The sequence below is a fragment of the Paraburkholderia sp. BL6665CI2N2 genome, assembly GCF_004366535.1.
Classification (GTDB): Bacteria; Pseudomonadota; Gammaproteobacteria; order Burkholderiales; family Burkholderiaceae; genus Paraburkholderia.
Genome location: NZ_SORC01000003.1, coordinates 1 through 57,671, shown reverse-complemented (window position 1 = coordinate 57,671; position 57,671 = coordinate 1). Strand labels below are relative to the sequence as shown.

The window sequence follows — 57,671 nt, the reverse complement described above, 5'->3', positions numbered from 1 at the left end:
ATCAATCGCGCTGCTCCCGGCGCGAGCTTCAGCGAGGCGCCGCTTTTGTTGTTGCTGAAACTGCGGACGTTTATCGCGCTCTTTGCCGTCGTGATCTTTTTCTCGTTTGCCGCGCACAACTTTCTCAGCATCGAGAACATGCTCATCATGTCGCGGCACGTTGCGCTCAATGCGTTTCTCGCGATCGGCATGACCTTCGTGATCGTGGCGGGCGGGATCGATCTGTCGGTGGGGTCGATTGTCGGGCTGTCGGGCATGGTCGCCGGCGGGCTGATCCTGAACGGCATCCCGGTCGGCAGCAACTACACGCTTTATCTGAGCGTGCCCGAAGTGATCGGCGTGGCGCTATTGTCGGGCGTGGCGGTCGGCGCGTTGAACGGCCTGCTGATTACGCGCCTGAACGTCGCGCCGTTCATCGCGACGCTCGGCACGCTGTATATCGCACGCGGTGCCGCGTTGTTGTCGTCGGGCGGCGAGACCTTCCCGAACCTCACCGGCAATCCGGATTTCGGCACGACAGGCTTTCCGATCCTCGGCAGCGCATCGATTCTCGGTATTCCGCTGACGGTGTGGCTGCTTGCCCTCGTCGGCGTGGTGGCCGCCTATATCGCCGCGCGCACGCCACTCGGCCGGCAAATTTATGCGATCGGCAGCAACGAGCGCGCGGCGCAACTGTCCGGCGTGCGAGTCAATCGCGTGAAGATGTTCGTCTACATGTTTTCGGGTTTCTGCGCGGCGATCGTCGGGCTGATTATTTCATCGGAACTAGTTGCGTCGCACCCGTTGAGCGGCGAGACCTTCGAACTCAACGCGATCGCTGCGGCGGTGTTGGGCGGAACATCGATGTCGGGCGGCCGCGGCAAGATCGGTGGCACGATCATCGGTGCATTCGTGATCGGCATTCTGTCGGACGGACTCGTAATGATGGGTGTCAGTTCGTTCTGGCAGACGGTGATCAAAGGCGTCGTGATCGTCGCGGCGGTGGTGGTCGACCAGATCCAACGCCGCGTTCAGCAGCGCTTTGCATTGCAGAAGCAAGCGGCCACGGGAGCGTGAATGATGACGACATCTATCGCTCAGGAAAAGGTCTTTAGAGGCGGTCTGATCGGCTGCGGGTTTTTCTCGCGCAATCATCTGCATGCGTGGCACGAGATCGACGGCGTTCAGATCGTCGCGCTGTGCGATGCGAACCGCGAGCGGCTCGACGCGACCGGGCGCGAGTTCGGCATCGACCTCCTGTACACCGATGCCGCCGCGATGCTGCGCGACGAACAACTGGATTTCGTCGATATCGCGACCACGGTGGCGAGCCATCGTCCTCTGGTCGAACTGGCTGCGGGCGCGGGCGTCGCGGTCATCTGCCAGAAGCCTTTCGCACCGACGCTGGCAGACGCTCAAGCGATGGTCGCCGCGTGCCGCGACGCTGGCGTGCTGTTGATGGTGCATGAGAATTTTCGCTGGCAGACGGCGATCCAGGCCGTTGGTCGTGCATTGCGAGAGGGTGCGATCGGCACGCCGTTCTGGGGGCGCGTGTCGTTTCGCTCAGCTTTCGACGTGTTCAGCGGCCAACCGTATCTCGCGCAGGGCGAGCGGTTTATCGTCGAAGACCTGGGCATTCATATTCTCGACATCGCGCGGTTTCTGTTCGGCAATGTGGCCCATTTGAGCGCAACGATTTCGCGCGTGAATCCGTCGATTGCCGGAGAGGATGTCGCGACCATCCTGCTGGGCCATGAATCGGGCGCGACGAGCGTGGTGGATTGCAGCTACGCGTCGCGACTTCCAAACGAGCTGTTTCCGCAGACGTCGATCGAAGTAGACGGCGCGAACGGCACGTTGCGTCTCGGCGCAGATTACCGGCTGACCATTCATACGCGCGACGGCACGCTTAACGAAACTGTGGCGCCGGAGTCGTTAAAGTGGGCGTCTGCGCCATGGGAAGCGATACAAGGCAGCGTGCTGAACATCCAGCGGCATTGGATCGCGCGTCTGCGTAACGGCATTGAACCGGCGACGAGCGGACGCGACAACCTGCACACGCTCGCGCTGGTCGAAGCGACCTATCTGTCCGCGCTTGAGAAGCGCACGGTGGCGCTCGATATCGACGCGCTAGCCGGGCGGACTTCGGCGCAAGCAATGAGCACTGCGGCTGCGGTGAACGAATGAACGCCGACCTCGCGCAGATCTACTACGGCACACGTCAGGAAGAATCGCGCGGGCGAACGCTGAGCGCGGGCGCGTGGTCGGCCGTGCTGATCGATGGCGCATTGCGCGATGTGCGCTTTGAGGGCGTCGAAGTGATCCGGGCGATTGCCTATGTGGTGCGTGATCGCGACTGGGGCACGTGTCGTCCTGCGATGTCCGGTATTGAAATCGACGAACACGCCGGCGGGTTCCGTGTTGCGTACGCCGCTGAAATCGCGAATCCGGATGGGCATCGCTTGACTTACTCAGTCGAAATCGAAGCGACGAATAACGATGGACTCACCTTCCGTTCACGCGCCAGCGCACAGACTGCATTTCTGACGGCGCGTTGCGGGTTTTGCGTGCTGCATCCAATCGACGGCGTGGCCGGCGCTCCTGCGCGCGTCGAGCATGGAGACGGCACCGTTGAAGAATCGGCGTTTCCGGTGCTGATCGATCCGTGGCAACCGTTCAAGGACATCCGGTCGATCGAACACACGCGTGCGTCGGGGCTCAGGGTCCGCTGCCGTCTGACAGGGGATGTGTTCGAGATGGAAGACCAGCGCAACTGGTCCGACGCGTCGTTCAAAACTTATTCGCGGCCGCTCGAATTGCCGTGGCCGTATCTGCTCGAAGCTGGTCGGACGACGGAGCAAGCTGTCAGCCTGAGCGTCGACGGCGCATCGCCGCGCTTAGCAACGCGCGGCAACGACAACGCGACAATCGACATCGACAGCGCAGGCAACGGCGAGCCGATGTTCGCGCTCGGTATCGCGGTCGCGCCTGATGAAACCGATGCCGTGCTATCCGCGTTGCCCTTATTGGCTGAACTCGGACCGCAACAACTCACGCTGCACTTCGACCCGCTGGCGGGACACAGCGTGGCTGATCTGGCTCGCTTCGCGCAACTTCAACGGGACAGCAGCATCCCAGCCGTGCTCGAATTCGCGCTCCCGGGCATCGATGCACCTCACCTCGAACTTCAGGCCGTCGCCGCGCAGATCGACGAAGCGCGGCTCGTGCTCGCGGGAGTGATGGTGAGCCCGTCGGTGCATCGGCAATCGAACCCGCCCGGCAGCGTCAGTCCTCCTTGCCCGCCGCTCGACGAAGTGTATCGGGAGGCGCGTCGAGCGTTTCCGGGCGTGCGGCTCGGCGGCGGCATGCTGAGCTATTTCACGGAACTGAACCGCAAGCGTCCGCCGCTCGATCTGGTGGACTGGGTTACGCATGCCACCTGTCCGATCGTTCACGCCGCCGATGACGTCAGCGTGATGGAAACGCTGGAGACTCTCCCTCACATCACGCGCTCGTGCCGCGCGCTGATCGGCACGCAGCCTTATGCGATTGGCCCGATATCGATCGGCATGCGACAGAACCCGTACGGCTCGCGCGTGATGCCCAATCCGCGCGGCGAACGGATCGCCATGACCGTCGACGATCCTCGTCAGCGCGGCCTATTCGGCGCCGCGTGGCTGGCCGGCTATGCGGCCGCGCTCGGCGGCGCGGCGCTCGAACATCTGACCTTGGGCGCGTTCGTTGGTCCGCGCGGCCTGATCGATTCTTCTTCGACCGCGCTTGCGCGCTATCCGGTCTTTCATGTCGCAGCCGCATTGGCGCGGATGGCAGGCGAGCCTCTCTTGCGCTGCGAGTCGACGCGTGCGCGCGACGTCGCGTGTTTCGGCACATCGAGCCGTGATGGGACCGTGCGTCTCGTGATGGCGAATTTGACAGCGGAGCGTCGCACGGTACGCGTGCGGTTCGCCAAGGGGCTGTCCGCGTCGGAGCAGGTGAACGTCACGACGCTCGACGAACAGACAATCGCTTCCAGGCGACCCGCTCGCACCATGAACCCGGCGGACGAATTCGTACTCCGTCCGTTTGGCTGTGTGGAGATCTTGTCCGGCAGCGCTTCATCCTGCTTTGCTTCCCCGTCGTAACCCCGCCAGCCAACAACGTCGAACAATTCCGGTATTCATCAGACGACGCGCCGTCAGTACGCGCGCAGTCGGCAGTTCACTAGAAAAATTCACGCTCCGTGAATACCCCAGTGTCTAAATTGTAATGGTCATGGTCTACTCATCACACCAGAACATCACTTGAGTGAACTGCGACCGCAAAAGGCCTTGAACCGACGATGGAGGGACACGAGATGCAAACCGTACAAGCGGATCCGGTCGAACGATCGGTGATACGCAAGGTGTCGACGAGGCTCGTGCCGTTCGTCGCGCTGATGTTTTTCATCAACTTTCTCGACCGCACGGCGATTTCGTTCGCCGGCCCGAACGGTATGACGAAAGATCTCGGCCTCAGCGCCGCGCAATTCGGTCTTGCGGCGGGCGTGTTCTTCATCGGCTACATCGTCCTTGAAATCCCGAGCAACCTTGCGCTGCATAAGTTCGGCGCACGCCGATGGCTCGCGCGAATCATGGTGACATGGGGCGTCGTCGCGTTGCTGTTCACGTGGGTCAGCAGCATTCCCGGCCTGTACGCGCTGCGCTTCCTGCTCGGCGTGGCCGAAGCGGGCTTTTTCCCCGGCGCGATTCTGTTCCTCAGCATGTGGGTGCCGGCGCGCTACCGCAGCCATATCCTCGCGCTGTTCTACCTGGCGCAGCCGTTGACCATCGTGATCGGCGCGCCGGTGGCAGCGTTGCTGATCAACGCACACGGACTGTTCGGACTCGCCGGGTGGCGCGTCATGTTCTTCGGTGTCGCGTTGCCGGCCATCGCGATCGGCGTGGTCGCGTGGTTCTATCTGGCGGATCGGCCGTCACAGGCACGCTGGCTCACGCCCGCCGAGAAAAGCTGGCTGACGACCGAACTCGAAGCGGAAGCCGCCGCCCGTGCCAGCACGACGCAACCACATTCGATGCATGCGCGGGCCGCGCTGACCAGCGGTCGCGTGTGGATGTTCGCGCTGATGTACTTCGGCCTGATCTACGGGCTGTATGCACTGGCGTTTTTCCTGCCGACCATCATCGGCGGCTTCGAAGGGCAGTTCGGCACTCACTTCAACGTGTTCCAGAAAGGCCTGATCACGGCGATTCCGTATTTGCCCGCTGCCGTCGCGCTTTATCTGTGGAGCCGCAACGCGACGAAGCTCGGCGTGCGCGCATGGCACATCGGCGTGCCGGCGCTGATCGGCGCGGTCAGCATTCCGCTCGCGCTGTATATGAAGTCGCCGGCGGCGAGCATTGGCGTGATCACCATCACGGCCTGCGCGATCTTCTCCGCGTTACCGAATTTCTGGGCGCTGCCGGCGCGCTTTCTGTCGGGCGCGGCGGCCGCTGCGGGCATCGCGCTCATCAATACGGTCGGCAATCTCGCGGGCTTTGTCGCGCCGTTCGTGACGGGCGCAGTCAAGGACGCCACCGGTTCGTATCAGGCGTCGATGTTCGTCGTCGGCGCATTCATGCTGATGAGCGCGGCGTTGGCATTCGCGTACTGCAGCAACGCACGATTCTCGAAACCGGACGAAAGCATCGCGCCCCGTCCGCTCAAGCCGCAATCGCATTGACACCGGCCGCGGCCTGCGTTGCGCGGGTCGGCATGTTTCGCATTCAATGAATCCACGCAAGGAGTTTCATCATGAAAGAAAAGATCGCATTGTTCGGCGCTGGCGGAAAAATGGGCTTTCGCCTGACCAGCAATCTGCTGAAGTCCGATTACCGCGTCGCGCATGTCGAAGTGAGCGAAGCGGGGCGCAAGCGGCTCAAGGATGAACTGAACGTCGATTGCGTATCCGACGATGCGGCTCTCGACGGCGCGCAGGTCGTGATTCTCGCCGTGCCCGATACGCTGATCGGCCGGCTGAGCCACGCGATCGCGCCGAAGCTGCCGGCCGGCACGATGGTGATGACGCTCGACGCCGCCGCGCCGTTCGCGGGCCATCTGCCGCAGCGGCCGGACCTGACGTATTTCGTCGCGCATCCGTGCCATCCGCTGATCTTCAACGACGAGTCCGATCCGAAAGCACGGCGCGATTTCTTCGGCGGCGCGTATGCGAAGCAGTCGATCACGAGCGCCTTGATGCAAGGCCCGGAATCCGCGTTCGATCTCGGTGAAGACGTCGCCAAAACGATCTACGCGCCCATCCTGCGATCGTACCGTCTGAATGTTGAACAGATGGCGCTGCTCGAACCCGGCCTGTCGGAAACGATCTGCGCGACGCTGCTGTACGTGATGCGCGAGGCGATGGATGAAACCGTGAAGCGCGGCGTGCCGAAGGAAGCGGCGCGTGACTTTCTGCTCGGCCACATGAACATCCTCGGCGCGGTGATTTTCAACGAAATTCCGGGCGCGTTCTCCGATGCGTGCAATAAGGCGATCGAGTTCGGCAAGCCGCGTCTGATGCGCGACGACTGGAAGAACGTTTTCGATCGTGAAGAGATCGCGGAAAGCATTCGCCGGATCACCTGAGCGCGTGAATATCGAGGCGCGAGCGAGCGTCTTTCTTCCGAACTCTGAACAGGAACTTCCATCGTGAGCGAACGCATTCACGCTACCTACTGGCTCGAAACGGGCGACGATCCGCGCCGTGCCGCCGACGTGATCGCCGGCGAACAGTCGAGCGGCACTTTCGTCGCGCTGCCTAATGAAACGCCGGAACTCAAGGCCCGTTCGGGCGCGTGCGTCGAGCGGCTCGAGGTGCTGGAAACAGTCGACAAGCCGAGTCTCGCGGGCGGCATCGTGTCGGATACGTACACCCGCTGCACGCTCGAACTGTCATGGCCGATCGAGAACTTCGGGCCGTCGCTGCCGAATCTGATGTCCACGATTGCCGGCAATCTGTTCGAGCTTCGCCAGGTGTCGGGCCTGCGTCTGACGTCGCTGAAGCTGCCGCCTTCGTTCGCGGCGGCTTATCCGGGTCCGGCGTTTGGCATCGAAGGCACGCGGCGTCTTGCCGGGGTTGCGCATGGTCCGCTGATCGGCACGATCATCAAGCCGAGCGTCGGTTTGTCGGCCGAAGAAACTGTGCAGCAGGTCCGCGAGTTGGTGGCAGGCGGCGTCGATTTCATCAAGGACGACGAGTTGCAGGCGGACGGCTCGCATTGTCCGTTCGACGAGCGCGTGCGCGCGGTGATGCGGGTCGTCAACGAGCATGCGGACCGCACCGGCAAGCGGACGATGGTCGCGTTCAATGTGACGGGCGATCTGGATCAGATGCGCCGCCGTCACGATCTCGTGCTGGCGGAAGGCGGCACCTGTGTCATGGCGGTGCTCAATTCGGTGGGACTCGTCGGCATGCACGAGTTGCGGCGGCATTCGCAACTGCCGATTCATGCGCATCGCGCCGGTTGGGGTTATCTGTCGCGCAGTCCCGAACTCGGCTGGGACTACGCGCCGTGGCAGATGATCTGGCGTCTGGCGGGCGCCGATCATCTGCACGTGAACGGTCTGCGCAACAAATTCAGCGAACCCGACGACAGCGTCATTGCCGCCGCGCGCGCCGTGCTCGCGCCCGTGATGCCCGAAGCGCCGATGCGGGCGATGCCTGTCTTCAGTTCGGGGCAGACGGGCTTGCAGGCGGCGGACACGTATGCGGCGATCGGTTGCGCCGATCTGATTCATACGGCGGGCGGCGGGATTTTCGGTCATCCGGGCGGCGTCGCGGCGGGCGTCGAAGCGTTGCGCGACGCATGGGTGGCGGCTGTCGAAGGTGTGCCGCTCGACGACTATGCGGCCCGCCGTCCCGCGCTGAAAGCGGCGCTGGGGTTCTGGCAATGAGCACCGCCCACGCGCAGCCTGTCGACGCGTCGACCACCTGGCCCGACGGCCTGCTGCTCGCCTATTACGGCGACGACTTCACTGGCTCGACCGATGCGATGGAGGCCATGACGGCGGCGGGTGTGTCGACCGTGCTGTTTTTGCAACAACCGACGCGCGAATGGCTGGCGCGCTTTCCGGAGGTCCGCTGCGTGGGCATGGCGGGATCGTCGCGCGGCCGCAGCGTCGCGTGGATTGACGACGAACTGCCGCCAGCGTTCGCGAGTCTCGCCGCGCTCGGTGCGCCGATTCTGCAATACAAGGTCTGCTCGACCTTCGATTCGTCGCCCGGTGTCGGGTCGATCGGCAGGGCGATCGATCTCGGCGTCGCGCAAATGCCGGGGCGCTGGTCGCCGATGATCGTCGGTGCGCCTCGGCTCAAGCGTTTTCAGATGTTCGGCAATCTGTTCGCGGCGGTGGACGGGGTCGGCTACCGGCTCGACCGTCATCCGACGATGGCGCGGCATCCGGTGACGCCGATGAACGAAGCCGACCTGCGCGTGCACCTCGCCGCGCAGACGCAGCGCCGGATCGAGCTGATCGACATGCTGCAGGTGCGTGCATCGGACGCGGCGGCGCGTGTCGATGCGCTCGGAGCACTCGGCGCACCCGGCGCGAGTGATGCGCCCGTCGTGCTGATTGACGTGCTTGATGACGAAACGCTCGTCGCCGCTGGGCGGCTCGTGTGGGAGCAGCGCGGGGAGGGCGTGTTCACTGCGTCGTCGTCGGGATTGCAGTACGCGCTGGCCGCTTACTGGCGGGCCTGCGGCTTGTTGCCCGCCACGCCTTCGCTGCCGGTAGCCGGGCCCGTTCCGGCGATTGCGGCCGTGAGCGGCAGCTGCTCGCCCGTCACGGCCGCGCAGATCGGCTGGGCGCGGGCAAACGGCTTTTGCGTCGAGCGACTCGATCTGCGCCGCGCACTCGATGCGCGCGACGGCGACGTGGAGATCGAGCGCGTGGTCGCTGTCGCGGCCGAGGCTGTGGGTCGCGGCACGAGCGCAATTGTCTTCAGCGCCGAAGGACCGCAGGATCGCGCCGTGATCGAATTCGACGAGATTGCCCGTTCTGCGGGACTCAATCGGCAGGACGCGGCTCGCAGGACCGGAAGGGCGTTGGCCGACGTGATGCTGCGCCTGCTCGATCGGGTCGAATTGTCGCGGATCGTGGTCGCGGGCGGCGATAGCTCGGGCGAAGTGGCCAGCACGCTCGGGATCGATGCACTGAGCGTGGCGGCTGGGCTTGCGCCAGGCGCACCGCTCTGCCGGGCGTGGTCGCCCGATCCTCGGCGCGACGGCTTGCAGATCGTGCTCAAAGGCGGCCAGATTGGCGACGCGGCATTCTTCGGCGCAGTCAGGGCAGGTCGCGTCGGAGGCAGATGATGAAGCGTCGATACTTGCGCGTCGTCAAGAGCAAGCGCCGACCGATCCATACTTCCAACGGCGTGTCGGTCCGTGGTAAGGTCATTACACCACCACGTTCTACCGGATAGACAATGGCTGAACTCATTCAGCGCCGAAAACTGTACCAGGAAGTCGTCGACCGTCTGATGGAGCGCATCCGCTCCGGCGAAATCGCGCCAGGGGCGCAGTTGCCGTCAGAGCGCGAGTTGATGGAGATTTACGGGGTGGGCCGCCCCGCCGTTCGGGAGGCGCTGCAGACGCTCGAACGTTCAGGAATTGTCGAAATCGTGCATGGCGAGCGCGCGCGCGTTGTGGTGCCGACGGCCGACCGTCTGATCGCGCAGATCGCGGGCGGCGCGATGCATCTGCTGCGAAGCCATCCCGACATGCTCGGGCATCTGAAGCAGGCGCGCCTGTTTCTGGAGACGGGCACCGCGCGCATGGCCGCCGAGCGTGCCACCGAAGAAGACGTCGCGCGCCTGCGTTTGAGCGTTGCGCTGCATCGCGCGTCGATGGTGAATCTCGAAGAATTCATCGAGCGCGATATGGCGTTCCATCGCGAGATTGCGCAGATCAGCGGCAATCCGATTTTTCCGTCGATTGTCGAATCACTGTTTCGCTGGGCGGGCGAGTATTACCGTCCTATGGTGCGAGCGCCGGGTGCCGAAGAACTCACATTGACCGAACATCAACGGATTGTCGATGCGATCGCGGCGCATGACGGCGATCAGGCCGCCGGGGCCATGCGAAGCCATCTGGAACGCGCGAATGCCCTGTATCGGACGCTCAGCGCTACGTGAGCAAAAAAAGAGGACTCACGCTTGGCGCTCATCCTTAGCCGACTCACAAGTCCGCCATGGACAGTCCTCACAACCCGATATAGTTAAAGTTGTCATATGACAACTTGTAGTGGCTTTATAGAAATGTCCTGTCTTGGCCTGGACATGACTCACGCATAGCTTTCGGAAGGAATGCCTGTCGACCCTTACCGGTGCTCGCGCGTGCCAGCTGCGGCTTCCCCTCGCTTCTGGCAACCGCATGCTAGCCACCAACCGCTCATGAACTGGTGCGCTCGAAGCGGAGAGAGCCACCTGTCTTTTCCTTGGCTTGCGGAGGAAGGGTGCCAACTCAGATCGAGCGCGTCGGACCATATCACCTGGCGGGCGCCGGCGCTGCGGGTTGTAACCGGCATGGATATCAGCACTGTCGCATGCAGGTTAGAACGGCCTTGGGAAGCGTAGGGATCTGAGTGACGGTACGCCGGGATATCAAGCTGAAAACGGCTCCTCGGGAGCAATTGCCGCTTCGGGGGCGACCGTTGATAATCGATGCAGTTCGCCAGCAGTTGCGGCGCCATGTTTCACAGGACAGTATGACCGAAGTGTCTTTTACCGCCGCTGACTATAACGCCTGGCTCAGCGAACTTAAATCCCGCGTCGAGCGCGCGCGGCAGCGCGCCGCGTTGTCGGTCAACCGGGAGCTGGTATCGCTTTATTGGCAGATAGGCCGCGAGATCCTCGAGCGGCAGCGGCGACAAGGGTGGGGCGCGAAGGTCGTCGATCAGCTGGCGCGCGATCTGCGCGCGGCGTTTCCCGACATGCGCGGGTTTTCGCCGCGGAACCTGAAGTACATGCGTACGCTGGCCGAAGCCTGGCCGGGCGAGGAATTTGTGCAATACCCTGTTGCACAATTGCCCTGGTCTCATGTGGTCACGTTGCTGGATAAGCTTAAGGCATCAGAAGCGCGCGAGTGGTACGCCGCCAAATCGATCGAACACGGCTGGTCCCGGAACGTGCTGGTGATGCAGATCGAAAGTCGCCTGCAGGAACGCCAGGGCAGTGCCGTCACCAATTTTCCCGATCGTCTGCCTCCGCCTCAGTCAGACCTTGCCCGCGACACACTCAAGGATCCGTATATCTTCGATTTTCTGGGCCTGACCGAAAGCGCCCAGGAACGGGACATCGAGCATGCGCTGACGCGACACATCACGCGTTTCCTTCTCGAACTGGGCGCCGGCTTCGCATTCGTCGCACGGCAATACCGGCTTGAAGTGGCCGGCGACGAGTTCTTCATCGACCTGCTGTTTTACCATCTGAAGCTTAGATGCTACGTGGTTGTTGAACTGAAGGCGACGCCATTCAAGCCCGAATATGCCGGTCAGTTGAACTTCTACCTGTCAGCCATCGACGCACAGGTCAAGGGACCGCACGACCAGCCCACGATTGGCTTGTTGCTCTGTAAGGAAAACAATCGGCTGGTCGCCGAATATGCGTTGCGTGGCATCGCCAACCCGATGGGCGTCGCCGAATATCAGTTGCTGCGCGACATCCCGGCGCCGCTCATGCCGGACCTGCCGTCAATCGAGCAGATCGAGGCGGAGCTTGGACCGGATGAAGGACCTGAACGATCTGGGCACTCATAAGATGGACTATCGAAGCACCTATGAGCACGGTCTCATGGCTGCGCCGAACGATTTCATCGTTCACGTCCCATCGCAGATGATCTGCGATGAAACAGCCACGGTGCCTCGGGCACTGTTGCCAGAGTTCGTTGTCAAGCTGATCCGTGAGCGCTCGCCGTCGATCGGCCGCATTCGTAACCTGAGGATTCTTTCCTAGGCCGTTCGGTTTTCCGCGGACCGATGATCGTTGCAGAAGTCTCCCGTTTTGATCATCTATGGGACCAGTTTCGAAAGGGCAGGTATAAACCACTGTCCGCGATCTGGCCGGAGAAGCAGTGCGCGAGGCTGCATCAGTCAATTTGACATAAGATAAATTATCAACAATTTTAACGGGGTGCGATGGTATCATCGCGGCGACTCCACGCTGGCTCCGCTTGTCGACTGCCGGTTCCCCCACGATAATTTCCTTCCGGGCGCGACAACCGGTGCCCCGACTACCAAAGCGCATGAACAAAGATCTGGGTACGCCCGCATGGGCTGAGGATTATCACCACTGGTTTGCCGAACTCAAGCAGCGCGTCGAGCGCGCGCGGCAGCGCGCCGTGGCCAGCGCGAATCGCGAACTGGTCACACTGTACTGGCAGATTGGCCGCGACATTCTCGACAGGCAGCAGCGACAAGGCTGGGGGGCCGGCGTTGTCGACCGGCTCGCGCGCGACCTCAAGGCAGCGTTTCCCGACATGCGCGGATTCTCGCCTCGCAACCTCAAGTACATGCGCGCGCTGGCACAAGCCTTCCCGCAGCCGGAATTTGTGCAACAGCCCGTTGCACAATTACCGTGGTCGCACGTCGTGACACTGCTGGACAAGCTCAACGACGACGCCCAACGGTTGTGGTATGCGGAAAAGTCGCTCGAGCACGGCTGGTCGCGCAGCGTGCTGACCATGCAGATCGAGACGGCCGCCCATGGGCGTGCCGGCAACGCAGTCACGAATTTCGCCGACCGGTTGCCGCCACCGCAGTCCGATCTCGCGCGCGACGCGCTTAAGGATCCGTATATCCTTGACTTCCTCGGTCTGGCCGAGAACGCCCAGGAGCGCGACATCGAGCGCGCGCTCACCCAACACATCACCCGCTTCCTGCTCGAACTGGGCGCCGGCTTCGCATTCGTGGGACGCCAGTACCGGCTGGAGGTAGGCGGCGACGAGTTTTTTGTCGATCTGCTTTTCTACCATCTCAAGCTGCGTTGCTACGTCGTCGTCGAACTGAAAACAACACCGTTCAAGCCCGAATATGCAGGCCAGTTGAACTTCTACCTGTCCGCGATCGACGCGCAGGTCAAGGCGGGCGAGGACCAGCCGACAATTGGCCTGCTGCTGTGCAAGGAAAAGAACCGGCTCGTGGCGGAATATGCGCTGCGCGGCGTGGCCAACCCAATGGGCGTTGCCGAATATCAGCTTTTGCGCCATGTGCCTGAATCGCTGGAAAGCGGTCTGCCATCAATCGATCAGATCGAGGCGGAACTCCGGCCCGATTTGCCCGATGCACAGCGGCAGTGATCAGCCCGGATGACTGGACGATTGCCCGATCGTGGGGACGGCGATGACGCCCTGGTCTGCCAGGGCGTGCATGCGTGGTCCTGATCCGCGCCTATCTACCTGCGCTGCCCGTCCCGCCAGACTGCCGCTTTGCTTCAGCAACCAGCTCCTTGAGTGCCTCGATTCCAGCATCCGTGAAGGCGGTTACGGAGACCAACTGCTCGGCGGGGACGTCCAGATCGTCGATGATCCCGAGACACCCGTCCTCTGGCTCCAGGTTCAGAGTCGCCAGTTCGTCCAGCCAATCCACCGGCTCTCGGAGCATCTTCGCGACACAGGAGATCGTATAGACAAAACTCGGTGCTGCCATCGTATTAGATCTCCTTGAATTCATGGGCATCCAGCCCTGTAATGCCGTTCTACCCCGGTTCCGGACGTCCATGTGAGCCCCAGTTTCTGTCGCGTGCCGCGGGCGGCAGGTGGGCGTGGTCTGCGTGAACATCGCCGCGGTGCCGGAACTGGGTCGACGCTGGATTTCATCTGTTATGCCGGCCAGGCCTGGTGCAGGAGACTAAAAAGCCGGTGCGCTCGTCGCGCAATGCGGAGATATCGAGTGCATGCTGCGCGCGAGTCACGGCCACGTAAAGCAGCCGAAGCTCATCCTCGTCCGGCATCGGGCGGCCGTCGGCACCGCGCAGGCGAAAATCGTTCGCCACCTTGACCCGCTTCCATTCGAGCCCCTTGGCACGGTGTACGGTTGAGATCCCATAGTCTGCGGCGCCTGCCGTCGCCGGGCGCGGCGCCAAGGCTTGCAGATAGCCAGTACCGAGTTCGTCGACGATGCGCACAACCGGCAGCAGGTCCTGACCAAATGCGCTGCGCGCAAACGCCTGCGCATCGCTCCGCCGCCGGGCGGAATGCCCGCTGGCCGGCCAGCAAGCGGTCCGCGCCGTCAGCGTATGCGAGAATCTCGGCCGGACTCATCCGGATCGCAGGTCGATGTCCCGCCTCGAGTGCCGCGGCGAACTGCCCAGATCGCCGTGACATTCTTCCGGCACAGGATTGCGTCGACCGGCGGCGCTAGCGCGGCATCTTCCATCAGGATCGAGCCGATGGTTTCCTGTTCCCGGATGGGCGTGCGCTCACCGAGCAGTGCGAGCACGCGTCCGCGTTTGATCACCGGAAGCAGCACACCTGGCGTTGCGAGAGCCAGCAGCATCCGTCACATCTCAAGAAGCTTAAGCCCGTTTTCGGCACACCATTGCCTCAGCGCGCTTTCGACAGCATCGGTTTCAAACGAATACCAGCGCTCGAGAACGCCCTCACGGTCCAGCAAATCCTTGAAACGCGCATAAGCTCCTTGCCGCCGGAATAGTCCTTCGACCTGGTCATAACGCGCAGGCAACTCCTGTGCGACAAAGCGCAAGGCGAGACGTCTTCCGAGATCGAGCTCGTTCCTGTGCGGTATCGCAAGGTAGCGATCGGAAGTTTCAAGGTCGTCAGGAATCTCCTCGTCGAGCGCGTCGCTGGAATCAGAAGTCCAATAGATCTTGCCTGTATCGAGCGAGACATACGCGTTATGCTCCGTCGGCGCCGCGTAGCTGACGAAGTCAAAGGCCAAAGAAAGATCATCGTGCTTGACTGCGACCATGGCTGCACCCAGCAGGTTGTACATGGCAGGTCGGCAAACCGGTCCGGGGATAGGGTTTGTCGCCCGTTTCGCCGCGTCTGCAACGCGACTCAAAGCTCTTCGCTCGGGTCAGCGATATCGAGCCGGAACTGCCATCCTTCCATGCTCATGAGCATTTGCCCAAGATCCTCCCATGAGACCTCCTTGCCGTCGATCACCACGAGTGGCAAGCGCCCCGCCTGCGTCTCATCCCATTCGATATGCCCGCGCACCGTACTGTCAATGATCCGGCGCTCATGCAAATCGATGTGCCTGACCGACAGCGCGCGACGCACCTTCTCAACGAGGCGCCCGAGCAACACGAACACATCTTCGTCAGCTTCGCCGATCAACTGGAACCGGTAGCCCGCGCGAAGCTCTCCCCGAAGCTCAAACGCATCCAGTGCCATCCGGTTGCCCAAAAGCCGAAGCCGGAAATGGAACTGGTGCGGCTCCCCGTGGCAGTCGATCATCCGGATGGGGTCAAGGCGGACGTTCTCGAAATCGGTGAATCCAGTGGACTCGGCAATCCTGGCATTGAAGCACAGAGTGCAGAGCAACTCATAGCGGCTATCGCCAGATCCGCAGTGTATGGTGTCCCAGGGTGGCGTCTGGTTGCCGCATTGTTCGCAACGCTCGTGTGCCATGTCGTGCCTGCCGTAACGGTTCTTCCCGCGATCGCCGGGAGGATAGATTCCGGTTGCCGTCTTCGGCAATGTACGTCGCTGTTGGCGGCAACATGCAGCCCGACGAACCCGCAATGGTGTGCACGGGAACTGGTGGAACCAATGCTGCTATTTTGACAGAGACTGGGAGCGCCTGCCGGGCTTCGGGGACGAGCAGCGCACGACTGGCGTCAAGCGTCTTCCGCCGCGTGACCGGGAAAGCGACAGGACATCCATGATCGACGCGATCGATGAGGTCACTCCCGCTTGACTTCCGTACACGAAAAAGATCCTTCGTTGCCCGCTCCATCGCGTCAGTCGCTTCCATGCAGACGCGCTACCTGTCAGGAGCTCCGAGGCTGGCACCACTTCAATCTACAATATGTAGGAATACGCACTATAATGTGATCATTTCTTTTATGTCAAATTGCAAGCTTTGCGAAAAATGCTTGATCGCCGCCGTTGGTTCAAGTGATTTTGAAAATCATCTGGCGGGCCTCCGGCCGCCCGCCCTGCTGGCGTTTTTGCTTTCTTCAACGCGTCATCTTACGCGCCGGCGGTGCCATGTTGCCGAGCTGGTCGCGTAACATGTGGCGATGAAAAAGACGAAATCGCTCTATCACGGCCATCGCTTTCCTGCAGTCGTCATCAGTTGTGCGGTTCGCTGGTACTTTCGGTTTCAGTTGAGTCTGCGCGACATCGAAGAGCTGCTGTTTGAACGTGGCGTGGTCGTGAGCTGCGAGACGGTCCGCCGGTGGTGCGAGAAGTTTGACGCAGGCTTCGCACATCGCGTCAGGGCGGCTCGCCGGAAGCTAGGCACCATCTGGCATCTTGATGAAATGTTTGTATCGTTGCGGGGTGAGCCTTACCTGTTATGGCGTGCGGTTAATGAGAATGGCGCCGAACGGTTCTTCAGGCGCGTGCTTCGTTCATGCCCCGGTAAAGTGGACCCCAGTGTCAAGACAGAGATGATCGCAATTCTCGCACCGCCGCCGCAGCCACTCAGATAGACTGCAGCGGGGGTCTGGTATCCGAGCGACTGATGAGGCCTCTCGCCGTTATAGTAGGCAAAGTACTGCGCCAGCCCCACCGTCAGTTCGCCCATCGTCGCATAGCCCTTCAGATAGACGTCCTCGTGCTTGACGTTGCGCCACAGGCGTTCAACGAATATATTGTCCAGCGCCCGGCCCCGGCCGTCCATGCTGATCGCCACACCGGCGCCTTTAAGCACCCCGGTGAACGCGTCGCTGGTGAACTGCGAGCCCTGGTCGCTGTTGAAGATCTCCGGCTTGCCGTACTGGCTCAACGCATCTTCCAGGCAGTCGACGCAGAACCCGGCGTCCATGCTGTTGCTGATGCGCCAGGACAGCACCTTGCGGCTATACCAGTCGATGACGGCCACCAGATACGCAAAGCCGCGCGCCAGCCGGATATACGTGATATCCGTACTCCAGACCTGGTTGGGCCGCTTCACCTCGACGCCACGCAACAGATACGGATAAATCTTGTGCTGCGTATGCCTGACGCTCGTGTTCGGCCCTGGCGCCATGCCTCACAGTCCCAGCTGCCGCTCAGGCGTTGCACGCGCTTGCGGTTCACCACCGCACCCTGCGACCTCAGGTACACCACCATGCGCCGACTGCCGTAGAACGGCCGCCGCGTGTACTCTTCGTCAATCAGCCGGCACAGCAGCAGATCGGCCTCGCTTGCTGCGCGCTGCGAGCGCTGAGCATAGACCTTCGCACGCGCGACCTGAGCGAGCACGCATTGCCGGGCCACTGGCACTTCGTCCGACGGATCGATCCATCCCAGACGCGTCTCCCGGCTCACAGCGACAACTTTTTTTGAGCCAGTCCACTTCCATCTTCAGCCGTCCGATCTCGCCGTACAGCCGCTCCGGCGCGCTTTGATCGTCCACCGGCTTCGGCCCCCGCTTCACTTCAAACAGCGCCGCGGCTCGCTCCTGGATCTCCTTCTTCCACTGCCCAACCAGAACCGGGTGAACCCCGTATTTCTGCCCAATCTCGTTGATCGTCTGTGTACCTCGTACCGCTTCCAGACCCACCTTTGCCTTGAACTCTGACGTGTACACGTTTCTTGTTTTTCTCGTTTTTCCGGCAGTCATTACCCGTTTCCTGTCATCTACGACGACAGCTTAAATGCTTGTCTCAATTTCGGGGTCCACTTTACATGTGTTCGTCAAGGCAGCAGCCCGCGTGAACAATCGGGTCGAGAATAGCCATCAACCTACGCGTGAACGTGAGAAGCGCATGCGCGGCTTCCGTGCGCTCAAACGGACTCAGGCGCTCCTGGCGAGTTTCGGGCCGATCCGTCCAGCACTTCGCGCTCAAGCGGCATCTGTTGCGCGCTTCGCTCTACCGCAAACAGCTCGCTGAGCGCTTTGCCGCATGGCATCGTTTCACCGAGCTTGCCCAAAATTCGTCACCTGCTTGAGCAAGCACATGCCTTCTGCAGGTATTGTGTCGTCGACGAGTCAACGTGACAACGCCGTTAATCAATCGCCTGGAGGGAACAGTGACGCGTCAGCAAGAATAATGTCGGCGGTCTTTTGGTAATGATTTTTCATCAGTTCGATCGCCCGATCGCAATCCCCTGACACCACCGCCTTCAGCATTTCTTCATGCTCTTCTCGCTCATGTCGCTTGGGATACACTCGGCGCACCGACAATTGGCGGTAACGGTACAACTGATCCGCGAGCTGCTCACAGAAATTGAGAAGCCAACTGGATTGACATCCGCCGATCAGCGTGCGATGAAACGCACGATGCAACCGCTCCCAAGCAGGATTCTCCACGTACTCTGTGTCACTGAGAGAGCGCGGAACCTTGGATAGGCGGTGATAGGTGAGTACGACCTGCTCTTCCCATTCCATCGATCGAATCGTAAACGCTTCCCGCAATGCCACTTCTTCGAGCCAGCACCGCGTACGAGTAATTTCACGCAAATCAGTCTCACTGATTCCAGCGACCGCGAACCCGCGTCCATCACGCCGCTCCACCAATCCGTCCGACGTCAACCGGTTGAGTGCTTCGCGGACAGGTGTTTGGCCCGCCTGATATTGCTCGCAGAGGAATTCAATTTGCAGTTTTCGGCCCGGTTCGAGTTTCCCATCAAGCAGATCCGTTCGGATCCGATCATAAAGGTTTGTCGCCAAGGTTGCCGTCGGCGGCACTCCGCTGTGTGCCAAAACAGGAACCTTTTGCGCAAGCGGGCTGGCGAAACTGGACAAGTGACACCTCAGCAACAGTGGATAGTAACTAAGACAGTATATCCATAAATGCCGTTCATGACCAATTCATCTATCGGGATCGGTGTTTTCCCTATTAAAATACACAAAACTAACAAAACGAGATTTATGTATATATAATTTCCGACATCCGAATTTTTTGTATCTTCTGACTCGATGAAACCTCTTGCACCGGCGCAAGCAAACCGGATCACCACGGAAGCCGTGCGGGCAGCTTGCGAAAAGCAGTCCCGGCCGATTGCCTCTGTCGTTGTCGATCACCTGGCACTGAAAATGGGCACCCAGCGCGAAGACGGCGCGGCCACGTTGCCCATAAAGATCGGAGCGGGTAAAGGCTCTGTTGTGGTCCGCACGGATGTTCGAGTCAGTCATGTAAAGGCCAACTTCGCCTTTTTTAGGGTGATCCCCGTAGCGAGGAGCAGGTCGACCGCTCAGACCGGCTCGGTAGTTATCAAAACTGCGGACGGTTATGTCGACGGCGCAATGGCAGACGTTGGTGGCACGAGCGATAAGGATGGGATCGTCCGCATCGAAGGCGTGCCAGCCGCGGCCCTGCCGCACTCGTGAGGACTCCGATGCCTGTCCCCATTCACCGCCTTTGCGGGCATCGCCACGGCATTGATGTTCATTCGCACATCGTGCCGGCAACGTTCCCTGCCTATATCGGATCGAAAATACCGTCGGACTGGCCTTCCATGGTGCCGGCACATGAATGTCATCGCCACGTGATGATCGACGGGAAGGTGTATCGCACCGTTTCCGATCGCTGCTGGGACGTCAGCAGGCGGATCGCCGATATGGATGAGCAGCGTATTGGCGTCCAGGCCGTCTCACCGATGCCTGAATTATTGTCTTACTGGATGCCTGTCCAAGAGGCATTGTTGTTGGTACAACACCTGAATGGCACGATCGCCGGTATGGTGGACGAGAGCAGCGGGAGAATGGTTGGCCTCGGAGCAGTACCGCTGCAGGACATCGATGTGGCCATCGGCGAACTTACGCGCATTATGTGCACGCCCGGATTTGCTGGTGTAGAAATCGGCAGCAACGTCAACGGCCTACCAATCGGGGCACCGCAATTTGATCCGTTTTTTGAAGCGGCCGAGGCCCTGGGTGCCGCTGTATTCGTACACGCGTTACGTCCGGCTGGGAAAGAGCGTCTCGTCGGACCGGCTCAACTGCTGCAGACGCTAGCCTATCCCACTGATGTCGGCCTTGCCGCTGCATCGGTCCTCTGCAGCAATTTGATGTTGAGACGGCCGCAGTTGCGCATTGCATTCAGTCACGGGGGAGGCACGCTCGCTTCATTGCTTCCTCGTCTTGAGCAGGCATGCAAGGTTTTTGCTCCGTTGCGGGACGTCGTACAGGCGTCGCCGTCCGAACAGGCACGCAAGCTCTTCTACGATTCGCTGGTTTTCGATCAGGCTACGCTTCGCCACCTGCTTTCGTCGTTTGGCGAATCGCAGATCATGCTCGGCACGGACTACCCGTTTGCGTTCCGGGAGCACGACCCCGTCGGACAGACAGAGTCAATAAACCTCGACGAGGCGACTGTCGAACGTCTCATATATCGAAACGCCCAGGAATTTCTGGGAATCAGTTGATGGAGCACCACATGAATCAGTGCCTTATTACGGGCTTAAGAGGAATCGAAATCGGCGTACCCGATCTCAATGCGGCCGAGCGCTTTTACATCGATACCTGGCATCTCGCGGCGGTGGCCCGCACGAACGATGCCGTTTATCTGCGCGGCACGGGCGCAGCGCACCATATCCTTGTACTCGTCAAAAGCGATCGGGCCGATGTGCGCGCCGTGGTTTTTAACGTCGCGTCGGAAACGGATCTGCATTCGATCGCCCACTCCGTCACTGAACATGGCGGCCGTGTGCTAAGCGGTCCGGAGCCGGTTAGCGGGCCGGGCGGCGGTGTGCAGCTGGAAGCGCAGGATCCCCAAGGCCGCGTGCTGCGCTTTGTGACAGGAGATGAGCGCCACACCGATACGCATGACGTCAAGGACCGCCCGGTGAAGATCACACACGTCGTCCTGAACAGCGAGGATGTGTCGGTTGCGCAGCCATTCTTTGAGAAGGCGCTTGGCTTCCGCCTGTCGGACCGCACGCGCATCATGGCCTTCATGCGATGCTCCAGCGATCACCACAGCATTGCACTAGCGGACTCACAGGAAAACTCGCTCAATCACATCGCGTTCCTCATGCCGGACCTCGACTCAGTGATGCGCGGCGGTGGCCGCATGAACGACGCGGGTTATCCGATCGAATGGGGCGTTGGGCGACATGGTCCCGGTAACAACGCGTTCGCGTACTTCCTTGGTCCGTTCGATTTTGTCATCGAATACACCGCCGAAGTGCAGCAGGTCGACGACGCGTATCGGACCGGTGGTCCGGACGACTGGAAGTGGCCGCCTGGCCGGATCGACCAGTGGGGCATCGGCAAGCCGCCGTCCGACCGGATGAAAGCGGCACAGAAGACGGTCTTCTTTTTCGACTCTGCTTCCACACAGAAATAGTCGGCGGTGTCGTCGCACCGCGTTAGCTCATCCAATCCTCGGAATAGACAATGAAACTGGTTACCTTCAAATCTGGCGATACGACTCGCCTTGGTGTCATCGATGACGAAGACGTGATCGACCTGAATAAGGCCGACTCCGCAGTGCCCGCGGACCTGCGCGCGGCACTCATGGCCGGCGTGGATATTGCCGCGGCAGCGAAGCGGGCGATCGCCGCCGGTTCCGATCATCGCGTGCCGTTTCAGTCGCTGGCGCTTGCGCCGTTGGTACCGGAGCCTGGCAAGATCGTCTGCCTCGGCCACAACTACTACGACCACGCGAAGGAAGGCGGCAACCTCAAGCCGGTCTACCCGCTGATTTTCTTTCGCGGCGCGTCTTCGCTGATCGCGCATGAGGATCCGGTGATCCGCCCGCAGATCTCCGAGAAGCTCGACTATGAAGCGGAACTGGTCATCGTGATCGGCAAGCGCGCGCGTCACGTGAAGCGCGAGCAGGCACTCGACTACGTATTCGGCTACTCGTGCTTCAACGATGTCTCCGTGCGTGACTATCAGAAGCGCACTTCGCAATGGACGATCGGCAAGAACTTCGACGGCACTGGCGCATTCGGTCCGTGGCTAGTGACGGCAGACGAGCTGCCGCCGGGTGCCGAAGGCCTGTCCCTGCGCCTCATCCTTAATGGGGAGGTTATGCAGCAGACAAATACGTCAGACATGATCTGGGGCGTCGCTGAGACAATTGAACTGTTGAGCGAATGTCTGACGCTGGAACCTGGCGATGTTGTCGTAATGGGCACGCCGGCTGGGGTAGGCTGGGCGCGCAATCCGCCGGTGTGGATGAAGCACGGCGATCGGGTCGAGGTCGACATTGAACGCGTCGGCCTGCTACAGAACACGGTGCAGGACGAAGTGGCCACATGGTGAACGGTATGCAGAACGATTTCGATATTGTGGTCGTGGGCTTTGGTCCGTCTGGCGCGGTTGCCACCGGGTTGCTCGGAAAGCTGGGAATCAGTACTCTTTGCATCGACCGGACTCGAACCGTGTACGACAAGCCGCGTGCGATAGCGGTCGATCACGAGATCATGCGCGTGTTTCAGGGTCTCGGCGTCGCAGAACACATCGCCCCGCATGTGGCGGTCTTCCCGCCTTCCGAGTACTACGGGGTCGACGGCCAGTTAATAAAAAGGATCGACACTGTTCCAAAGCCCTACCCGCTCGGCTACACGCCAACGATGGTGTTCACCCAACCTCCCGTCGAGGCCGCACTGAGAGACCGTGCAGCGTCGTATGACTGTGTCGAAATTGCGCTGGGCACAGAGCTGGTGGACTTCAGTCAGGACGCACAGGGCGTCACTCTGCGCTTACACGACGACACCGGAGGCGAGCGAACCGTGACCAGCCGCTACCTGATCGGCTGCGACGGCGCATCAAGCACAGTGCGTACCCAACTGGGAATCGAGTACGACGATCTGAATTTCGATGAACCTTGGCTCGTTGTCGACGTGCGGGTCAACGAAAAGGGAATAAAAAAACTGCCGAAGGTCGCAATCCAGTATTGCGAGCCGGACCGACCCTGCACATACATCATCGGTCCTGACAGTCACCGCCGGTGGGAAATCATGTTGCTGCCAGATGAAGATCCACGCGCGATGCAGGATGACGGTCAGGTCTGGAAACTATTGTCGCGCTGGCTGACTCCTGAAGACGGCGAACTGTGGCGCGCGGCGAGCTATCGCTTTCATGCTCTCGTTGCCCGCGAATGGCGCAAGGGTCGCGTATTCATTGCGGGCGACGCCGCGCATCAGCAGCCTCCATTCATCGGGCAAGGCATGTGTCAAGGCGTGCGCGATGTCGTCAACCTGATCTGGAAGCTCGATCTCGTGCTGCGCTCACATGCGCCCGATTCCCTGCTCGATACTTACCACATCGAACGCAGTGCGCACGTGAAGCAGTTGACCACGCGTATCAAGGATATCGGTCGACTGATTTGTGAACGCGACGTTCAGGCCGCGCGTGAACGTGACGCACGCCTGTTGCGTGAAGCGGGGGGAGTGGTCAAGACGATTGCCCGCCAGGATATTGTTCCGGCGCTCGAGGCAGGGCTGCTCTCGAACGTTGGCCATGCCGCCAACGGCACTCTTTTTCCGCAGCCGCGAATTGCGCGCGGAGACACGGAGGTGTTATTTGACGTTGCAGTGGGCGAAGGCTGGCGCATCGTGACTGCTCGCCTCGCGGTGCTTTCGAATGAAGCGCTAGCGGCGGCAAAGCCTCTGGGGGCGTGCCTCATTCAGTTGGAAATGGATGGCAATGACCGTCACGCCGTTATTGATTTCGAGGTAGATGCCGTTGTAGAACTCGACGGAGTGCTAGCCGGGTGGTTCGACAAACATCAGTGCGAGGCGGCGATTGTTCGGCCGGATCACTACGTGTTTGGGGTCGCGAGAAACGCCGTCGAGCTTGTGCAGCAGCTTGAGCAGGTCGCCCGTGCAATTCAGTGACGCAGAGTGGCGCCGCGTGCAACTCGCCCAGCCTCCGTTGCCCAGTAGCTTCCCCGCAAACCGTGCGCAGACACGGATCCGGATTACCGATACACCAGGAGACAACATGGAAAACTTGATCAACGCGCGCGAGGAACTGGCGCACGCACCTATCGGAAGATTCCACATAAGGTTCGCGATACTCGTAGCATTTATCATGTTTTTTGACGGCTACGATCTATTCAACGCCGCCTACGTGATTCCTTTGATACGCAAGATGTGGAATCCGTCACCGTCAATGATTGGCATCATGCTATCAAGTGGCATCGTTGGCCTATCGGTGGGGTCTGTCCTCCAGGGGCTACTGTCCGACCGAATTGGACGTCGCAAGGTTATGCTACTCGCGCTCTGGCTGCTCACAGTCGCGAGCGCCGCGCTGGCGACTGTGGTCGACAGCCCACTGAGTTTTTCAGTGCTTAGGCTATTGTTGGGCATAGCGCTGGGCATGGTCACGCCCTTGGCCCTAACCTGTATCAACGAATGGGCTCCGCGCAGGCACGCGAATACCTACGCGACCTGGGTGTTCATGTTTGGATTTTCTGCTGGCGGCATTTTCGCTGGCGTCGCGGGAATTACGTTGACCGCTCAACACGGATGGCAATCGCTGTACGTAGTGGGGATTCTCTCTGCGTTCGTCGCGCTCGCGGCAACATTCTGGTTGCCCGAATCGATCCAATACCTCGCGCTGAACCGTCGCTACGATCAGGTGCGCAAGCTTCTTGCGACGTTGCGACCCGAACGTGCGCATCTCTACCGAGACGCGAAGTTTGAGCCGATGCACAAAGTTCAGCGCGTCGGTTCGTTCGCAGATCTGCTGTCGCCGCTCTATCGACGCAACACCATCGTTCACTGGATTACCGGGTTCTTAAGCCTTTTCTGTATTCACGGACTCACCGGGTGGTTACCCACGCTCGTCGTAGCGCAAGGCCAAGGCGTGTCCTCGGGATTCGCCTACGGCACGCTCGTCATGATCGCGTCGGTTTTTGGGGGCATCTCGATGGGATGGTTTGCCGACAAGGTGGGAAGCCGCATTCGCGTAATGATCGTTGGGTATCTGGCTGCCGCCCTCTCGTTGGGTTGTCTCGCGCTGTTTCTCGGACGCGCTCCCATGGCGACTATCGCGATGGTCGCCATGGCAGGTTTTTTTATCTTTGGATCACAGGCGATTCTCAATAACTACCAAGCGATGTGCTACCGCACCGAGGTACGTGGTACCGGTATCGGCGTCGCAATCGGATTGAACCGCGTCGGCGGCATCCTAGGGCCACTTATCGTCGGCGTCATCGCTTCGATCAACCCCAGCCCGTTTATGACGTTTGCCTTGTTTTGCGGGGCTGCTGCAGCTGCGAGCATCGTGATTTCATTTGGTAAGACTGAGATAGCATCGATCGTTGCACCGGCTAATGATCGGGCAAGCGAACTGCATGGTCGTGAGCAACCATTGATGGAAGCAACATCCGCATTCCTCAACAAGTGACCACAGAAACGGGCGCGACCTTCGCTATCCCGTCAATGCCGAGCCACGCCGCGCCGCTCCAACGCGCGGAAATGTCTCCTGGCCGCGTACGAACCCAGTCCAAAATCTTTCTCGAAGGAGACTCAAATGTCAGGTAACAGAGGTGTGGTGTATGTTGAGCCAGGTAAGGTCGAGGTGCGTTCAATTCCTTTCCCAGACATGGTGGATCCGACAGGACGCAAGGCGAACCACGCGGTGATACTGCGCGTGGTGTCTACCAACATCTGTGGCTCCGACCAGCACATGGTGCGGGGGCGTACTACCGCCTTGTCTGGACTGGTGCTCGGACACGAGATCACCGGCGAGGTGATCGAGCTCGGGACCGACGTGTTGACGCTTCAGAAGGGGGATCTGGTCTCGGTACCATTTAACGTCGCATGTGGGCGCTGCCCAATGTGCAAAACCATGAACACCGGCGTGTGCCTCAACGTGAATACTGCTCGCCCCGGTGGGGCCTACGGATACGTGGATATGGGTGGCTGGATCGGGGGGCAGGCTGAGTACGTAATGGTGCCGTATGCGGACTTCAACCTGCTGAAATTCCCCGACCGCGACCGCGCGATGCAGAAGATTCGCGACCTCACCTGTCTGTCGGACATTCTGCCGACGGGTTATCACGGTGCGGTAACCGCTGGCGTTCGCCCCGGTACAACCGTTTATATCGCAGGCGCAGGGCCCGTTGGTATGGCGGCGGCCGCGTCCGCCCGGTTGCTCGGCGCGGCGGTGACGATTGTGGGCGACGTCAATCCGACGCGACTCGAGCACGCACGCAAAGTGGGGTTCGAGACCGTGGACCTGTCGCAGGATGCGTCACTCGCAGATCAGATCGCGGTCATCCTGGGCGAACCCGAGGTCGACTGCGCGATCGACTGTGTGGGCTTTGAAGCGCGCGGTCATGGGCACTCCGGTTCACAGCACGAGGCCCCCGCCAGCGTGCTCAACGCGCTGATGGAAGTCACCCGTGTAGCTGGTCGGATTGGTATACCGGGACTGTACGTGACTGACGATCCTGGGGCCGCTGACGCGGCCGCGCGCCGCGGCAGCCTCTCAGTGCGGCTCGGTCTAGGCTGGGCAAAGTCACACAGTTTTTTTACGGGACAGACACCAGTGATGAAATACAATCGCGCGCTGATGCAGGCGATCCTATGGGACCGCATCGATATCGCCAGCGCCGTCAACGTCCAGATTATCCCGCTCGACCAGGCTCCCGCTGGATACTCGGCATTCGATGCTGGCGTATCGAAGAAGTTTGTGATCGACCCGCATGGTGTGCTGGCAGCGCACGAGAATGAAGCGATTACCGTTTGAAGAAAGGTGTACGCCATGAAAGTCAATGTCATTGCCCGACGAGAGGTCGCTACCGACATCTGTGTCCTCGATCTGAGCCATCCTGAAGGCAAAGCTTTGCCGCCCTTCTCAGCTGGGGCGCATATTGATGTTCAATTGCGCGACGGTCTTGTCCGCCAGTATTCCCTTTGCAACCCTCCGAGCGAAACCCATATCTACCGTATTGGTGTTCTGCGCGATCCGAACTCACGCGGCGGCTCGATCGCGATGCACGCTCTGGCTGAAGGCGATACCGTCGAAATCGGTGAGCCGAGGAATCATTTTCCGCTGACCTACGATGCGGGTCATTCTATCCTGCTCGCAGGTGGGATAGGTATAACGCCGATTCTCTGCATGGCCGAACAGCTCCTAAATGTCGGCACGTCGTTCGAGATGCACTACGGTACACGCGAGCCATCCCGCACGGCATTCCGCGACCGCCTTTCCGAGCCAGACATTCGATCCTATGTGCACATGTACCACGATTGTGCTCCCGCGTCGGAGCGCTTGGATTTGAAACGCATACTCTCGTTCCCCAAAGCGACCACCCACCTGTATGTATGCGGTCCGGCAGGTTTTATTGATGCGGTATTGAATGAAACTGCAGCACGCGGATGGAATCCGGCCAATGTACATCGGGAATACTTCGGCGTAGGGGCCGTCGCAAAGCAGGTCAACAGTTGCTTTCAGGTCAGACTCGCGAGTACCGGCAAACTGATCGAGATCGCAGCACACGAGACCGTCGTGCAGGCATTGGCATCCCAGGGGGTCGATATTCCCACCTCTTGTGAACAGGGCGTGTGCGGAACGTGCCTAACGCGAGTGCTCGCGGGCCAGCCGGACCATCGGGACATGTATCTGACTGACGAAGAACGGGCGGCAAACGACCAGTTTTTACCGTGTTGCTCAAGATCGCGATCGCCAACGCTCACTCTCGGTCTTTGATTCTAGGCAACGTGGACATCCAGGCACATAAGCGTCTGCTCGCGTCGAATCGGAAAGACTGCTGTGATCTTTTGCCAGGTTGCAGCGTGTGAAACGCCGGGCACGTGGGCATACGCAAGAACACTGCCACGCGGTTTCCTGAGGAGTGAGCGGTGATCCCATCGTGCGCCCGTGACTGACCCGGATGCGATCATTCGTGATTTGAACCCACAAGACTCATTTTTAAATAGTTTAAATCAGTAGCGTCCGGTTAAATTTTTAACAAATTCAGTTGGTTACGTGATAGAGGTGTGCCTGAAGACGGCAGATCGAAGCATAGAGCCTGCGAAATAGGCATTTTCTCAAACACGGAGACTGAAAAAATCTGTAGCAACGTATAGAGAGAGGCATCGAGATGAAGCTCCTTCTTGACGATGGCGATCAGCACATAGGTGGTGACGGCGCACCAGATTTGCGTCTTCACGGCGTTCTCGCTCGTGCGGAGAAATCGCTTGATGCGAAGGTGTTGCTTGATCCATTTGAAGAACAGCTCGACCTGCCAGCGGTTGCGGTAAAGCGCAGCGATAGTCCGTGGCGGCAGCGTCGCAGACGTTCGGGGTATTTTTTTCACGGGGTAGAAGCCAATCAAGGCGACACTCTGATCGCAGATCACACCCGTGCCGCGATCGGTCGCGGTCGAATAAACGCGACGCGCCTTCAGATTGGACTTGGCGCGCGTAACGAAAAAGGCACCAGTCTGATGGAGCTTGTACAGTCGTGCGAAATCCAGATAGCCGCGGTCCATGACGTAGAACGCGCCCGCCTCGATCGGCAGAAGATCGAGCACGCCGACGTCGTGCATCTTGCCGTCGCTGATGTGAATGAAAGCGGGGATCGCGCCGCGCAAATCCAGCAGCGTATGCATCTTGACCGCTGCCTTGGCCGTGCGAAATGGCGCCCACTCGAACAGGGACAGGCACAAGTCTATCGTCGTAGCATCGAGTGCATAGACCCTCGCATCGAGATCGATGTCCAGCGACTTGGCGGCAAACAGCGTTCGGGCGCGGGCGATGAGCCGCATCGCCAGTGCGTGATAGATGCGCCAGTCGCGCAGATTCAGCGCATCCGACAATGTAGAGCGTGCTGGCACGTTCTTCAAGCCCATATGAAACAGCTTCCCCGATTCGCAAACAGACAGACCTCGATGTCGCGCAGGGATTCGCACCAGGTAAGTTGGGCGAAGGCCATGATGCGAAAAAGATCGGCACAGCCAAGCGTGCGCACTCCCGCGTCGGCACCGTGTCGCTCGATGATCCGGCCAAACGTCTTCCACGGCACAAACTCGATGACTTGCGCAAACAGCGGTGTCAACAGACGCTCTTCAGCCGGTCGACCTCAAATAAACCGGACACTACTGAGTTTAAATGTGAGATCGACCCACCAAGGAAACGATGTGAGGAACTTCTAATGGAGCAGCTTTCGCTCACTCTAGCAAACCATATTGTCGCCGCCGCGCGTGAACGTGCCCAACAAGAAGGGTTGAAGCCAATGGCCATCGTCGTGCTAGACGAGGCCGGCCTCCTGAAACTGATCAGCCGCGACGACGGCGCGACTGCGTTGCGAATCGACATTGCGTACGGCAAGGCGGCAGCCGCGTTCGGTATGAGCATCATGTCTCGCACGCTGCTGCAACGAGCAAAAGAAAACCCTGCTTTCTTCGACGCGATTGGCGCGGCGACGAGCGGACCGTTTGTACCGCAGACGGGCGCGGTGGTGATCACTTCGGCGAATCGTGTGGTGTTGGGCGCGATCGGCGCAAGCGGCGGTACTGGCGACGAGGATGAGATGATCTGCATTGCGGGCATCGAAGCCGTCGGCCTGTTATACCGATAAGGACGCGACGCCCTTTGAACTCAAGCATGCACATCCCTCCATAACGGCAACACAAACACCCGGTTCTGACGGCCTTGAGGCTCTGTCGCACTAACGCGGGGGAGGTAAAATTCGGGGTTGAGGAAAACGCTTTGGCCGCACGATGAAGAAGACACTGACGCCACGAACGACGCTTGCTCCGGGCATCGCCAAGGTTCTGAAGCGGCTGCATTATCCGCTTGAGGTGATGTATGCTGTGCACGCGGTGGTACGTGACCTACTCGCTACGGTCATCTGTGCTCCTGTTGCTGACAGTCTCCTGCCAAATGACCGTTTACACAAAAATTTTTACACCCTCCTCGTTGGTTTCATAAGTCATCCTTCACATATCGCCCTTGCATGTCCCGCTTGCCTTACTGCGACAGAACCGTACGGAAGTCACGGGGATACCGCGCTGCAGATGTGGTCCGCTTCGTCTCCCGCAGAGCGAGTGTTCAGGTCACAGATGACTACGCACGCCTTCTTTTGCAAACCACTGCGACGTTGATTTTCCGATTCCGACGGCTGCCCCCGTCACAATCGCAACTTTTGATTCCAGTCTTTTAACAGGCACTGCAACATTAACATTAAAGGTCATGGGTATTACCGTTCGCCTGCTCGGACCTCTACATGGTTGCGCGGCGGAAGCGTTGGGCCGTCATCGTGCTGATTCGGGATAGATAGCGCGCCGAGCCGGCCGACCACACAATTGGGCACGAAGCCGCCGTGGTTCCACGGGCTTGGGATTCCGGTAGGAACCCCGCCGTTTCCAATGCCCATGTTGATCATCAGAGCACGATCGTCACGATCTTGATTAACGCAAACCAGAACTCGAATTCCCCGTACAGTTTGAGGGCGCAAAATTGGCGCTGCCCATGATGACGAGCGCGCAGAATGCCCATATCCAATTCGGCACGTCCGGGAACCGGCCGCGAGCGAAACGGCCACGCGCGTTACAGATGTCCCGCGAGGTTCACGAATTGCACCTGACCGTCGCGGATGGGCATCAAGTCCGGACTATCATCGCCAACCTCAACGGTGATAGAGTCGTTAAGCTTTTGGTTCATGGCCAAGAGGAGCTCGCTGTGGGCAATGCGATCGACCGCGAGATTTCGCATCTCGCCAGGATCAGAAAAGGTGTCATACAACTCAACATCGTTGTTGGCAAAGAGTTCCTCAAGGGTTGCGGGCCGGTTGAAGTTCATCAGCGAAAAGTAGCGGGTAAACCGGTATCGTCCATCGAAAGTGCTTCGAATGGCGCCACGCAGACGAAGATCGGGTTGCTGAGCGAGGACAAGGCGATGAATCTCTTCTTTCGATATTCCCTTGCTTCGGAGAGTATTAACTTCCTTTAGTATCCACTCACTGTCATAGAAGCTAAGCATTGCGTAATTGAACAATGCGCTCTGACGCACTTCATTGATTTTGACTGACTCAGGCATCCCTAGCAAGGGCGCAAGATTGTGTCCTTTGGCAGCGTCCCCGGCGAGCCTTCTGATCCGTTCACTGTCAAGTCCCGTCAATCCGAGCAAAGTTGGAGCAATATCTATATGCGAAGTTAGAGCATTGCACCGCTTGCCGCCAGGGTACGCTGGATGGCGGATGATCAACGGAACGTGATTTTGCGGTGTGTAGGCAGTCCCGCCCTTACCTATAAGTTGATGCGCTCCGCCGAGATCGCCGTGATCGGATGTCAAAATGACAACGGTGCGGTCACTGAGTTGCAACGAGTCCAACGTTTCAAGCAGTCGCACGATATGTGTATCGCAGTCGCGGATGCAATTGAAATAATAGTTTTGATACGTGCGGAGTCGGTCGTCCGTAAACGGAAACGCACCGATAAGTTCGTCCATAGACGTCTTAAACATCGCCTGTGCCGCCGGTCGGCCGAGATCGTTGTATGGTTGTCGGCGTGACGCGACGAGTGGTACGTTATCCCAACGGGTTTGATAAAGCCCATCCCTTGGTGGGCGCGCATTTCCCAAAATTGGTGAATTCTTGTTTTGCTCATCGACCGTACGCGGGTCGGTGTTCACGTACATAATATCGTGAGGATTCACCAGATTGACAGCGAGAAACCAATTCTTTTTCTCGCTGGCGAGATGTGGAGCGTGGCTGCGCATCCAACTTATTGCCAACTCGGTGGTAACGCCGTCGTAGTTATAGCCCCCGCGTGCGCTGCCAACCAAATCCCCAACGCCGAGGTAATCATCGAAGCCGTATTCGGCCATCGTGTGGTTGTATGCAGAGAGAGGCGCATCATAAGGTTGTTTGGTCTTGCGCATATCAGCGCCTAGATGCCACTTCCCGAGATAGGCGGCGTAATAGCCAGCGTCCTTCAGCATATCGCCGACAGTCCGAATCTCGGGCGATAGATCCTTTTGCCACGGCATTCCAGCGTTATCGTAAATACCTGTATGTTGTATATGCTGGCCAGTATAAATCGTTGAACGTGAAGGCGAACACACGCATGACGCGATCTGATGATTCGTGAAGGTAATTCCATCGCGGCGCAGGGCTTCCCGACCTGGCACCGGGAACGGCCATTTGTCGAAATATCTTTCCTGATCGGTTAAGATAAATAGGATGTTGTACCCTTCAGGTGCGATCCGGGGAGCGACCGTTGGCGTACCGACAACCTTGGGCGCCGATGTGCCGGCCTCAGACGACTGGCTGGCCCTACTGGGGTCGATACCGGCCCCTAACGTCGCCATTGCGCCAGCCGCCCTGAGAAAGGTGCGCCGGCCCTGGTGGATTGGTTGATCCGCCTCTGATACCGCGTGTTGGTCACGCTTGTCGTCATTCATACAACTTGTCTCCTTGCATTTTGACGTTGCTAGTGAGCGGACGAAATTACAACGCTTTTACTCAAAAGTACTTGCCAAGTGATTGTCCGCCGAAAAAAAGCGCCTTTCCGTGATGTATCCAAGCGATCTACGAACGCTTTACGCGCCAACGTTACGGAACGATATGGCTGTTCTCCGCCTTACTCGCCGAGCGTCAAGCTTGCTGTGCGCTCCGTTGCTCGTCGGCAATTAGCTTATCGAGCGCGCGCCGGGCTCGAACCGCGGCAGCGTCGCCTGGCAGCAAGACGGGCCTGAGCGACCAGAATTCACTTTCGCCAATCATGTTTTGCTGCGCTTCCAGCATGGGCAGATCCTCATTTTTGAAGGGGTGCTCAAGCCCGGTTACAAACTCTTCAGCCCGAGTTTCTCCCTCCTCGCCCATCGCTTTAGGATTACAGACCCCAAACCAGTAATGCGATGTGTTGTCCGTTTCCGGCGAAAACAAGTGCACGACATTGTTCGAAACGCCTTCGCTACGCGGCCGCCCGGTCGCAACGGATCCGGCATCGAGCAACATGCATGCTGGAGGGTCCCAGCGCACGTCAATCCATCGATCAACAGGCGTCCCGATCGGTATGCGCCTCTGCCGATAAAGGAATTCCGGCAGGATATCCGCCACGGTCTGACGGTTTGAATACACCGTTGTGCCGTTTTGCTCGACACTCGTAATCGCGTCCCCCACCGAAGGGCTGCCAAGTGTACCTGGGTGAAGATATTGAATGTGGCTAAGGTCCATGATGTTATCGGTCTCTAGCACGTAGTTTGCGTTGACGTTAAGATACCGTTTCGCGGTGTACGTTTCCTCCCGATTCATGCAAGAAAAATCGGGAATAAGTGACTCATCTGCCTTCGATGCTTCCCCCATCCAGATCCAGATCACACTGAATTTTTCAAGTACCGGGTAGCACTTGACCGCTGCGGCCCTTGGAATCGCGCCATTACCCTGCGGGTTCTTTGTACACGTTCCCTGACCGTTGAATTCGAGCCCATGATAGGGACACTGCACCCCGTTGCTAATCTTCTTACCGAGGTGCAAGGGCGCGAAGCGATGAACGCATCGGTTGGAGATTGCCTGTACGACACCAGCATCATTTCTAAATAAAAGCACAGGCTCGTTCAACAACTTGCGTTGAAACAAAGCGTCCTGCTCCACTTCTTTATCCCACGCTGCGACGTACCAAACGTTTCGCAAAAAGTTCATGCTTTCCCTCTTACCAATCAATAGTTTGATCATGCACCCCCGACAGGAATGCCTTAACTCTCTCGCCAGAAGGGTGTCCGATGCGCCTTGGACAAACCCCGAACACCGACCTGTTGCGCGCTCTTCGTGACTCTCCTCAAAAACATGCAAGTGCGATAGCCGCCCCCGCAACGCCGTGTCGCGTACCAGTTTCCAAATGTGACCTGCCTCTCAATACCGATAATGTCAGCAGTGCAAATCATCTATGCCTTGCTCGCCAGCCACCGAATTGCGCACGTGTGTCGCAGCACGAGAGCCAACCAGCTGAAGTTTTTTCTTGAGGAACGCAGACGTCGCTGCTAAACATGCGTTTGTCTCGCGAAACGGCGAAGCAAAAAGAGCACGGGACCAGCGCAGCAGCCTCCGACACAGTCGTCGCACCCCGAGCCCCTAGGACCGCCGCTCACGACGCTCATACCTCTGATCCGTCCGCTGATACGGCGCGCACGCTCCGAAGTCGGCATTCGATCCGAGAGCAGTTCGGGCTCCGCCGCAACGACGTGGGTGCGGGGGTCTCGTCATGGCATTTTTACCGAATCTTGTACCTCTTCTTGTACCTCTTTGACGCGGACGCGACCGCTTTCCCGGCAACGATATTATGTAGGATATTATGTTACATCAATTTTTGTATATTGCAAGTCGGGAAACCCCTATGATAATTGACAGAATTCTTAAACTGCCTGAATTAGATATTATTTCTTAGAGAGTGCAAACTTGTCGATGATGACATCAAGGGGCCGCTGAACGAGGCTTCCTCGAATGACGCCTTCGCCGATCTCCCGAGTTGGCAGAGTGCCGCGCTAGTCCATCACCGGCTATCGACGGCTCCGTGCCCATAGGTAACTAGTCAAAATCGCGACACCACCAAATGCAGCGCTTACCTCGCGCTATCGCTAAATGTGGGCGCGGCGGATCGAGCTCGCCTGAGCACTCGACGAGCGCGTCTCGCTGGAGGTGAGACCGCCTGCCGCTGGGACAATCGAGCTATGGAGATACCGTTATCAATGCGCCGCCGACATCGTTAGTCGTGGCGTGATCTTCATCCCTGCACGTCAATTATCTTGAGCGTCCATGGCTCGCACCACATAACTTTTTGTGAGCTGACCGCGGTACCCATTCTTCCCGTCGATTGCATTTGAGGATGCAGCAGTGTTCTCTGACGCCAACGCAACACAGACCGAGGGTTACTCCTAATTTGTACATTTTATTGGCGTATAATATATTTTGTGCACAAAACAATACTAGAGATGCATAACATGTATTACAATGCGAAAATGTTGAAGGCGCTGTGGTGTAAGCATGCCGCTTCTGAACTTGCGTCGTGTTCAGTGGTACAGCGAGTACGGAGGAACCAAAATGGCTAGATCAAAGTGATGCGGTTCCCACGCGAAGAACATGCGCCTTCTGCCGGAGGTCCAGGTGATCCTCGATTTGGTCGAAGGTCGTTGAGTGGATGGCCTTTAAAGGCTTCGGTAATTCCTGTGCTGACTGCGTTATCGAACGGCGATAGCCCGTCACAGGAGGCCATAAGCTGTTAGATGCGCAAAAACATTCTCGTCTATTGACGACATATCACAGCCAACATAGGGGCTCTGCTTACGTTGTTGGGTCCGATCCGCCGTTCAATTGATATCCGGTCAGGCACATTCGCAGACGGAGTTTTTTCAGGTGGTGCGTTCAGTGGTGGCAGACGCCCGAAGTGTCGACAATCAGCCATCTGATATACCTTTTTGTTTTGTCCGCACATAATTTAGGTAAACTAATGATTAAAATTGGTAGGGCATTGGTAAGGGTGAGCGCTCTTTCCCTTGTTAGCACTGGCGTGTTTGCGCAATCCACCGTGACTCTTTACGGAACGATGGACACATATATAGCTTCGCAGTTTTCTAGCGGAACGGGGCACCGGATAGTGGAAGGTTCCGGCTTCAGCCCCAATAGTTTTGGGTTTACCGGTACAGAGGATCTCGGCGACGGCTTCAAAAGTGGCTTCATATTGGAAGGACAGCCCATCCTGAACAATGGAACGCTTGGACAAGGTGGGAAGTTGTTCGGCCGACAGTCACTGATCTTCGTCTCCGGAGACTTTGGGCGAGTCGGGCTCGGCCGCCAGCAGACGCCGGCAAGAACGTTTGGAATCACCTACGCGGCGTCCGGATGGATGTCAGGCGATCCATTTGCCAATCTAGAGTTCGCAATGGGGAGCGCTATATCGGCAGGGATGAACTCCGATACGGTGGGTGCGCGCCTGAGCAACTCCATTTCATATTCTAGCCCGACCATCTCCGGCTTTTCCGCTTCCATCATTCAATCGCTCGATAACGGTGCTCCTTCCTTTTCAACAGGAAACGCCAGAGTCAGCATGGCTGGCCTAAACTACGCAGCCGGCCCGATCAATGTGAACGTAGTAGGATCTTATATTCCGCCAATAGCCGGCAGCCAGATTAAGCAAATGGATTACGGCGTAGGTGCCACCTATAATGCCGGCTTTGCAAAATTTTTGGTCGCGTATCAACTCAAGCGGGGATACGCCGTGAATGCCGCGGCCGCGACGACAGGTTTGCCAGGCACTTTGGGTAACGATCAACTGCTCGGCGGCGGGGTACAGATACCGCTCACTCCGTACAGCATAGTGGGGCTCTCAGCAGCCAAGTTAAGAGTCGCCGGCACGCATCGCGGGTTACGCCAAGCGAACATCGGCGTACCGCTTTCATCGATTGAGGATGATGCGATGGCATGGTCAATCACATATACCTATTTGCTTAGTAAGCGGACTCAACTGTTTGCAGTGTACTCAAGGCTCGCAAATGACGCGTTGGGTACTGCGTCGTTCACATCAGACATGCGCCCTGTACCCGGTGGCAAGAGCGAAATCTTGGCCGTCGGTCTTCGGCACAATTTTTAAAGATGGTCTGAGCGACTCGATTTGCATGCACCGTCATCTTCGGTGCGTGGCAGTCTTTCGGAGTTTGAACGATAAGTCAGGCATCGATCGGATACGAGCTTCGGACGTGCGAACGTCCGGCTTTGTGATACCGGTCAATCCAAAGCTCCCGCACTTCGTGCTGGTCATCAAACTTGCTGCCTTGCGTCCCTTCTCTCGGAGGCTCTGGTGCAAATAGGCCGTCTGGACTAGATTTTTATTATATAAAGGATACCTCATCAAGCAGACAGGACGGCCTTCCAGACTGCGGGCACAGCGGTATCTTTGAGGCCGAGCTTCGCGAGGCTGAATTGGCCTTTGCGAATACGATGTACCAACTCAATACCTGAGAGAGTGATCGCTGCGTTCCTGAAACGTTTGAAGCCGAGCATGACTTTCGTCCGGGACTTGATGTTGCGATGGTCCTGCTCGACCAGATTATTGAGATATTTCGAGGATCGGACCTTCGTGTCCTCAGGCACCAAGCCATCGGCCTTCATCTCGCGCACGGCGCGGTGCGAGGCTGCATAACCGTCAAGCGTGATGGTCTTCGGTGGCTGGCCTTGATGTTTGATTGCCTTCCTGAAAAAGGCTTTTGCCGCCTTCACGTCGCGCCTGGCGCTGAGCATGAAGTCGACCGTCTGGCCCACCCGATCCACCGCTCGATAAAGATAGACCCACTTGCCGCGCAGCTTGAGGTAAGTCTCGTCGACGCGCCACGACTGGCCGGTGGGCTCGCCAAAGCGGTTCCACCGTTTGACGAACTCCGGCGCAAAGCGCCGCACCCAGCGCAGGATCGTCGTGTGCGCCAGCGACAGACCCCGTTCGGCCATCATCTCGACCAGATCGCGCAGGCTAAGCTTGTAGCGCAGATACCAGCGAACACACAGAATGATCACATCGCGGTCAAAGTGACGGCCTGCGAACAGTTCATCCAGGCTCTTCAGCTTGCTCATCGTCGGTTCTCGATTTGTTCGGCCCGACACCTTAACCGATTCGCCCCCGCGCTATTTGCACCATGTATGGACGACTCCCAGTCGTCAAGCAGTCTGACTCTCTGGCATTGGGTCGAGGTTGCAGCCATGTATCCGGGCTCGGTTCGCAGCGCTTGCTGCGGGCCCACGATGAATATCCGCGAGTGGGTACCCCATCAGAGCCACGGGCTTGATTGCCCTTGGTGCAAAGCGGGTTTGGCCCACCACGGTCCGACCGTTTTGTCATCGAATTAAAATCTGCTCAAGCAACCTCTGGAAGGTGGTGGTGTGTCTACGTTGGAACCTGGGCCTGTTAATCCGTCACGTCAGCTCGCACGGGCACGTGGCTAACCTGATAGACCTGCTTGCGAATTAGCAAGGCCCAAGCCGTTCGGGCGTTCTTTGCAGCAAGCGCAACGGCGGCGATGTTTTTGTGTCGGCGTCGACATAGTTTCATGACCCACGAATCGGTCATTTCAGGTTTGTTGGCTGCTATACGGATAACAGCACGAGCGCCGTGAATCAGAAGCGTTCGTAGTGCTGTATCGCCGCGCTTGCTGATGCCCAGCAAACGTGGCTTGCCTCCCGAGGAGTGCTGGCGCTGGACCAGACCCAGCCATGCAGCGAGTTCGCGGCCGTGCCGAAAGGCTCGGGGGTTACCGATTGATGCTGCCAGCGCGGAAGCGGTGAGCGGTCCGACTCCGGGAATTGTTTCGAGAAGTTGCCCTGCCTCATCCGTACGATGCATCGCGCGGATGCGCCCCTCCAGTTCAGCTGCCTTGTTGCCCAGTTCGCGTAAGTGCTCCACAAGTAACTGGATCAAGGTCCGGAACTGTTCACAAAGCTCATGCTCGCGATTGGAAAGGGCTTCGATGACCCTTTGTCCGAGCAGCCGGATGCCCTGCGGCAGAACAATACCGAACTCGCTCAGCAAGCCGCGGATCTGATTGGCCAATGCCGTACGGGATTTACTTTAACAGAGTATTCAGAGCAAAAACGATCGACAGGAAGTGCTTGATTTTCCGTAGCATTTTAATAAGAACGACGCGCAAAGCCGCATGAAATCGAGGCCACTCTATCGTCGCAAATTGCACGAAAATCAAAGGACACACCAGAATTGAGTTAGCGCCATCATCATCGCCGACTGGCGCCGAAGCATGGCTCCTATAGTCATCATCAACTCAGGCAAGACAACTGTCCGGTCAAAAGCGAGAGCGATCTCGCGCCCCCTCACATCAGGTAGTCTATTCGACGCCCGGCATGGCGATGAAGCGATCCATCGCCCTGAAACGCACCAGCCACCGTCGCACATTCGGATACTCAGCCAAATCGATGTCGCCTTGCCAGGCCAGCGCGGTGTAAGGAAAACAGGCGATGTCGGCGATAGTCGGGTGACCAAGTTCGAGCCACTCTCGCGTGGCCAGATGCGCATCCATGATCTTGAATACGCGGCGTGCGTCCGCCTGCAACTTCGCGAGATCAAGTGGGTAGTCCAGAATCTTCACCAGGCGCGCACCTGCGGCATTCATGATCTCGCCGCCGCCCGTCGACAGCCATTGCATGATCTTGCCCATCGATTCCGCATCGTCAGGAAACCACTGATTCGAGCGATCGTACTTCTTTGCCAGGTACACAAGGATAGCCTGAGCATCGCGCAAACGCGTGTCACCGTCTTCGAAGATCGGCAGCTCGCCGAACGGGTTTAATGCTGTGTACTTCTCTGTCTTGTGTTCCTTGTGAACGAAATCGACGGACTCGGCTGCATACTCTACGCCCGGAATATTCAGGAAGAGTCTGATTTTGTAGCAACTTCCCGACAATTCGAAATCGTAAAGGTTGATCATACGTACTCTCCAATTTACTACTTGGTAACCCAAATTAACCTGGAAATTCCGATTCAATCGTTCGTCTGCCTTGCTTCTCTATCAGTACAGCACGACCGAGCGGATCGACTCGCCCTTCTTCATCAGATCGAAGCCTTCGTTGATGCGTTCGAGCGGCAGACGGTGGGTGATCAGGTCGTCGATATTGATCTTGCCTTCCATATACCAGTCGACGATCTTCGGCACGTCCGTGCGGCCACGTGCGCCGCCGAATGCCGAGCCCTTCCACTCGCGGCCCGTCACCAGCTGGAACGGACGCGTGCTGATCTCTTCGCCCGCAGCCGCCACGCCGATGATGAACGACTGACCCCAACCCTTGTGCGTGCACTCCAGCGCCTGACGCATCACCTTGGTGTTGCCGATGCATTCGAACGAATAATCGGCGCCGCCGTCGGTGAGTTGCACGATATGGTCGACCACGTTCTCGACTTCATTCGGGTTGATGAAGTGGGTCATGCCGAATTTCTTCGCCAGTTCAATGCGGCCGGGGTTGATATCGACGCCGATGATCTTGTCCGCGCCAACCATCTTCGCGCCCTGGATCACATTCAACCCGATGCCGCCGAGACCAAACACCACCACGTTCGCGCCTGCTTCGACTTTCGCTGAATACACGACAGCGCCGACGCCCGTCGTCACGCCGCAGCCGATATAGCAGATCTTGTCGAACGGCGCGTCTTCACGCACCTTCGCGACCGCGATTTCCGGCACGACGATGTAGTTCGAGAACGTGGACGTGCCCATGTAGTGAAACAGCGGCTTGCCATCCAGCGAGAAACGCGACGTGGCATCGGGCATCAGGCCCTTGCCTTGCGTCGAACGGATCGCCTGGCAAAGATTAGTCTTGCGCGACAGACAGAATTTGCACTGACGGCATTCAGGCGTGTACAGCGGAATGACGTGGTCGCCCTTCTTCAACGTGCCGACACCCGGGCCCACATCGACGATCACGCCCGCGCCTTCGTGGCCGAGAATCGCCGGGAAGATGCCCTCCGGATCGGCGCCCGAGAGCGTGTAGTAGTCGGTGTGGCAGATACCCATCGCTTTCACTTCAATCAGGACTTCACCGGCGCGCGGACCTTCCAGGTCCACTTCTTCGATCGTCAACGGGGCGCCGGCTTTCCATGCGATTGCTGCTTTGGTTTTCATTGACTACCTTCAAAAAACTGAGGCATTAGCGTTCGCGCAAGTAGTTCAAAATGCGCACTTTAAGTCCGGGGCGTGACGCGGATCGAACCAGATCGGCGAGATCCTGATCCGCTCGCTCGCTATCGAGCACGCGATACAGATGCTGCTGCGTCGCCGGATCGAGCAAGGTGGCGACACGCAGCGCATCAGCAACGGCAGCGACGCGCGCGTCGGACTCGACGAGCTTCGTGACGAGACCGATATCCAGCGCCTCCGACGCGTTTATCTGCCGGGTCTGTTCGAGAATCTCCCGGGCTTTCGCGTAGCCCACGACGTCGCCGAAACGCCGCGTGCCGAGCACGAGTCCGAAACGCAAGCCCGGCATCCGAAAGTTCGCATCGGGCGAGCTATAACGGTGCCGGCAAGTTGCGAACAGATCAACACCGGCGCCGAAGTTAAGCCCATGTGCAAAGGCAAGAGTCAGACAGGGCGACGACGCGACGAGATGCAACAGAGTCTCGACCCTCACGAGTCGCAGGAGAAGGTCCGCATCGCTCTGGCTATCCAGTTCGCCCTGGTCGAACCCGGCGCTGAAGTTCCGGCCGACGCCCTGGAACACGAGCAGTCTGGTGCCACTAGCATGCGCGTCGCCGACGCCTTGCAACAACGCTTCAACCAGTTCCGCATTCAGCGCGTTCATCTTGTCCGGACGGTTCAACGTGAAGGTCCAGCGGTGTGCGCTTCTCTCGATTTCCAGTACATCTGTCATTGCTTCTCCTCGGCGTACCATGCGTTGATGTCGGCGATGATTTCGTCCGAATGTTCACCAAGCGCGGGCGGCGCGCGGCGTATCGGCAAACCGCGTCCCGACAGATTGATGGGCGAGCCGAACGTGCGGGTCTCGATGCCGTTGGGCAGCGTCAGCGGCTTAACCCATTGCATATGCTCCACCTGCGGATCGGCGAGCACGTCCGAATACCGGTTGATCGGCGCGCACGGCACTCCGGCCACGCGAAACTTGTCGAGCCAGAAAGGCGCGCCCTCATCGGCGAAAATCGCCTCAAGCATGAGTCGGAGTTGATCCTGATGGCGCGCGCGATGGCTCGGCGTCGTGAAGCGGTCATCGTCCAGCCACTCGGGATGACCAACCACGCGGCACACCGCGGCCCACAATGCATTGTTGCCAGCTGCCATGCCAAAGTAGCCGTCGCGGCAATGGAACACCTGGTACGGCGCATTTCGCGGATGCGCCGAGCCCATTTTCACGGGATCGCGTCCGCTGCCGAAATACTCCGACGTCTGCAATGCGGCGATACCGAGCGTCGCGCCGAGCATAGAGATGTCGATGTGCGAGCCCTGCCCCGAGTGCGCCACGCGACGCAATTCGGCCGCAATCGAAAATGCGGCGTACAGACCTGCGGAAAAGTCGGCTAAAGGCACGCCGCATTTGACGGGCGCCCCACCCGCCTCGCCGGTGATGCTCATGATCCCGCTCATCGCCTGCAAGGTCAGATCGAATCCGCCTTCCTGCGAACGCGGCCCGCTCTGCCCGTAGGCGGAAATCGAGCAATACAGCAGACGCGGATTGAGCTCCGCAAACGCGGCATAACCGAGACCGAGCCGGTCCATGACACCCGGCCTGTTGTTCTCGATCAGCACGTCCGCGTTGGCGATCAGCGCCGTGGCGAGCCGCACGTCGTTTGCGTCTTTCAGGTTCAGCGTAATCGAACGTTTGTTGCGATTCAGCGATGCGAAGTTCTCGCTAAATCCGTCCGTGATAGGTGGCCACGAGCGCAGCGAATCGCCGCCTTCCGGATGCTCGATCTTGACGACGTCCGCGCCCATGTCGGCGAGCAGCATGCCGCAGAACGGCCCTGCCGCCACATTACATATCTCGATGACCTTCACGCCATCGAGCGCGAGCTGATTGTTCATATCTAGTTCCATTGAAGTTCGGCCGACGCTGGTGCGTCGCTCAGGCACCGGAAAAAGCCGGCACGACAAACAGATAGACAAAGCCGACGAAGCTCCCGGCCGTCAGGAAAATCACCACCGTGAAGCCAAGTACCCGTTGCACGCCAACGCCTGCAATCGCGACCACCGGAATGGCCCAGAACGGTTGGAGCAGGCTGCCCGCCATTTCTCCGGCAGCGATTGCCATCGAGGTACCCGGCAACGAGGCGCCGAGATGCATCGCTGCGGGAATCGTGAAGGGACCCTGCACTGCCCAGTGACCGCCGCCACTCGGAATGACGAGCGTGATCAGGCCGGACGCGAGATAGCTGAGGAACGGAAGTGTCGTGGCCGACGCGACATGGATGTACGCGTTGGCGATGACCTCCGCGAGACCCGTTGCGGCCATGATCCCCATGATCCCTCCATAGAACGGATACTGAAGCAGCATGGGCCCGGTCACCTTGGCGGCCTCGGTGACCGCGCCGACGTAGCGTCGCGGGCTGCCGTGCAGACACAAGCCCGCTAGCAGGAAGATGAAAATCACCGTGTTGATATCGAGACTGACGCCGTGGCGCGTCCATTCGATCGCCAGATACGCGGCACCGGCCACCACGAATACCAATGCGCAGAGCCGCGAACTTTCGAGCGCCCCGGCGACCGAATGCTGGCGCGGTGCGTCGTCCAGTTCCGCCGCCTTGTCCGCGGCTTCGAGCGCGTCTTCTTTGGCTGCGATGATGTCGCTATCAGCAGGCCGCATCAAAATGAAGATCACTGGGATCAGCAACATGGCAGCGAGGCCGGTCAACAGGTTCCAGAGCGAGAACACCGTATGCGACAGCGGCACGACCATGTGTGTGTGCTGCTCGACCAGATTCAGCGGATTACCGGGCGAAGCAATCGAGAGGGCAATCGAACTCGACATGCCGGTAAATGCCCACAACACCCACGAGCTATACCCCGCCGCGACGAGCCAGGCAAAGTCCACCCGAACGTGTTTCGCGACCTGCTTCGAAAGCATCGCGCCGACCACCAGACCAAAACCCCAGTTGAGAAACGTCGCGATTGCACCGACCGTGAACACCAGGATCACGGCCGAACAGGGTCCCACCGCGAGTCGGCTGATACTTTGCAAGCCAGCCTTGATGACTGGCGCACTGGCAAGCGCGTACCCGGTGACAAGCACGAGCACCATCTGGAACGCGAACGTGAAGATGCCGAAAATGCCCTTGTACCAACCGCTCAAAATGACATCCGGCGTGCCCTTCGGCGCGAATGCAAGCGCACATAACGCGGTCGTGACCGTCAGGAGAATCACGATCACGAAAGGATCGGGCATCAAACGCTCGAATAGATAAACACACGATGCAACGGCGCGCTGCATCAACGACCTTCCGCTTGGCCGGGCATGCGACGACGGTGGCGACGCGACGCCTAGCGGCGCCGGAGTTTCATGAGTTTTCACGGTTTGTCTCCAGGCATTGTGCCGAATACTTATGGTGTGCCGGACATTCGCTCCAGCATTGCGGAGTGCCGGCTCCCGCAACACCGTCTACGTGAAACCATCGCGCGCGGCGCAAGCTGCACGAGCGCGCGACGTCGAACTTTCGCTCAGGTCGTGACCGGCTCCTTGACGGCTACCGCGGCTTGGGCAGGCACGATCTGCAACTCGCGCTCCTTGCGTTGCAGACCCATCAGAATCTGGCGGGCACGGCGCAATGCCTTGTCGGTTTTGAGGAAGAGTTCGGAATAGCCATCGTCAGGAAATTCCATCATCTTTTGCTGGCGCTCGAGTGCCCACTGATCCTGCGCGACAACCTCCGGGAACATTTCAGCAACGCGTTGGGCGGTCGGCATTGTCGGGTCGCTCAAGGTTCTGTGCGAGTTCTTGCAGGACACGGACCACCGCCAGACCAGATTGCGTTCGTCGACCGGCATATGCAGATGCAGCAGCGTGTAGCCACGTTCCTTTTCCGTGCCGAGTTCTCCCGGCGGAGCCACGCGCATCACGACGCGAGTGAGCCCCGGCGTCACCATGCAATGGGTATGAATCCGCTCGACGGTGTCGTAGAGAAACCATTCCCGCAGATACGGTGGCTGCTGATAGCTGTCGACGTGCCGCGTGGTTTTCACGTACGTATAACCTTCGCTATCGCCCTCTTCCAGTTCGACCGGAATCTTGCTGTTCTCCTTGTCTCCGATATTGCCATCGTGCAGCGGATAGAAATGCGTGATGTCGAGCAGATTTTCGATCAACAGCAGATAGTTAGCGGGCACATGCAATGGCGCGGGTGAGCCAATCGACAGATTTTCGGCGTCGAGAATCTCCGGGGTGCGCGGCGGCGCCACGCGCTGTGCCGCGGCCGGGTTGCCAGGCCAGATCCACACGACACCGTCCTGCTCCCTCACCGGAATCACACTGAGGCGCGCCTGCGGCGGGATCGGCTTATCCGGCGCCGACGGGATCGCTATACATTTGCCACTCGTGTCGTAGCACAGCCCGTGATAGGCGCACTCCAGACGCCCGCCGTCCAGCAGCTTGCTCTGCGATAGCGGGAAGCGCTTATGGCAGCAGCGATCGTCGAACGCGACGACTTCGCCTTTATCGGAGCGCCACATCACGACCGGCCGCCCGACGATCTTGTGCCCTTGCAAACCGCCCTCGGGAAACTCGGATGAAAACCCGATCGGATACCAGCAATCCTTCACATAGTCGAAAGTGCTCATGGTGAGGCCGTCTCCAGTTGGTTTTTGAGGCGAGCGCGCAGCGCCGGCATGATGTCGATACCTGAAAAGGTAAAACTAAAGATCTAGAACGAGCGACCCACTTTTCGCGCGGCTGCAGCAGATCATGATGAATTCCGCGCGGTCGTCTTCATCGAGGACCGAATCGCGATGCAGCGGATCACCCGACAGATAACGCGTCATGCAGGTACCGCAATATCCTTCGCAGCACGAGGTGTCCACTTCGACGCCTTGCAGCTTCAGCGCATCGACAATCGTCTCGCCGGGATGCACGGTAAAGCGCTTGTTAGAGCGTGCCAGTTCGACGTCGAAAGGCTGTTCGGGATCGTCTCCGGCGGTTCGCACCGGTGTCCCGGTCGCCGAAAAACGCTCGTAGTGAACGGCATCGCGAGACCAGTGCGCGCTCGCGACTTCGATCGCATCCATCAGACCGGCGGGGCCACAGTAGTAGAGATGCGCACCGTCGGGATGGCTTTGCAAGGTCGCGTTCAAATCGAGGCCTTTGCTCGGGTCGCCATTGTCGTAATGGATCGATGCGAGACCACTCGCGACGAGTCCACACAGCTCGCGGGTGAAGGCCGTTCGTTGCGGGGTGCGTGCGCAATAGTGCAGATGAAACGCTTCGCCGCGACGCTGCACTTCCGCGATCATCGACATGATCGGCGTGATGCCGATTCCACCGGCAATAAACAGATGCTTCGTGGCCGAGGTCGACAACGCAAAATGATTGCGCGGCGCCGACACAGTTACGATCTGTCCGGCGCGAAGCACGTCGTGCATCGCGACCGATCCGCCGCGGCCGAGTGGATCGCGCAGCACTGCGATCACATACCGATGACGCTCGGTGGATGGATTGCACAGCGAGTACTGGCGAATCGATCCATCTGGCAAGTGCACGTCGATATGCGATCCCGGTGTAAACGCGGGTAAGGTATCGCTGTCTACGCTGACGAATTCGAACTGATTGATGTCGTCCGCGAGATACGACACCGCCTGTACGCGCACCTGCAGTTTCGACGGCGCAATAGGCTCCTGGCGCACGAGTGGGGACTCGTGCAGTGCGACTGCATTCATGTCTTCCTCCATGTGCTGCTCTGGGGGCAACTTGGAGGCCGCTAGTCAAATCGATCAGGGCGCCGTTGCTTTAGAGAAAGAGTAGATGCGTCGATCTATAAGAACAAACGATTAATTTTCGGGTGCATGCATCAACTTTCTTGAACTGATTTGACGCGATGCAGCACACGAGTCATGCCCTTATTGTCTGTCGAAAGTACTCACTTCGCGGGCAAGCTCGGCCACTGCGCGGGCGAGCGAGTAGGAATGTCCTAATGGAAAAACGGCGACAAACTGAACCGGATCGAGTCGCGGCAAGGCGTTGACGATCTTCAGCTTGCCGCTTTCGATCTGATCCGCGTAGTGTTTGGCCGGCAGATAGGCGACGCCCATTCCCGCCATGGTCATCGACGCTGCCACGGCCACGCTCTTGCAGCGCGCGAGATAACGGCAGCGCACATGTTCGTTCTGAAACCAGTCTTCGATCGCCGAGTAATGAAACGACTTCGATTTCATGCCGATGATCGGATACGCGGCGAGCTCCTCAGGGCCATACACGCGGTCTTCGATGCCCAGTGCTGGACTCGCCATCCACTCGAACGCAACCGTGCCCAGTGATAGCGTCGACAAGTCCTGCGCGCGCGAGTGCCCCGGCGCCAATACGAGCTCGAGCTCAGCCAGCTGGAGGCTTTCCATCAGCTCCGCCGTCAATGCCTCTTCAATTTCCAGGCGCACATTGGGGTACCGCTCGGCGATGGTGCGAATCAATTCCGGCAACCAAGTGGTCGTGATGACTTCGGCGACACCGAAGCGCACCGTGCCGAACACCGACTCCTGCGCGGCGATCCGGTGTTCCAGTTCGGTGGATAGATCGAGGATTCGACTTGCGTACTCCATGAGCTCACGGCCTTTGGGCGTGAGACGCGCTGTTCTATGGGTTCGATCGAATAGCTCGACGCCTAGCGCACGCTCGAGTTCCCGCACGCGCATGGATACGGCGGATTGCGTTGCGTACAGTCGCTCGGCGGCCGCTGAGAAACTGCCTAGCGTCACCGTCCAGAAGAAGGTCTCCAGTTGCTGCAATGTCACGTCCGCCTCCGCACGCTTCGTATCGACGAAGCTCCGTCCGACTTTTTCCGGACAGTGTACGCACCTGCGCGACGCTCGTAAGCGGTGGAAAGTCCTGGTGCTGCGCTAGCGCGGCGCCCCGACCCCGTCTTCGGCGGGTCCGTTGATATCGAGCATTCTCAACGCGAGTTCGTTGAGGCGTTCGGCAATGGTGGTGGGTGTCAGGCGGCCCTCGGGTTTCATCCACAGATAGCTGTAGAAATACATGCCGAGCACGCCTTTCAGCACGATCGGATCGTAAGGACGAAACAACGCCAGTTCCGCGCCGTCGACCATGGCATCGCGCCAGACCTTTTCGTACTTGCTATGCAGCGCGAGTACTTCCGAGTGGCGCGGCTCGGTTAGCGACTGGATCTCGCGAAAGCACACCGTCAGTTCCGCCTGGTGCGAAGCAATCTTCAGCACCAAGTGCCGCCCGAGCATCCGCACGCGTTGAGCCGGGTCGGGTTCCGCGCGGGCAACTCGCTCACCAAAATCGGCGAGATCCGCGATGTATTCCTTGGAAATGTCGTAGAGCAGATCTTCCTTGCTCTTGATGTGGTGATACAGCGCGCCACGGCCAAGCTGCACCGCGTCGCCGAGCTCGGAGATACCAATCGCATGGTAGCCACGCTCGGCAAACAGCCGCGCGGCGATCTGCAGAATGCGACCGCGCTGGGACTGGGTGCCTGACCGCTCATCCGTGCTCATCTTGTTGACTCCCTCGACCGTTGACTTTGCCTGTGTCCGCCCTGCCGGATTCGCGCAAGCCTCCGCGCGAGATCCACCGTAGGGTTCAAGCAATCATTGTACCGGTCAGTCCAGAGGCTTGCCAACCCGCCGTAACGCCGGCCAGAAGCCCCACAGCCCCAGCACCGGACCGGGCAACAACAGCCATGCCGAATCGAGGCCTAGCCGCTCGAACAGCGTGGTGGCAAGTGCGATCGATACCACGGTGATCGCAAAGCCAATCGAGTTCTGAATAGCGAGCGCGCCGCCGACCAGCTCAGGCAAACATGCTTTCGCCGAGAGCGCCGAAAACTGCGGCGAATCCGCTATGACTGCCGCGCCCCACACGAGCAACACAATCAACAGCGCCTCCGCCGACAGGGTCCGCCAGCCGCACACGAACACGACGCTGCACGCCCCCGACAACGCCAGCGCGCCGGCCGCCACGCGCGCGCTGCCGATATGGCGCGACAAGACGCCCCCCAGCATGCAGCCGAGCGCGCCACAGCCGATGATCAGAAACGACAGCCCCGGCACACCGCCGAGCGCAAAGTGCGTGTCCAGCGCGGCCTTGGCAACGTAGAGCGGCACGACGGTCCAGAACGCGTAAAGCTCCCACATGTGCCCGAAATAGCCGAATGCCGCGGCGCGAAAGCGTGGCACACGGAACGCCGCCATCACGCCGGGCCGATTCGCGTCACTCGGCCCCAGTCGACGCGCGGACGGTTTCAGATGCGGCCCGTCGCCGAGCACATGAATCAATACGGCGCCGCCCAGCGCGAGGACCGACGATGCGAGGATCACCGCCTGCCACGGCAGATTCGTGCCGATCAACCGGAGGCCATGCGGCAACGCCGTCCCGAGCGTCAGCATGCCAACCAGTTGCGCGAGCGCAGAGCCGGTGCGCTCCGGCGCCCAGCTGACAATCAGCTTCATCCCCAGCGGATAGATGCCGGCCAGCGAAACGCCGACCAGAAACCGGAATGCCGTCGCCGACGCCAACCCTGTTGAGAGCCATGCGAACGCCGCGTTGAAGACTGCCCCGGCGATCGCGCAGCAGACGAAAATCGTGCTGGCACGAAACCGGTCCGCACAACCGCTGAGCGACAGGGTCAAGGTGCCGAGAATGAAACCGACCTGCACCGCGCCGGTCAGCAAGCCGATGTCGGAGGCACTCGCATGCCACGCCCGCATCAGGTCGGCGGCCGCGCTATTCGCGCTGAACCACAGCGAGGTGCCGAACAGTTGTGCGATCGAAATCGTCGCGACTGGACCCAGCCATCTGATCAGCACCTGATGAAGCGATCCCCCGCTGACTGCTTTCGATAAATTCATGGTTGAAGTGTCGGATTGAAAAAGCTGAAAGGCCCGCTTACGCGCGGGCCACCGAGGTTATTCGGCTGGCGTACTGGTCAGCACGTCTTTCCAGGTGTCTCGCGCAAGCACCGTGGCGATGGTACTGATCACGCCGAGCCCCATGATGTACAGACTAATCCCCCACGTTTCGCCGTGATTGATCTTCAAAAGCCACGTTGCGATCATCGGCGCCAGACCGCCCGACAATACCGCGCCGATCGCATAGCCGATGTTCGCGCCGCTCAACCGCACTTTCGTGCCGAACAGTTCCGAAAAGTAGACGGCCTGCGGTCCATACATTGCGTCGTGCAGCACATTCAGACCAATCACCATGGCGATGGTAATCAGCACAACCGAGCCCGTCTGCGCCATCCAGAAGAAGGGCATCACGAACAGGGTGGACGCGACCGTGCCGAACAGGTAGACCTTTTTCCGGCCAATCCGGTCGGAGAGATAGGACCACGCCGGCAGCGTGACGAAGCCGATCACGCTGGACAGAATGATGGCTTCCAGTCCGACCAGCCGGTCGAGCTTCAACGTGCCGACGATATAGCTCAGCATGAACACGCTGTACAGGTAGAACACCGCGTTTTGCAGCAGCTTCATGCAAATGGTCAGGTAAAGCGCGCGCCGTTGCGTGCGCAACATCTCCATGGCCGGCGCCTTCGACTCCTCGTTGCGCCGTTTCATCTGTTCGAACACCGGCGACTCGTGCAGTTTCAGGCGGATAAACATACCGATCAGCACCATCGCGATACTCGCGATAAACGGAATGCGCCAGCCCCACGCGAGCAGATCGGCACTGCTCATGCTCGCCGAGACGACAGCGAACACGACCGTCGACAACAACAGGCCCGCCGGCACGCCGATCTGCGGAAAGCTGCCATACAGACCGCGCCGGTTGGACGGCGCATGCTCGACGGCCATCACCACGGCCGAGCCCCACTCCCCGCCCACCGCGAAACCTTGCACGAGCCGCAGCACGCACAACAGCACTGCGGACCATGCGCCGATGCTGGCGTAGGTCGGCAGAAAGCCGATCGCGATCGTGCTGCCGCCCATCATCCATAACGACAGGACGAGGATTTTCTTGCGCCCGATCCGGTCGCCGTAATGGCCGAACACCGCCGCGCCAACCGGACGCGCCGCGAAACCCACCGCGTAAGTAGCGAATGCTGCGATCGTGCCGACCCAAGGGTCCATCGACGGGAAAAACAGGTGCGGAAACAGCAGCGCTGCGCACGTTCCGTACAGGTAGTAGTCGTACCATTCAATCGCTGTCCCGATCAGGCTCGCAAACGCCACCTTACGGTGCTCGCCTCGGGTTTGTGCAGCAGCCGCACCGTCTACCGCTGCGCCTCCATGCGCGACACGTGCCGTCATCGCCGTCTCCTTTAATTTAGTTTGGACTACGAAATTGATAACCGAATTCTGGATCGGGCTGCCGCTGCATGGGCCGCGGCAAGCCTCCGGTTCAGTCTTTCAGAAGCGGCGTCGTGTAGGTAGTCGCGGTACCGCTGACGCAGACCTCACCCTTCTGATTCTTGATGAACAGTTCGATCGTGCAGATCGGTTTGTCCTCACGCACGGTCTTGACCTCGACGCGGCCGGTGATCGTGTCGCCTACGTACACCGCTTTGGAGAACTTCATCTCCATGCCCAGAAAGACGCTGCCCGGCCCCGGCAGATCCTCGGCGACCAGCGCGTTCAGAATGCCGGTCGTTACGCCACCCTGAACGATCAGGCCGCCGAACATCGAGCCGCGCGCGAGCGCCTCGTCGTAGTGCAGTGGATTCCGGTCGCCCGTGATCTCGGTGAACAGTTCGATGTCGCGCATGCTCATCGTCTTGTTGCGCTCGGCGACAGCGCCTGCCTTGGGCATACCGCGGATCGTGCCAGTCCAACCGTTTTTTTCGCTCATGTCTGCTCCTTCCCGTTTATTGACAATCGGTGTTGTCGATCAACACCGCAAGACCTTGCCCGCCGCCACCGCATAGCGAAGCGATGCCTCGCTTGACACCACTCCGTTTCATTTCGAGTGCCAAAGTCAGTAGCAGACGAAAGCCCGATGCGCCGAGCGGATGGCCGATCGCGATCGCGCCGCCATTCACGTTGATGACATCCGCGGATAAGCCGAGATCGCGCGCCGAGGCGATGGCCACCGACGCAAAGGCCTCGTTGATTTCGTAGAGATCGATATCGGCGGCGCGCAGATTCTGCTTGTTCAACAACAAGCGGATCGCCGCAGCCGGCTTCAGGTGCAGCGTCGCATCCGGTCCCGCAACCCAGGCCCAGTCGACGATACGCGCCAGCGGTTGGCGTGCCGCGTGCGCCAGCATCGCGCCGCTCACGACGATGCCCGCGCTCGCGCCGTCGGACATTTGCGACGCGTTGGCCGCCGTGATCGTGCCGTCCTCGGCGAAGGCCGGTTTCAATGCGGCAAGCTTCGCCAACGACGAATCGCCGCGAATACCCTGATCCGACGTGACGACCACGCCGTCGCTAGTGACCGGCAGCAGTTCGCTTTCCTCACGAAATGCCGCGCTACGGGCCGCGCGTTGCTGGGACATGACGGCCCATTCGTCCTGTTCCTGCCGTGTGATGCCGAGTTCGCGATTGCACTGCTCGGACAGATCGCCCATCGACAGGCCGGAAATCGCGCACTGCAAACCGTCGCTTTGCAGCGCGCTTCGCCATGACGCGTCCGGCGGATCGAACTCGCCGGGCGCAAGACGCGCGGCGCGCGACATCGAATCGAATCCGCCGACGAGGTATTGACTACCCTCGCCGCCGCGGATCCGGCGAGTCGCATCGCAAACCGCTTCGAGGCTGGCCAGGCAAACGCTATTCAACGTCAGCGCGGGTGTCGATGGATCGACGTCGGCACGCACCGTCGCGATACGTGCGGGGTTTTGCCCTAGCCCCGCCTGCACGACGACGCCAAACAAGGCCGCATCGGGCCGCGCTGCCGATGGATGCCGCGCGATCATCTCGCGAATCACGTGCTGTCCGAGTTGCAGCGAATCGAGCGCCGCCAGAGCGCCACGGTACTTTCCGAACGGCGTGCGCACACCATCGAGCAGATAGGCTTGTTGCGCGTCCGCGCTCATGTCGCGTCACTCCCGCTCGTGGCATCGGCACACCTAAGTTGCGGTTCGAAAAACGGCAGTACATGTTTTCCGACCTGCGTGCAGCGCGCTTTCACGGCTTGTCCGACCTCGACCGAATCGATGGCGACGCCGATCAATTGGCTCAGCATCGTGGGGCCTTCTTTCAATTCGATCAACGCGATCACGTAGGGCGCAGCGACCGCCCACGCGAAGTGACCCGGACGATGAATCACCGAGAAGCTTTTGACCACGCCTTCGCCACTCGCGCGGCGCCATGTCGTGTGCTCGCTCCAGCAATGCGGACAGAATTCGCGTGGATAAAAGAAGAAACGCCGGCACGCATCGCACTGTTGCAACGCGAGTTCGTCATCGCGCGCCGCCGCCCAGAACGGTACGCTGATTGCCGTCATCGTCGGACCGGGCACGGCGAGGTTGTCATAAGATTCGATCATGCGTCCGCTCCCAATACGAGGGCGATGGCTTCACTGACAGTCGCGCCATTGCCGGTGACGAGCGCCGTCTGCGCGTTTGGAATTTGCCGCGCGCCGGCTTCGTGACGCAACTGCCGCACCGCTTCGACGATATGCGTCATGCCGCCTGCCAGATCCGCCTGACCGCAGCCGAGCTGACCGCCATGCGTATTCAGCGGATAGTCGCCGTCATGCCCGAACGTGTGCTCATCCATCCAGCGTCCGAATTGTCCCGGCGCGCACAGGCCGGCGTCTTCGATGGTCAGTGCCACCATGATCGTGTAGCAGTCGTAAAGCGACAGCAGGCTCATGTCGGCCGCACGCAGTCCGGCGCGCGCGAGCGCGTGCTCCATCGACGGCTTCAACGGCCCCGAGGTCAACGAGGGCGCCTGGCTGATCGCGCGATGCGTGAGCTTTTCGCCGGCGCCGAGCAGATGCACGGGCGGATGCTTCAGCGATTTCGCGCGTTCCGGACTGACGACGACCACCGCCGCGCCGCCCGCCACCGGCATCACGATCTCGAGCAGATGCAGCGGGCTGGCGATCATCGGCGACGCGAGTACTTCTTCAATGCTCGCGGGCTGGCCGTAGAAGATCGACTCCGGATTGAGTTGCGCGTTGTGTCGGGCAATCGACGCGATACGCGCGAATTGCCGCGGTGTCGAACCGAATTCGGCCATGTGCCGCTGCATCGGCAACGCGTAGGAAACATTCGCACCCGACGCACCGAACGGCACGTCGAACTCGCGAATCGGATTGCGGTTCGGAGAGCGCGGCTGTTCCGCTTCGCGCACATTCGCCAGCACGCAGACCACGGCCTCGCACATGCCGGCGGCAATCGCAGCCGACGCTCGCCACACCATGCCTGCGCCGCTCGCGCCGCCCAGGTCCACCACGTTCGACATGCACGGTTGCATACCGAGGTATTCGGCGACCGTGGCCGGTACGTGCTGCGGCGTTTCGCCGACCTGCGGACCGACGAGCAGGCCGTCGATCGCGTCTTTGTCGAGACCGGCATCGGCAACGGCGAGCCGCACCGCGTCGGCGATAAAGCCGAGCGTCGTCGCGCCTTCCGTGCGGCGTACCGGTTTCAGTTCGCCGATGCCGGCGATTGCACCCATCGAGCGACGGTTCATACGTGCTCCTCGATTCGCAGCGCGACGTATTCATCGAGGCATCCTGGGTTCGCGAGCGAGCCGAGGTTCTTCACCGGTTTGCCCGCCACGATCGAGCGCGCCGCGCCTTCGACGCGCTTGCCGTTGATCGTATAAGGCACGGCCGTGACCTGATAGATATGGCGCGGCACGTGACGCGGGGATGCCTTCTGCCGCACCTCACTGCGAAGCCTTGCGACGAATGCGTCATCCATCGCGCAGCCTTCTTTCATCACGACGCACAGCACGACTTCCTCGTCGTCGGTGATCGCGCGACCGAACACGATGCAGTCCTGGATCTCCGGCTGCGCTTCGACGATCCGATAGATTTCTGCCGTGCCGATCCGCACGCCGCCCGGCTTGAGCGTCGTATCGGTGCGGCCGTAGATGATCACCGCGTCGCTAACCGTCTGCTCGGCGAGATCGCCGTGCGTCCAGATGCCTGGACGTGCTTCGAAGTACGCCGCATAGAAACGGGCGTCGCCGCCCTCGCCCCAGAACGTCAATGGCGCGCTCGGGAACGGCTCGGTGCAGACGAGATCGCCCTTGCGGCCGATCACCGACGCGCCACGGTCGTCGAGAACGTCGACGGCCATGCCGAGCCCCTTGCACGCGATCTCGCCGCGCAGCACCGAATGAAGCGGTGAGCCCAGCACGAAGCAACCGATGATCTCAGTGCCGCCGGAAATCGATGCGAACATCATGTCCTGCTTCACTGCGCGATAGAGCCAGTCGAACTGCTCCGCCGACACCGGCGCGCCCGCCGACAACACGCTGCGTAGCGCGCCCAGATCGTGACGGCGGCCGGGTTCGTAGCGGGCCTCGGCAAGCGACGCGAGATAACGCGGACTGGTGCCGAAATGCGTGACCTTCGCCGCTTCGGCAACCCGCCACAGAACGCCGTTATCGAGTCCGTCGTCGCGTTTGACGATTGCCGCGCCGTCGTAAAGCACCACGGCGGCATGACTCGCCAGTCCCGAGATGACCCAGTGATACATCATCCAGGCGGTGTTGGTGTACCAGCTCATCACATCGCCGGGACGCACGTCGCAATGAAACATATGTTCCTTGCGATGTTGCAGCAGGACGCCGCCTGTCGTATGAACGATACCCTTCGGCAAGCCGGTCGTGCCGGAGGTGAACATCACGTACAGCGGATGCTCGAACGGCACGCGTTCGAACGTGAGTGAAGCTCCGGGGACATCGCACATGGCGTCCCAAGTCAGGCAATCGACACCGCTGGCGGCGAATGGGCCCGCGTCGGCGGCGGTGACGACCAGATGTTCGAGGCCGCTCAAGCCCTTCATCACCAGCGCAAGGTTGTCGTCGAGCGAGAAACGCTTGCCGTTGTAGGTGTAAGCGCGCGCGGCGATCAGCACTTTAGGATTCACCTGACCCGCGCGGTCGATGATGCCGGGCGCGCCGAAGTCCGGCGAACACGACGCCCATACCGCGCCGAGCGAAGCGGTCGCGAGCAACGCGACGAGCGCGTCGACGTTATTCGGCAGAATGCCCGCCACACAGTCGCCGCGCGTTACGCCCAGGCGCTTCAATCCGTGCTGCGCCCGCGCGACCAACCCGCGCAGTTCGCCCATCGTCACCCGGCGCCGGATGCCGTCTTCGTCGGCTTCAATCAGGGCGAGCCGCGCGTCGTCGCCGCAGAGCAGATTTTCGGCGAAGTTCAGCGAGGCTTGCGGATACCAGCGGGCGCCGAACATTTCGCTGTCGCCGGTGCGTTCGAGCGCAACGCTGCCGCGTTCGCCGATCACGCCGGTGAAATCCCACACCGCGTTCCAGAACGCATCGAGTTCGCTGATCGACCAGCGATGAAGGGTGGCATAGTCGGCCGGATCGAAACCGTACGCTGTCGCGAAGCGCGCAAGGTTCGAGTGAGTGAGTTCGTCATGCCCTGGCTGCCAGAGCGCCGCGATATCGCTTTTCATACGTCTCCTGAATGCCTGAGATGGCTTTAATTGTGCTGGAAGTTCAATGCCCTATGTCGCCTTCGATCAGAAATAGAACCGACTGATCGGTACAGTATGCCGCGTACTCCGTATTGTCAAAGAATTTCGCTGTGGGGTTTACGACGATCCGGGCGCAGTGCGGGACGCGTCGGGCGCCTCACATTGAGTGCGCCGCCGGGCGTCAAAGATGTGCCGCGCTAGCCACCTGCACGCATCTGCGCGGTCACGTGAATAGGCTGTAGCGTGCCCGCCGGTTAACGGACACAGCTGTAATTTTTGCAATTGAATGTACCGTTCAGTCGGTACAAATTATGTCCCAGGAGTTGATGGTTCGAATTCGAGATCGCCAACGTCCAGATGAGGAAAACTTCAGGGACACGCAAGCCAACGGCTCTGACAATCACAGCGCCCGCTATCGAGTCCGTCCTGAACAATTCGTTTGCCGACCACCGGCGTTACGGCGATAGCGCCGCGGCAACCGTGCGGTTGAACAAGGCAGGGAGAATGAAGAGACAAAGAAGCCGCAGCTTCCAGACATGAGCTGACCGCTTCTTCTTCAAGCTTCGATCAGCCCATCCTAAAGCCCGTCGACCTGGCGCCGCTACGCAGCGCCAGCCTCCATCGCAGAACAATCCCGAAGTGACGATTACGCCGGAGTAACATCATTCTGTGAGGCAACACGACCGGCCAAAACAATTGTCGCTGCCCACCCGATCGTCGAGCGATCTGGCGAACGCCAAAGCATGAGCGTAGCCTCAGCCGTGAATTCCAAGGGTGCTTTCTGGTTCGACACTTACCCCGGCGCGCTCACGGGCGAGCTGTTTGTCGTCCCGGCCAGGCCTCGACTTCTGGTCACGCTGGCCCGCAGGGATCCGAAAACACCCCTGGTCGCGAATCTCGACCAGGACAGCACCGCGGGCATTACCGGAACCGATGACCGATGCCGGGAATCGATGGCCATGGTAGAGCGATTTCGTCTTTTTCATCACTTCATCTTAGCTGACCAGCCCGCGAACGTGACAACGCCTTTGCACGGACGCAAAGCGCGACAAGACAGAAACGAGCTTTACCGCATACCACTTGCCGCTTGACGCGCGGCTGACGGCGACACGTGTCGCACCACGAGAAGAACGATTGCCCCTTTTAGCCTCATTCCTTCGTCTGCGTGCAGGGTGGCTGATCGCATGATGAAAACCCTAATGGCGAAAACGGTGAGTCAACATCAGAATCAGAATAATGATTCTGATTTAATGACCCGGGCGCTATCACCACGGCCCCTACCCTTAAGGAGATAGCCTTGTTCGCTGACGTCACAAAATATTCCACCTCTTCGGCCGGTAGCCACGTTCCGGTTAGCGCCGAAACGCCGGCACGTCGACACGCGCCGACACGCGCGATGCTCACCGAC

47 protein-coding genes and 8 pseudogenes (1 of these 55 running past the window's edge) are annotated in these 57,671 nt (G+C 59.6%); 25 read left to right on the top strand and 30 right to left on the bottom strand.

What is annotated here, in order from left to right; all coding sequences use genetic code 11:
* The 11 genes from B0G81_RS41710 to B0G81_RS41660 form a co-directional block, all read left to right on the top strand.
* Positions 1–1,056: the 3' portion of an ABC transporter permease gene (locus tag B0G81_RS41710; protein ID WP_090811999.1), read on the top strand. The gene continues 12 nt to the left of window position 1, outside the view; the window shows 1,056 of its 1,068 coding nt (coding positions 13–1,068); its start codon lies beyond the left edge, outside the window; it ends in the stop codon at positions 1,054–1,056.
* Positions 1,057–2,166 carry a Gfo/Idh/MocA family oxidoreductase gene (locus B0G81_RS41705; protein WP_208328652.1) on the top strand — a complete coding sequence of 370 codons (1,110 nt, stop codon included), beginning with the start codon at positions 1,057–1,059 and terminating at the stop codon, positions 2,164–2,166.
* Positions 2,163–4,121: a hypothetical protein gene (locus B0G81_RS41700; protein WP_208328651.1), complete on the top strand. Its 1,959-nt coding sequence runs from the start codon at positions 2,163–2,165 to the stop codon at positions 4,119–4,121. The genes B0G81_RS41705 and B0G81_RS41700 overlap by 4 nt, the downstream gene beginning before the upstream one ends.
* 212 nt (positions 4,122–4,333) lie before the next feature.
* Positions 4,334–5,698, top strand: coding sequence for an MFS transporter (locus tag B0G81_RS41695; RefSeq protein ID WP_134143930.1), 1,365 nt, complete (start codon positions 4,334–4,336; stop codon positions 5,696–5,698).
* 71 nt (positions 5,699–5,769) lie between these two features.
* A complete protein-coding gene (locus tag B0G81_RS41690) occupies positions 5,770–6,600 on the top strand; it encodes a phosphogluconate dehydrogenase C-terminal domain-containing protein (protein ID WP_134143929.1) in 831 nt (276 codons plus the stop codon).
* A 63-nt stretch (positions 6,601–6,663) separates the two neighbouring features.
* On the top strand, positions 6,664–7,908 hold the full coding sequence (locus B0G81_RS41685; RefSeq protein ID WP_134143928.1) for a ribulose-bisphosphate carboxylase large subunit family protein: 1,245 nt from the start codon (positions 6,664–6,666) through the stop codon (positions 7,906–7,908).
* Positions 7,905–9,326, top strand: coding sequence for a 3-oxo-isoapionate kinase OiaK (gene oiaK / locus B0G81_RS41680; protein WP_134143927.1), 1,422 nt, complete (start codon positions 7,905–7,907; stop codon positions 9,324–9,326). The genes B0G81_RS41685 and oiaK overlap by 4 nt, the downstream gene beginning before the upstream one ends.
* 113 nt (positions 9,327–9,439) lie before the next feature.
* The gene (locus B0G81_RS41675; RefSeq protein WP_134143926.1) at positions 9,440–10,147 is read left to right on the top strand and encodes a transcriptional regulator NanR; all 708 of its coding nucleotides are present in this window, start codon (positions 9,440–9,442) and stop codon (positions 10,145–10,147) included.
* Positions 10,148–10,719: 572 nt separating this feature from the next.
* Positions 10,720–11,769: a PDDEXK nuclease domain-containing protein gene (locus B0G81_RS41670; RefSeq protein ID WP_134143925.1), complete on the top strand. Its 1,050-nt coding sequence runs from the start codon at positions 10,720–10,722 to the stop codon at positions 11,767–11,769.
* Between the two features lies 1 nt (position 11,770).
* Positions 11,771–11,965 carry a hypothetical protein gene (locus B0G81_RS41665; protein ID WP_134144105.1) on the top strand — a complete coding sequence of 65 codons (195 nt, stop codon included), beginning with the start codon at positions 11,771–11,773 and terminating at the stop codon, positions 11,963–11,965.
* A 289-nt stretch (positions 11,966–12,254) separates the two neighbouring features.
* Positions 12,255–13,307 (top strand): PDDEXK nuclease domain-containing protein, encoded by a 1,053-nt coding sequence (locus B0G81_RS41660; protein WP_121311395.1) that lies wholly within the window; start codon positions 12,255–12,257, stop codon positions 13,305–13,307.
* A gap of 91 nt (positions 13,308–13,398) precedes the next feature.
* On the opposite strand, the gene B0G81_RS41655 is transcribed toward B0G81_RS41660, so the two are convergent.
* The 5 genes from B0G81_RS41655 to B0G81_RS41640 form a co-directional block, all read right to left on the bottom strand.
* A complete protein-coding gene (locus B0G81_RS41655) occupies positions 13,399–13,656 on the bottom strand; it encodes a hypothetical protein (RefSeq protein ID WP_121325201.1) in 258 nt (85 codons plus the stop codon).
* 166 nt (positions 13,657–13,822) lie between these two features.
* Positions 13,823–14,134 carry an ATP-binding domain-containing protein gene (locus B0G81_RS45245; protein ID WP_243856822.1) on the bottom strand — a complete coding sequence of 104 codons (312 nt, stop codon included), beginning with the start codon at positions 14,132–14,134 and terminating at the stop codon, positions 13,823–13,825.
* Between the two features lie 104 nt (positions 14,135–14,238).
* Positions 14,239–14,505 (bottom strand): hypothetical protein, encoded by a 267-nt coding sequence (locus tag B0G81_RS45240; protein WP_241975127.1) that lies wholly within the window; start codon positions 14,503–14,505, stop codon positions 14,239–14,241.
* A 3-nt stretch (positions 14,506–14,508) separates the two neighbouring features.
* Positions 14,509–14,961 (bottom strand): hypothetical protein, encoded by a 453-nt coding sequence (locus B0G81_RS41645; RefSeq protein ID WP_243856821.1) that lies wholly within the window; start codon positions 14,959–14,961, stop codon positions 14,509–14,511.
* A 65-nt stretch (positions 14,962–15,026) separates the two neighbouring features.
* Complete coding sequence (locus tag B0G81_RS41640; RefSeq protein WP_134143332.1) at positions 15,027–15,602, bottom strand: hypothetical protein; 576 nt, start codon at positions 15,600–15,602, stop codon at positions 15,027–15,029.
* A 614-nt stretch (positions 15,603–16,216) separates the two neighbouring features.
* On the opposite strand from B0G81_RS41640, the pseudogene B0G81_RS45235 reads away from it, so the two are divergent.
* Positions 16,217–16,525 (top strand): annotated as a pseudogene (locus B0G81_RS45235) (IS6 family transposase); the annotation flags it as partial.
* A 68-nt stretch (positions 16,526–16,593) separates the two neighbouring features.
* On the opposite strand, the pseudogene B0G81_RS41630 reads toward B0G81_RS45235, so the two are convergent.
* Positions 16,594–17,745, bottom strand: a pseudogene (locus tag B0G81_RS41630) (IS3 family transposase); the annotation flags it as partial.
* Positions 17,746–17,809: 64 nt separating this feature from the next.
* On the opposite strand from B0G81_RS41630, the pseudogene B0G81_RS41625 reads away from it, so the two are divergent.
* Positions 17,810–18,074: pseudogene (locus tag B0G81_RS41625) on the top strand (IS6 family transposase); the annotation flags it as partial.
* A gap of 61 nt (positions 18,075–18,135) precedes the next feature.
* On the opposite strand, the gene B0G81_RS41620 reads toward B0G81_RS41625, so the two are convergent.
* Positions 18,136–18,870 (bottom strand): GntR family transcriptional regulator, encoded by a 735-nt coding sequence (locus tag B0G81_RS41620; protein ID WP_243856914.1) that lies wholly within the window; start codon positions 18,868–18,870, stop codon positions 18,136–18,138.
* A gap of 174 nt (positions 18,871–19,044) precedes the next feature.
* Between B0G81_RS41620 and B0G81_RS41615 the strand changes: the two genes are divergently transcribed.
* From B0G81_RS41615 to B0G81_RS41580, 8 genes are all read left to right on the top strand, one after another.
* Entirely contained in the window at positions 19,045–19,455 is a 411-nt protein-coding gene (locus tag B0G81_RS41615; RefSeq protein WP_134143924.1) for a heme-binding protein, read from the top strand.
* Positions 19,456–19,463: 8 nt separating this feature from the next.
* Positions 19,464–20,492 carry an amidohydrolase family protein gene (locus B0G81_RS41610; RefSeq protein ID WP_134143923.1) on the top strand — a complete coding sequence of 343 codons (1,029 nt, stop codon included), beginning with the start codon at positions 19,464–19,466 and terminating at the stop codon, positions 20,490–20,492.
* An 11-nt stretch (positions 20,493–20,503) separates the two neighbouring features.
* Entirely contained in the window at positions 20,504–21,415 is a 912-nt protein-coding gene (locus B0G81_RS41605) for a VOC family protein (RefSeq protein WP_208328650.1), read from the top strand.
* 50 nt (positions 21,416–21,465) lie between these two features.
* A complete protein-coding gene (locus tag B0G81_RS41600; RefSeq protein ID WP_134143921.1) occupies positions 21,466–22,338 on the top strand; it encodes a fumarylacetoacetate hydrolase family protein in 873 nt (290 codons plus the stop codon).
* Between the two features lie 5 nt (positions 22,339–22,343).
* Complete coding sequence (locus B0G81_RS41595) at positions 22,344–23,915, top strand: bifunctional 3-(3-hydroxy-phenyl)propionate/3-hydroxycinnamic acid hydroxylase (RefSeq protein WP_134143920.1); 1,572 nt, start codon at positions 22,344–22,346, stop codon at positions 23,913–23,915.
* A gap of 106 nt (positions 23,916–24,021) precedes the next feature.
* Positions 24,022–25,431, top strand: a complete 1,410-nt coding sequence (locus tag B0G81_RS41590) for an MFS transporter (protein WP_134143919.1) — start codon at positions 24,022–24,024, stop codon at positions 25,429–25,431.
* Positions 25,432–25,557: 126 nt separating this feature from the next.
* Positions 25,558–26,778, top strand: coding sequence for a formaldehyde dehydrogenase, glutathione-independent (gene fdhA / locus B0G81_RS41585; RefSeq protein WP_134143918.1), 1,221 nt, complete (start codon positions 25,558–25,560; stop codon positions 26,776–26,778).
* A 15-nt stretch (positions 26,779–26,793) separates the two neighbouring features.
* The gene (locus tag B0G81_RS41580) at positions 26,794–27,741 is read left to right on the top strand and encodes a PDR/VanB family oxidoreductase (protein WP_134143917.1); all 948 of its coding nucleotides are present in this window, start codon (positions 26,794–26,796) and stop codon (positions 27,739–27,741) included.
* A 250-nt stretch (positions 27,742–27,991) separates the two neighbouring features.
* Here the strand turns inward: B0G81_RS41580 and B0G81_RS41575 are convergent.
* Positions 27,992–29,067 (bottom strand): annotated as a pseudogene (locus B0G81_RS41575) (IS4 family transposase).
* Between B0G81_RS41575 and B0G81_RS45720 the strand changes: the two are divergent.
* Positions 28,954–29,613, top strand: coding sequence for a heme-binding protein (locus B0G81_RS45720; protein WP_347877487.1), 660 nt, complete (start codon positions 28,954–28,956; stop codon positions 29,611–29,613). The pseudogene B0G81_RS41575 and the gene B0G81_RS45720 overlap by 114 nt on opposite strands.
* A 142-nt stretch (positions 29,614–29,755) precedes the next feature.
* Positions 29,756–29,879, top strand: a pseudogene (locus tag B0G81_RS44285) (IS6 family transposase); the annotation flags it as partial.
* Positions 29,880–30,091: 212 nt separating this feature from the next.
* On the opposite strand, the gene B0G81_RS44070 reads toward B0G81_RS44285, so the two are convergent.
* From B0G81_RS44070 to B0G81_RS41550, 4 genes and pseudogenes are all read right to left on the bottom strand, one after another.
* Positions 30,092–30,229: a hypothetical protein gene (locus tag B0G81_RS44070; protein ID WP_166679208.1), complete on the bottom strand. Its 138-nt coding sequence runs from the start codon at positions 30,227–30,229 to the stop codon at positions 30,092–30,094.
* A gap of 110 nt (positions 30,230–30,339) precedes the next feature.
* Positions 30,340–30,556 (bottom strand): annotated as a pseudogene (locus B0G81_RS45230) (amino acid permease); the annotation flags it as partial.
* A 28-nt stretch (positions 30,557–30,584) separates the two neighbouring features.
* On the bottom strand, positions 30,585–32,438 hold the full coding sequence (locus B0G81_RS41555) for a sulfatase-like hydrolase/transferase (RefSeq protein ID WP_134143916.1): 1,854 nt from the start codon (positions 32,436–32,438) through the stop codon (positions 30,585–30,587).
* Between the two features lie 193 nt (positions 32,439–32,631).
* Positions 32,632–33,711 (bottom strand): aromatic ring-hydroxylating dioxygenase subunit alpha, encoded by a 1,080-nt coding sequence (locus B0G81_RS41550; protein ID WP_243856913.1) that lies wholly within the window; start codon positions 33,709–33,711, stop codon positions 32,632–32,634.
* Between the two features lie 1,705 nt (positions 33,712–35,416).
* Here B0G81_RS41550 and B0G81_RS41545 point away from each other — a divergent pair.
* Positions 35,417–36,619 (top strand): porin, encoded by a 1,203-nt coding sequence (locus B0G81_RS41545; RefSeq protein ID WP_134143915.1) that lies wholly within the window; start codon positions 35,417–35,419, stop codon positions 36,617–36,619.
* A gap of 257 nt (positions 36,620–36,876) precedes the next feature.
* On the opposite strand, the gene B0G81_RS41540 is transcribed toward B0G81_RS41545, so the two are convergent.
* The 18 genes and pseudogenes from B0G81_RS41540 to B0G81_RS41455 all read right to left on the bottom strand — a co-directional run bounded on the left by B0G81_RS41540 (position 36,877) and on the right by B0G81_RS41455 (position 56,242).
* Positions 36,877–37,593 carry an IS6 family transposase gene (locus tag B0G81_RS41540; RefSeq protein WP_134143914.1) on the bottom strand — a complete coding sequence of 239 codons (717 nt, stop codon included), beginning with the start codon at positions 37,591–37,593 and terminating at the stop codon, positions 36,877–36,879.
* Between the two features lie 331 nt (positions 37,594–37,924).
* A pseudogene (locus B0G81_RS41535) lies at positions 37,925–38,581 on the bottom strand (IS110 family transposase); the annotation flags it as partial.
* Between the two features lie 274 nt (positions 38,582–38,855).
* Entirely contained in the window at positions 38,856–39,512 is a 657-nt protein-coding gene (locus B0G81_RS41530) for a glutathione S-transferase (protein WP_243856912.1), read from the bottom strand.
* A 24-nt stretch (positions 39,513–39,536) separates the two neighbouring features.
* Positions 39,537–40,643, bottom strand: coding sequence for an S-(hydroxymethyl)glutathione dehydrogenase/class III alcohol dehydrogenase (locus tag B0G81_RS41525; RefSeq protein ID WP_134143912.1), 1,107 nt, complete (start codon positions 40,641–40,643; stop codon positions 39,537–39,539).
* A 25-nt stretch (positions 40,644–40,668) separates the two neighbouring features.
* Positions 40,669–41,391, bottom strand: a complete 723-nt coding sequence (locus tag B0G81_RS41520; RefSeq protein WP_134143911.1) for an enoyl-CoA hydratase/isomerase family protein — start codon at positions 41,389–41,391, stop codon at positions 40,669–40,671.
* Positions 41,388–42,557: a CoA transferase gene (locus tag B0G81_RS41515; protein WP_134143910.1), complete on the bottom strand. Its 1,170-nt coding sequence runs from the start codon at positions 42,555–42,557 to the stop codon at positions 41,388–41,390. Before B0G81_RS41515 ends, B0G81_RS41520 begins: the two co-directional genes overlap by 4 nt.
* 40 nt (positions 42,558–42,597) lie before the next feature.
* Entirely contained in the window at positions 42,598–43,959 is a 1,362-nt protein-coding gene (locus B0G81_RS41510) for a TIGR00366 family protein (protein WP_134144100.1), read from the bottom strand.
* A 227-nt stretch (positions 43,960–44,186) separates the two neighbouring features.
* On the bottom strand, positions 44,187–45,302 hold the full coding sequence (locus B0G81_RS41505) for an aromatic ring-hydroxylating dioxygenase subunit alpha (protein ID WP_134143909.1): 1,116 nt from the start codon (positions 45,300–45,302) through the stop codon (positions 44,187–44,189).
* A 75-nt stretch (positions 45,303–45,377) separates the two neighbouring features.
* Positions 45,378–46,394 (bottom strand): PDR/VanB family oxidoreductase, encoded by a 1,017-nt coding sequence (locus tag B0G81_RS41500; protein WP_166679207.1) that lies wholly within the window; start codon positions 46,392–46,394, stop codon positions 45,378–45,380.
* Between the two features lie 180 nt (positions 46,395–46,574).
* Complete coding sequence (locus B0G81_RS41495; RefSeq protein WP_134143907.1) at positions 46,575–47,462, bottom strand: LysR family transcriptional regulator; 888 nt, start codon at positions 47,460–47,462, stop codon at positions 46,575–46,577.
* Positions 47,463–47,567: 105 nt separating this feature from the next.
* Positions 47,568–48,191 carry a TetR/AcrR family transcriptional regulator gene (locus B0G81_RS41490; protein ID WP_134143906.1) on the bottom strand — a complete coding sequence of 208 codons (624 nt, stop codon included), beginning with the start codon at positions 48,189–48,191 and terminating at the stop codon, positions 47,568–47,570.
* Between the two features lie 105 nt (positions 48,192–48,296).
* Positions 48,297–49,544 (bottom strand): MFS transporter, encoded by a 1,248-nt coding sequence (locus B0G81_RS41485; RefSeq protein WP_134143905.1) that lies wholly within the window; start codon positions 49,542–49,544, stop codon positions 48,297–48,299.
* Between the two features lie 57 nt (positions 49,545–49,601).
* The gene (locus B0G81_RS41480) at positions 49,602–50,948 is read right to left on the bottom strand and encodes an MFS transporter (RefSeq protein ID WP_134143904.1); all 1,347 of its coding nucleotides are present in this window, start codon (positions 50,946–50,948) and stop codon (positions 49,602–49,604) included.
* A 91-nt stretch (positions 50,949–51,039) separates the two neighbouring features.
* On the bottom strand, positions 51,040–51,486 hold the full coding sequence (locus tag B0G81_RS41475) for a MaoC family dehydratase (protein ID WP_134143903.1): 447 nt from the start codon (positions 51,484–51,486) through the stop codon (positions 51,040–51,042).
* Between the two features lie 16 nt (positions 51,487–51,502).
* Entirely contained in the window at positions 51,503–52,675 is a 1,173-nt protein-coding gene (locus tag B0G81_RS41470; RefSeq protein WP_134143902.1) for a thiolase family protein, read from the bottom strand.
* On the bottom strand, positions 52,672–53,127 hold the full coding sequence (locus B0G81_RS41465; RefSeq protein ID WP_134143901.1) for a Zn-ribbon domain-containing OB-fold protein: 456 nt from the start codon (positions 53,125–53,127) through the stop codon (positions 52,672–52,674). The genes B0G81_RS41470 and B0G81_RS41465 overlap by 4 nt, the downstream gene beginning before the upstream one ends.
* Positions 53,124–54,281 carry a thiolase family protein gene (locus tag B0G81_RS41460; RefSeq protein WP_134143900.1) on the bottom strand — a complete coding sequence of 386 codons (1,158 nt, stop codon included), beginning with the start codon at positions 54,279–54,281 and terminating at the stop codon, positions 53,124–53,126. The genes B0G81_RS41465 and B0G81_RS41460 overlap by 4 nt, the downstream gene beginning before the upstream one ends.
* Positions 54,278–56,242: an acetoacetate--CoA ligase gene (locus B0G81_RS41455; protein ID WP_134143899.1), complete on the bottom strand. Its 1,965-nt coding sequence runs from the start codon at positions 56,240–56,242 to the stop codon at positions 54,278–54,280. Before B0G81_RS41455 ends, B0G81_RS41460 begins: the two co-directional genes overlap by 4 nt.
* Positions 56,243–56,973: 731 nt before the next feature.
* On the opposite strand from B0G81_RS41455, the pseudogene B0G81_RS41450 reads away from it, so the two are divergent.
* Positions 56,974–57,090 (top strand): annotated as a pseudogene (locus B0G81_RS41450) (IS630 family transposase); the annotation flags it as partial.
* Positions 57,091–57,671: the final 581 nt, after the last annotated feature.

Coding starts and splice junctions, on each gene's coding strand:
- B0G81_RS41705 (WP_208328652.1), top strand. CDS start 1,057: ATGATGACGACATCTATCGCTCAGGAAAAGGTCTTTAGAGGCGGTCTG.
- B0G81_RS41700 (WP_208328651.1), top strand. CDS start 2,163: ATGAACGCCGACCTCGCGCAGATCTACTACGGCACACGTCAGGAAGAA.
- B0G81_RS41695 (WP_134143930.1), top strand. CDS start 4,334: ATGCAAACCGTACAAGCGGATCCGGTCGAACGATCGGTGATACGCAAG.
- B0G81_RS41690 (WP_134143929.1), top strand. CDS start 5,770: ATGAAAGAAAAGATCGCATTGTTCGGCGCTGGCGGAAAAATGGGCTTT.
- oiaK (WP_134143927.1), top strand. CDS start 7,905: ATGAGCACCGCCCACGCGCAGCCTGTCGACGCGTCGACCACCTGGCCC.
- B0G81_RS41675 (WP_134143926.1), top strand. CDS start 9,440: ATGGCTGAACTCATTCAGCGCCGAAAACTGTACCAGGAAGTCGTCGAC.
- B0G81_RS41670 (WP_134143925.1), top strand. CDS start 10,720: ATGACCGAAGTGTCTTTTACCGCCGCTGACTATAACGCCTGGCTCAGC.
- B0G81_RS41665 (WP_134144105.1), top strand. CDS start 11,771: ATGGACTATCGAAGCACCTATGAGCACGGTCTCATGGCTGCGCCGAAC.
- B0G81_RS41660 (WP_121311395.1), top strand. CDS start 12,255: ATGAACAAAGATCTGGGTACGCCCGCATGGGCTGAGGATTATCACCAC.
- B0G81_RS41655 (WP_121325201.1), bottom strand. CDS start 13,656: ATGGCAGCACCGAGTTTTGTCTATACGATCTCCTGTGTCGCGAAGATG.
- B0G81_RS45240 (WP_241975127.1), bottom strand. CDS start 14,505: ATGCTGCTGGCTCTCGCAACGCCAGGTGTGCTGCTTCCGGTGATCAAA.
- B0G81_RS41645 (WP_243856821.1), bottom strand. CDS start 14,961: ATGTACAACCTGCTGGGTGCAGCCATGGTCGCAGTCAAGCACGATGAT.
- B0G81_RS41640 (WP_134143332.1), bottom strand. CDS start 15,602: ATGGCACACGAGCGTTGCGAACAATGCGGCAACCAGACGCCACCCTGG.
- B0G81_RS41615 (WP_134143924.1), top strand. CDS start 19,045: ATGAAACCTCTTGCACCGGCGCAAGCAAACCGGATCACCACGGAAGCC.
- B0G81_RS41610 (WP_134143923.1), top strand. CDS start 19,464: ATGCCTGTCCCCATTCACCGCCTTTGCGGGCATCGCCACGGCATTGAT.
- B0G81_RS41605 (WP_208328650.1), top strand. CDS start 20,504: ATGAATCAGTGCCTTATTACGGGCTTAAGAGGAATCGAAATCGGCGTA.
- B0G81_RS41600 (WP_134143921.1), top strand. CDS start 21,466: ATGAAACTGGTTACCTTCAAATCTGGCGATACGACTCGCCTTGGTGTC.
- B0G81_RS41595 (WP_134143920.1), top strand. CDS start 22,344: ATGCAGAACGATTTCGATATTGTGGTCGTGGGCTTTGGTCCGTCTGGC.
- B0G81_RS41590 (WP_134143919.1), top strand. CDS start 24,022: ATGGAAAACTTGATCAACGCGCGCGAGGAACTGGCGCACGCACCTATC.
- fdhA (WP_134143918.1), top strand. CDS start 25,558: ATGTCAGGTAACAGAGGTGTGGTGTATGTTGAGCCAGGTAAGGTCGAG.
- B0G81_RS41580 (WP_134143917.1), top strand. CDS start 26,794: ATGAAAGTCAATGTCATTGCCCGACGAGAGGTCGCTACCGACATCTGT.
- B0G81_RS44070 (WP_166679208.1), bottom strand. CDS start 30,229: ATGACCTTTAATGTTAATGTTGCAGTGCCTGTTAAAAGACTGGAATCA.
- B0G81_RS41555 (WP_134143916.1), bottom strand. CDS start 32,438: ATGAATGACGACAAGCGTGACCAACACGCGGTATCAGAGGCGGATCAA.
- B0G81_RS41550 (WP_243856913.1), bottom strand. CDS start 33,711: ATGATCAAACTATTGATTGGTAAGAGGGAAAGCATGAACTTTTTGCGA.
- B0G81_RS41540 (WP_134143914.1), bottom strand. CDS start 37,593: ATGAGCAAGCTGAAGAGCCTGGATGAACTGTTCGCAGGCCGTCACTTT.
- B0G81_RS41525 (WP_134143912.1), bottom strand. CDS start 40,643: ATGAAAACCAAAGCAGCAATCGCATGGAAAGCCGGCGCCCCGTTGACG.
- B0G81_RS41520 (WP_134143911.1), bottom strand. CDS start 41,391: ATGACAGATGTACTGGAAATCGAGAGAAGCGCACACCGCTGGACCTTC.
- B0G81_RS41515 (WP_134143910.1), bottom strand. CDS start 42,557: ATGAACAATCAGCTCGCGCTCGATGGCGTGAAGGTCATCGAGATATGT.
- B0G81_RS41510 (WP_134144100.1), bottom strand. CDS start 43,959: ATGCAGCGCGCCGTTGCATCGTGTGTTTATCTATTCGAGCGTTTGATG.
- B0G81_RS41505 (WP_134143909.1), bottom strand. CDS start 45,302: ATGAGCACTTTCGACTATGTGAAGGATTGCTGGTATCCGATCGGGTTT.
- B0G81_RS41500 (WP_166679207.1), bottom strand. CDS start 46,394: ATGAATGCAGTCGCACTGCACGAGTCCCCACTCGTGCGCCAGGAGCCT.
- B0G81_RS41490 (WP_134143906.1), bottom strand. CDS start 48,191: ATGAGCACGGATGAGCGGTCAGGCACCCAGTCCCAGCGCGGTCGCATT.
- B0G81_RS41485 (WP_134143905.1), bottom strand. CDS start 49,544: ATGAATTTATCGAAAGCAGTCAGCGGGGGATCGCTTCATCAGGTGCTG.
- B0G81_RS41480 (WP_134143904.1), bottom strand. CDS start 50,948: ATGACGGCACGTGTCGCGCATGGAGGCGCAGCGGTAGACGGTGCGGCT.
- B0G81_RS41475 (WP_134143903.1), bottom strand. CDS start 51,486: ATGAGCGAAAAAAACGGTTGGACTGGCACGATCCGCGGTATGCCCAAG.
- B0G81_RS41470 (WP_134143902.1), bottom strand. CDS start 52,675: ATGAGCGCGGACGCGCAACAAGCCTATCTGCTCGATGGTGTGCGCACG.
- B0G81_RS41465 (WP_134143901.1), bottom strand. CDS start 53,127: ATGATCGAATCTTATGACAACCTCGCCGTGCCCGGTCCGACGATGACG.
- B0G81_RS41460 (WP_134143900.1), bottom strand. CDS start 54,281: ATGAACCGTCGCTCGATGGGTGCAATCGCCGGCATCGGCGAACTGAAA.
- B0G81_RS41455 (WP_134143899.1), bottom strand. CDS start 56,242: ATGAAAAGCGATATCGCGGCGCTCTGGCAGCCAGGGCATGACGAACTC.